General features: G+C 68.4%; 39 protein-coding genes and 1 pseudogene (2 of these 40 only partly in view). 30 read left to right on the forward strand and 10 right to left on the reverse strand.

Annotated features, from left to right (window positions below; genetic code table 11):
• Positions 1–973 carry the 3' portion of a Rieske 2Fe-2S domain-containing protein gene (locus IE113_RS11475; protein ID WP_189541600.1) on the forward strand. It extends 314 nt beyond the left edge of the window, so 973 of the gene's 1,287 nt are visible here — the last part of the coding sequence; the start codon falls outside the window, past its left edge; it ends in the stop codon at positions 971–973.
• Positions 974–1,027: 54 nt separating this feature from the next.
• Positions 1,028–2,338 carry a spinster family MFS transporter gene (locus IE113_RS11480; protein ID WP_189541602.1) on the forward strand — a complete coding sequence of 437 codons (1,311 nt, stop codon included), beginning with the start codon at positions 1,028–1,030 and terminating at the stop codon, positions 2,336–2,338.
• Positions 2,339–2,355: 17 nt separating this feature from the next.
• On the opposite strand, the gene IE113_RS11485 is transcribed toward IE113_RS11480, so the two are convergent.
• A complete protein-coding gene (locus IE113_RS11485) occupies positions 2,356–2,814 on the reverse strand; it encodes a MarR family winged helix-turn-helix transcriptional regulator (RefSeq protein ID WP_189541604.1) in 459 nt (152 codons plus the stop codon).
• Positions 2,815–2,983: 169 nt separating this feature from the next.
• Between IE113_RS11485 and IE113_RS11490 the strand changes: the two genes are divergently transcribed.
• Genes IE113_RS11490 through IE113_RS11500 form a run of 3 tightly spaced genes read left to right on the forward strand, consistent with a single transcriptional unit; the run spans position 2,984 to position 6,331 of the window.
• Complete coding sequence (locus tag IE113_RS11490; protein ID WP_189541606.1) at positions 2,984–3,898, forward strand: hydroxymethylglutaryl-CoA lyase; 915 nt, start codon at positions 2,984–2,986, stop codon at positions 3,896–3,898.
• Between the two features lie 29 nt (positions 3,899–3,927).
• Positions 3,928–5,115 carry a CaiB/BaiF CoA transferase family protein gene (locus tag IE113_RS11495; RefSeq protein WP_229822327.1) on the forward strand — a complete coding sequence of 396 codons (1,188 nt, stop codon included), beginning with the start codon at positions 3,928–3,930 and terminating at the stop codon, positions 5,113–5,115.
• Positions 5,116–5,164: 49 nt separating this feature from the next.
• Positions 5,165–6,331: a cell wall hydrolase gene (locus IE113_RS11500; protein WP_229822330.1), complete on the forward strand. Its 1,167-nt coding sequence runs from the start codon at positions 5,165–5,167 to the stop codon at positions 6,329–6,331.
• A gap of 3 nt (positions 6,332–6,334) precedes the next feature.
• Here the strand turns inward: IE113_RS11500 and IE113_RS11505 are convergent.
• The 3 genes and pseudogenes from IE113_RS11505 to putA form a co-directional block, all read right to left on the reverse strand.
• A pseudogene (locus IE113_RS11505) lies at positions 6,335–7,552 on the reverse strand (3-hydroxyacyl-CoA dehydrogenase); the annotation flags it as partial.
• A gap of 145 nt (positions 7,553–7,697) precedes the next feature.
• Positions 7,698–9,287: a fatty acid--CoA ligase gene (locus IE113_RS11510; RefSeq protein ID WP_189541610.1), complete on the reverse strand. Its 1,590-nt coding sequence runs from the start codon at positions 9,285–9,287 to the stop codon at positions 7,698–7,700.
• 90 nt (positions 9,288–9,377) lie between these two features.
• On the reverse strand, positions 9,378–12,524 hold the full coding sequence (gene putA, locus IE113_RS11515) for a bifunctional proline dehydrogenase/L-glutamate gamma-semialdehyde dehydrogenase PutA (protein ID WP_189541612.1): 3,147 nt from the start codon (positions 12,522–12,524) through the stop codon (positions 9,378–9,380).
• Between the two features lie 181 nt (positions 12,525–12,705).
• Between putA and yfiR the strand changes: the two genes are divergently transcribed.
• From yfiR to IE113_RS11550, 7 genes are read left to right on the forward strand one after another with little or no spacing between them, the layout of a single operon-like run.
• Entirely contained in the window at positions 12,706–13,248 is a 543-nt protein-coding gene (gene yfiR / locus IE113_RS11520) for a regulatory sequestration protein YfiR (protein ID WP_189541614.1), read from the forward strand.
• A gap of 3 nt (positions 13,249–13,251) precedes the next feature.
• Positions 13,252–14,520 carry a diguanylate cyclase DgcN/YfiN gene (dgcN, locus tag IE113_RS11525; protein WP_189541623.1) on the forward strand — a complete coding sequence of 423 codons (1,269 nt, stop codon included), beginning with the start codon at positions 13,252–13,254 and terminating at the stop codon, positions 14,518–14,520.
• Entirely contained in the window at positions 14,513–15,010 is a 498-nt protein-coding gene (yfiB, locus tag IE113_RS11530) for an outer membrane lipoprotein YfiB (RefSeq protein WP_189541625.1), read from the forward strand. Before dgcN ends, yfiB begins: the two co-directional genes overlap by 8 nt.
• A 44-nt stretch (positions 15,011–15,054) precedes the next feature.
• Positions 15,055–18,651 carry a hydantoinase B/oxoprolinase family protein gene (locus IE113_RS11535; RefSeq protein WP_189541627.1) on the forward strand — a complete coding sequence of 1,199 codons (3,597 nt, stop codon included), beginning with the start codon at positions 15,055–15,057 and terminating at the stop codon, positions 18,649–18,651.
• A complete protein-coding gene (locus tag IE113_RS11540; protein WP_189541629.1) occupies positions 18,648–19,322 on the forward strand; it encodes a DUF969 domain-containing protein in 675 nt (224 codons plus the stop codon). Before IE113_RS11535 ends, IE113_RS11540 begins: the two co-directional genes overlap by 4 nt.
• Positions 19,319–20,257 carry a DUF979 domain-containing protein gene (locus IE113_RS11545; RefSeq protein WP_189541630.1) on the forward strand — a complete coding sequence of 313 codons (939 nt, stop codon included), beginning with the start codon at positions 19,319–19,321 and terminating at the stop codon, positions 20,255–20,257. Before IE113_RS11540 ends, IE113_RS11545 begins: the two co-directional genes overlap by 4 nt.
• A complete protein-coding gene (locus IE113_RS11550) occupies positions 20,254–21,249 on the forward strand; it encodes a DUF2891 domain-containing protein (protein ID WP_189541632.1) in 996 nt (331 codons plus the stop codon). Before IE113_RS11545 ends, IE113_RS11550 begins: the two co-directional genes overlap by 4 nt.
• Here the strand turns inward: IE113_RS11550 and eda are convergent.
• Genes eda through zwf form a run of 4 tightly spaced genes read right to left on the reverse strand, consistent with a single transcriptional unit; the run spans position 21,246 to position 26,074 of the window.
• Entirely contained in the window at positions 21,246–21,860 is a 615-nt protein-coding gene (gene eda / locus IE113_RS11555; RefSeq protein ID WP_189541634.1) for a bifunctional 4-hydroxy-2-oxoglutarate aldolase/2-dehydro-3-deoxy-phosphogluconate aldolase, read from the reverse strand. The two genes, IE113_RS11550 and eda, sit on opposite strands and share 4 nt — an antisense overlap.
• Positions 21,857–22,831, reverse strand: a complete 975-nt coding sequence (locus IE113_RS11560) for a glucokinase (RefSeq protein ID WP_189541636.1) — start codon at positions 22,829–22,831, stop codon at positions 21,857–21,859. Before IE113_RS11560 ends, eda begins: the two co-directional genes overlap by 4 nt.
• Positions 22,828–24,642 (reverse strand): phosphogluconate dehydratase, encoded by a 1,815-nt coding sequence (edd, locus tag IE113_RS11565; protein WP_189541638.1) that lies wholly within the window; start codon positions 24,640–24,642, stop codon positions 22,828–22,830. Before edd ends, IE113_RS11560 begins: the two co-directional genes overlap by 4 nt.
• Positions 24,635–26,074 carry a glucose-6-phosphate dehydrogenase gene (gene zwf / locus IE113_RS11570; RefSeq protein WP_189541640.1) on the reverse strand — a complete coding sequence of 480 codons (1,440 nt, stop codon included), beginning with the start codon at positions 26,072–26,074 and terminating at the stop codon, positions 24,635–24,637. Before zwf ends, edd begins: the two co-directional genes overlap by 8 nt.
• A 165-nt stretch (positions 26,075–26,239) precedes the next feature.
• Between zwf and IE113_RS11575 the strand changes: the two genes are divergently transcribed.
• The 9 genes from IE113_RS11575 (at position 26,240) to IE113_RS11615 (ending at position 40,370) form a co-directional block, all read left to right on the forward strand.
• Positions 26,240–27,490, forward strand: a complete 1,251-nt coding sequence (locus IE113_RS11575; RefSeq protein ID WP_189541642.1) for a cation:proton antiporter — start codon at positions 26,240–26,242, stop codon at positions 27,488–27,490.
• Positions 27,487–28,389: an endonuclease/exonuclease/phosphatase family protein gene (locus tag IE113_RS11580; protein WP_189541644.1), complete on the forward strand. Its 903-nt coding sequence runs from the start codon at positions 27,487–27,489 to the stop codon at positions 28,387–28,389. Before IE113_RS11575 ends, IE113_RS11580 begins: the two co-directional genes overlap by 4 nt.
• Before the next feature lie 46 nt (positions 28,390–28,435).
• Entirely contained in the window at positions 28,436–29,482 is a 1,047-nt protein-coding gene (locus IE113_RS11585) for a LacI family DNA-binding transcriptional regulator (protein WP_189541647.1), read from the forward strand.
• A 139-nt stretch (positions 29,483–29,621) separates the two neighbouring features.
• Entirely contained in the window at positions 29,622–32,525 is a 2,904-nt protein-coding gene (locus tag IE113_RS11590; protein ID WP_189541648.1) for a TonB-dependent receptor, read from the forward strand.
• 159 nt (positions 32,526–32,684) lie between these two features.
• A complete protein-coding gene (locus tag IE113_RS11595) occupies positions 32,685–34,697 on the forward strand; it encodes a glycoside hydrolase family 3 protein (protein ID WP_229822332.1) in 2,013 nt (670 codons plus the stop codon).
• 43 nt (positions 34,698–34,740) lie between these two features.
• Complete coding sequence (locus IE113_RS11600) at positions 34,741–36,243, forward strand: tryptophan halogenase family protein (RefSeq protein ID WP_189541650.1); 1,503 nt, start codon at positions 34,741–34,743, stop codon at positions 36,241–36,243.
• Positions 36,240–37,670 carry a glycoside hydrolase family 30 protein gene (locus IE113_RS11605; protein ID WP_189541652.1) on the forward strand — a complete coding sequence of 477 codons (1,431 nt, stop codon included), beginning with the start codon at positions 36,240–36,242 and terminating at the stop codon, positions 37,668–37,670. The genes IE113_RS11600 and IE113_RS11605 overlap by 4 nt, the downstream gene beginning before the upstream one ends.
• Positions 37,667–38,944: a glucose/galactose MFS transporter gene (gene gluP, locus IE113_RS11610; protein ID WP_189541662.1), complete on the forward strand. Its 1,278-nt coding sequence runs from the start codon at positions 37,667–37,669 to the stop codon at positions 38,942–38,944. The genes IE113_RS11605 and gluP overlap by 4 nt, the downstream gene beginning before the upstream one ends.
• Positions 38,945–39,089: 145 nt before the next feature.
• A complete protein-coding gene (locus IE113_RS11615) occupies positions 39,090–40,370 on the forward strand; it encodes a sugar MFS transporter (protein WP_229822355.1) in 1,281 nt (426 codons plus the stop codon).
• 157 nt (positions 40,371–40,527) lie between these two features.
• On the opposite strand, the gene IE113_RS11620 is transcribed toward IE113_RS11615, so the two are convergent.
• On the reverse strand, positions 40,528–43,299 hold the full coding sequence (locus tag IE113_RS11620; RefSeq protein WP_189541667.1) for a phosphoenolpyruvate carboxylase: 2,772 nt from the start codon (positions 43,297–43,299) through the stop codon (positions 40,528–40,530).
• A gap of 249 nt (positions 43,300–43,548) precedes the next feature.
• Here IE113_RS11620 and IE113_RS11625 point away from each other — a divergent pair, with 249 nt between their 5' ends.
• The 6 genes from IE113_RS11625 to IE113_RS11650 are packed head-to-tail and all read left to right on the forward strand — an operon-like array spanning position 43,549 to position 51,614.
• Entirely contained in the window at positions 43,549–44,916 is a 1,368-nt protein-coding gene (locus IE113_RS11625) for an MFS transporter (RefSeq protein WP_229822335.1), read from the forward strand.
• Positions 44,913–47,003 (forward strand): alpha-galactosidase, encoded by a 2,091-nt coding sequence (locus IE113_RS11630; protein WP_189541669.1) that lies wholly within the window; start codon positions 44,913–44,915, stop codon positions 47,001–47,003. The genes IE113_RS11625 and IE113_RS11630 overlap by 4 nt, the downstream gene beginning before the upstream one ends.
• Positions 47,000–48,019 (forward strand): UDP-glucose--hexose-1-phosphate uridylyltransferase, encoded by a 1,020-nt coding sequence (locus IE113_RS11635; protein ID WP_189541671.1) that lies wholly within the window; start codon positions 47,000–47,002, stop codon positions 48,017–48,019. Before IE113_RS11630 ends, IE113_RS11635 begins: the two co-directional genes overlap by 4 nt.
• Positions 48,016–49,155, forward strand: a complete 1,140-nt coding sequence (gene galK / locus IE113_RS11640; protein ID WP_189541673.1) for a galactokinase — start codon at positions 48,016–48,018, stop codon at positions 49,153–49,155. Before IE113_RS11635 ends, galK begins: the two co-directional genes overlap by 4 nt.
• A gap of 4 nt (positions 49,156–49,159) precedes the next feature.
• Positions 49,160–50,320 (forward strand): glycoside hydrolase family 68 protein, encoded by a 1,161-nt coding sequence (locus IE113_RS11645; protein WP_189541675.1) that lies wholly within the window; start codon positions 49,160–49,162, stop codon positions 50,318–50,320.
• 4 nt (positions 50,321–50,324) lie between these two features.
• Entirely contained in the window at positions 50,325–51,614 is a 1,290-nt protein-coding gene (locus IE113_RS11650) for a glycoside hydrolase family 32 protein (protein WP_189541676.1), read from the forward strand.
• Here the strand turns inward: IE113_RS11650 and IE113_RS11655 are convergent.
• A complete protein-coding gene (locus IE113_RS11655; protein ID WP_189541678.1) occupies positions 51,611–52,633 on the reverse strand; it encodes a LacI family DNA-binding transcriptional regulator in 1,023 nt (340 codons plus the stop codon). The two genes, IE113_RS11650 and IE113_RS11655, sit on opposite strands and share 4 nt — an antisense overlap.
• A 182-nt stretch (positions 52,634–52,815) precedes the next feature.
• Here IE113_RS11655 and IE113_RS11660 point away from each other — a divergent pair, with 182 nt between their 5' ends.
• The 3 genes from IE113_RS11660 to IE113_RS11670 all read left to right on the forward strand — a co-directional run.
• Positions 52,816–55,293, forward strand: coding sequence for a TonB-dependent receptor (locus IE113_RS11660; protein ID WP_189541680.1), 2,478 nt, complete (start codon positions 52,816–52,818; stop codon positions 55,291–55,293).
• Between the two features lie 100 nt (positions 55,294–55,393).
• Complete coding sequence (locus IE113_RS11665; RefSeq protein ID WP_189541682.1) at positions 55,394–56,947, forward strand: putative 2OG-Fe(II) oxygenase; 1,554 nt, start codon at positions 55,394–55,396, stop codon at positions 56,945–56,947.
• Positions 56,948–57,020: 73 nt separating this feature from the next.
• A protein-coding gene (locus tag IE113_RS11670; RefSeq protein ID WP_189541684.1) for a tryptophan halogenase family protein crosses the window boundary here: on the forward strand, positions 57,021–57,671 show its beginning. The gene runs 849 nt beyond the window's last position; 651 of the gene's 1,500 nt are visible here — the first part of the coding sequence; the start codon lies at positions 57,021–57,023; its stop codon lies off the right edge, out of view.

Consider the following 57,671-nt stretch of genomic DNA (forward strand, 5'->3'; position numbering starts at 1 on the left):
CAGCGAACCAGCGGGCACCGCGCTGACCGAAAAGATCGCCGCGCGGGCCTATCCCGTTGTCGAAAGTGGCGGGTTCGTGTGGGTCTGGCTGGGCGATCCGGACGCGGTTACGCCGTTCGATCCGCCGATCTGGGCCAAGGCCGCGCCGGGCAACGTGGCCGTGGTCAAGGTCCACGCCGACTGCAACTGGGCGCAAGTGCTGGAAGGCTCGATTGACTCCGCCCACAGTTCCAGCCTGCATTCCACCAACATGCCCACTGCCGACAGTGTCGCCAGTTCCACCGCGACCGACACGGCCTGGCTGCGCCCCTCGGCGGACAAATCGCCCCGGCTGGACGTGCAGCGGCTGGACCTGGGCTTTCGCTATGCCGCGATCCGCACGCCGATCCACGACCCGGACCTGCGCGATTACATCCGCGTCACGGTGTTTCAGGCACCCTTTACCGTCCACATCCCGCCGACCGACCAGTACCGGCTCAGCCAGATGCTGGTGCCGATCGATGACGAGAACACAATGTTCTACTGGATCGCCTGGCACACCGACCCGGCCAAGGGCATCGCGCAGGATGACTGGCGGCGGTTCTGCGGCGCGGAAGTGGGCAAGGACGTGGAGGCGGTGACCTATCGCAAGGTCCGCAATGCCGCGAACGGATACCTGCAGGACCGCGCCGCGATGCGCGCCGGGGACTTCACCGGGATTTACGGCATCCCCACGCAGGACATGGCGATGTGGGAATCGATGGGCCGGATCGCCGACCGCAGCGAGGACCGGCTGGGGTCGAGCGACAAGGCCATCGTTACCTTCCGCACGATGATGCTGCGCGCGGCCGAAGCCGCCGGGGCGGGCGCAACGGTACTGGCCGATCCGGCGGGGCTGTCCGCGCGGGCCGAACTGACCTCGTTCGAGGGGATGGTCGACAAGTCCGCCGAGGGCGTCTGGGTGCGGATCGACCGGACGATGGGGCAAAACTGATCAATATCGGCAGGCGCACAGAGCGCCGCTCCGGGGAGAACGAGTGTGGCGGTAATGGCAGGACTGGACGCGGCGGGTCCGCAGGCACAGCCGGGCGGCGGCGTGGCGGTGCGCGGGCGCTGGATCGGGGTGATCCTGCTGACGCTGGCCTATATCATGAACTTCCTCGACCGGCAGATCCTGGCCGTGCTGATCGAGCCGATCAAGGCGGAGATGCAGCTGTCCGACACGCAGGTCGGGCTGCTGACGGGCACGCTGTTTGCCGTGTTCTACAGCTGCGTCACCCTGCCGATCGCGATGCTGGCAGACCGCTGGAACCGCATCCGGATCGTCGCGGCGGCCTGTTTCCTGTGGAGCTTCTTTACCCTGCTGACCGGGTTTGCCGCATCCTTCGCGCTGCTCGCGGTGGCGCGGATCGGGGTGGCGCTGGGCGAGGCGGGCGGGGTCGCCCCGTCGCTCTCGATCATGAGCGACTATTTTCCGCCCGCGCGCCGGGTGCTGGCGGTGGCGCTGTTCACCTGCGCCACGCCGATGGGGCTGATGCTGGGCGTGGTCGGCGGCGGGCTGATCGCCTCGGCCTATGACTGGCGGGTGGCGTTCTATGTCGCGGGCGGGATCGGGCTGGTGCTGGCCCCGCTGCTCTACTGGCTAGGGCCGGAACCGCCGCGCGGCAATTACGAAGTGCGCCCGCGCGGGGATGCGATGCCGTTCCTCGCGGTGGCCAAGCTGTTCATCGCCTCGCCCACGCTGCGCTGGATGGCGCTGGCCAGCGGGCTGTTCGCGATTTCGGCCAATGCGCTGGTCACGTGGATGCCCGCGCTGCTGATGCGCGGATACGGCGCCAGCCCGCAGCAGGTGGCGCTCTATTACGGCCCTGTGGTGGGCGTGGCGCTGATGGTCGGGCTGTTCGCCAGTGGCGGGATCATCGCGCGGTTCGTGGGCAAATCGGCACGCGCCTATGCCACCGTCCCGGCGGTGGCCACGCTGATCTGCGCGCCGCTGACCGGCCTCGCGCTGATGTCGGACAGCTGGCAGATGGTGCTGGTGTGGAGCGCGATCCCCATCGCGCTGCTCAACTTCCCGGTCCCGCCTGCGCTGACCGTGGTGCAGAACCTGGCCCCGCCTGAAGCGCGCAGCACGGCCTCCGCGATGCTGATGCTGGTGCTGAACCTGATCGGGATCGGGCTGGGGCCGCTGCTGGTCGGCGCGATGAGCGACCTGTTCGCCGCCGGGCAGGGCAAGGACAGTCTGCGCCTGGCCATGATCGCGACGATGGTGCCAGTGATGGTGCTGACCGCGCTGGCGCTGTGGATGGCGGGCCGGACGATCGAGGCGGAGCACGCCGCGGCGGAGCAGAACCCATGATCCTGCCCGCCACCGGATCAACCGGGATTGCGGTTCGCGCTCTCGCTTTCGAAGTCCACTTCATCGCCCCAGTCGGTGCTGAACGCGGCCAGCAGGTTGGCGACCTGGGTCTTGCCGATCCGCTCGGCCAGCCGCTCGGTCATGGCGGTAACGGCGGCTTGCGCGTGCCGGCGCATCGGTTCGCCCATTTCGGTCAGCACCACGATCTTGGAGCGCTTGTCGGTCGGGTCGGCGCGGAATTCGACCATTCCCAGCTTCTGCATCTGCAGCAGCGTGACGTGCACCGCCTGCCGGCTGATTCCCAGATTGCGGGCCACGTCCGCAGGGCGGGTGGTGCCGGTGGTGAGATTGATCATCACCATCGATTGGGAATGGGTCAGCGTCGGCAGGTTGCGGGCGCGCAAGTAGCTCTGCAAGCCGGAGTCGAACCAGTAGAAACCCTGGAGCAGGGAAACGATCAGATATGGCGAGCGCATGAAACGAACCGGAACCCTGCGATGAAGGCAAGAAATGGTGCGGGCGGCAGGATCGCGCCTGCCCCCGCGCTGGCGCCAAGGCATAGCCGGTGATAGCGCGCCGTCAAATCTTATCCGGGGGCGCCGCGCCCGCTGACAGACCCGGCCGGACCGGGATGGAACAAGACCGATGCCGATGATTGAAATGGTCGAAGTCGCCCCGCGCGATGGTTTGCAGAATGAAAAGACGCAGATCGCGACGGCGGACAAGCTGGCGCTGATCGAGCGCGCGATTGCCGCCGGGGTGCGGCGGATGGAAGTGACCAGCTTCGTCAACCCGCGCGCCGTGCCGCAAATGGCCGATGCCGAAGCGGTCTGCGCCGGCCTGCCGGAGCGCGCCGACGTGACCTATATCGGGCTGGTGATGAACGCGCGCGGCGCGGCCCGCGCGCTGGCGACCGGGCGGATCGACCAGCTGGGCGCGGTGTCGGTCGCCACGGATACCTTTGCGATGGCCAACCAGGGCCAGACCAGCGATGGTTCGGTTGCTGCCGCGCAGGAGATCATCGCGATGGCGCGGGCGGCGGGCAAGACCGGGCAGGTCACCATCGCCGCTTCGTTCGGCTGCCCGTTCGCGGGTGAAGTGGCCGAGGACCGGGTGGTGGCGATGGCGGCCGAACTGGCGAAAGCCGATCCGGTCGAGATCGGGCTGGCCGATACCATCGGCGTCGGCAATCCGGCGCACGTGACCTCGCTGGTGGGCAAGGTTCGCGCGGCGGTGCCGGGCGTGCCGGTGCGGGTCCATTTCCACAACACGCGCGGCACCGGCCTCGCCAATGTCTGGGCGGCGGTGCAGGCGGGCGCGGTGACGGTCGATGCCGCGATTGGCGGACTGGGCGGCTGCCCCTTCGCACCCGGCGCGGCGGGCAATGTCTCGACCGAGGACGTGGTTTACATGCTGGAGCGCGCGGGCATCGGCACAGGTCTCGATCTGGCGGCGCTGATCGCGGCCAACCACTGGCTGGGCGGGGTCATGGACCGGACCTTGCCCGGCATGGTGGCCAAGGCGCCGCCGTTCCCCAAGCAGGATGGAGCAAACCAGTGAGTGACGCGGCGCAGCAGCGGAGGGACCAAGTGAATCGCGGGGCATTGCAGGACATCCGGGTCGTCGAACTGGGCCAGCTGATCGCGGGGCCGTTCTGCGGCCAGTTGCTGGGCGACATGGGCGCGGATGTGATCAAGGTCGAACCGCCGGTCACCGGCGATCCGATGCGCGAATGGGGGCAGGGCGCGGAAAAGGTCCAGTGGGAAGTGATCGCGCGCAACAAGCGCTCGGTCAGCGCCAACTTGCGCGTGCCAGAGGGGCAGGCGCTGGTGCGGCGGCTGATCGCGACGGCGGACGTGCTGGTGGAAAACTTCAAGCCCGGCACGCTGGAAAAGTGGGGGCTGGGGCCGGATGTGCTGCTGGCCGAATTCCCGCACCTGATCATCGCGCGGATGTCGGGCTATGGCCAGACCGGGCCGTACTCCGACCGCGCCGGGTTCGGCGGGATTGGCGAGGCGATGGGCGGCTGGCGCTACATCGTGGGCGAGCCGGACCGCCCGCCCAGCCGGATGGGCGTGTCGATCGGCGATACCCTGACCGCGACGTATGGCTGCATGGGTGTGCTGGCCGCGCTGCACGTGCGGGCGCGCACCGGGCAGGGGCAGGTGATCGATGCCGCGCTCTATGAAAGCGTGCTGCAGGTGATGGAAGGGCTGGTCCCCGAATATGACCGGATGGGCCTGATCCGCGAACGTTCCGGATCGATCCTGAAAGGCATCGCGCCGTCCAATGTCTATACCTGCAAGGACGGCGAATTCATGATCGGGGCCAACAAGGATTCGCTGTGGAAGCGCCTGGCGGCGGCGATGGACCGCCCCGAACTGGGCGACGATCCGCGCTATGCGACGCATCTGGCGCGCGGCGAGAACCAGGACGAACTGGACGCGCTGATCGATGCCTGGACCCGCACGCTGACGATGGATCAGGTTGACGCGCTGATGACCGCGCATTCGATCCCCGCCGGCCGGGTCTACCGCGCGCCCGACATGCTGGCAGACCCGCACTTCCAGGCGCGCGAGGCGATCATCGAGGTGGAGACGGAACGGTTTGGCCCGCTGAAGATGCAGTCCAGCTTCCCGCGCTTCTCGGCGACGCCCGGCACTGTGCGCCGCCCCGCGCCAGCGGTGGTCGGCCAGCACAACGCCGAAGTCTATGGCGAATTGCTGGGGCTGGACGCGGCCGAACTGGCGGAACTGGCGGCGCAGGGCGTGATCTGACCGGGGCGGCTGGATTTGCCGCGCGCTTCGGTGCAAGGCTGCGCGCCGGATGACCAGCGGCCCGCATTTTCCCCACTTGCGCCAGAACCTGCGCCATTTCTGGCCCGCCGCGCTGGGTGCCGCCCCGGTGCTGGCGGCGATCGTGGCGTGCCTGCTGTCGGGGATGGAGCCCCGCAATCTGGACGCGATCACGCTGGCGCAGACGCGCGCGGCGGCGGACCTTGCCGAATTGCCGGGCCGTGCCGGGGACGCCCCGCTGCTGAACCGCGCGCCGCTGTTGCCGATGGACGAGGCGCGCGCGCGCAATGCCGCCGTGCCGTTCTATGCCGGACGGATCGAACCGGCGGCGCGGTTCCGCTTCACGGGCAGCCCGGTTGACCTGTCGCGCGCGGTCGAATGCCTTGCGCTTGCCGCCATGGCCGAGGCTGGCCCCAGCGATCCGGGCCAGCGCGCGGTGATCCAGGTCGTGCTCAACCGGGTGCGCCATCCCGCCTTCGCCAAGACGGTCTGCGGAGTGGTGTTCGAAGGGGCGGAGCGGCGGACCGGCTGCCAGTTCACCTTCACCTGCGATGGTTCGCTGGAGCGGCGCTATAGCGACCCCGCGTGGATCGCGGCGCGGGCGCGGGCGGTGGAGGCGCTGAACGGCGCGGTCTATGCCCCGGTCGGCAATGCCACGCATTACCACACCGACTGGGTGTTTCCGTGGTGGAGCCCGAAGCTGGTCAAGCTGGCCCGCGTCGAAACCCACCTGTTCCTGCGCTGGCCGGGCTATTGGGGCAGCAAGGCGGCGGGCAACCTGCCCTATCGCGGGGGAGAGCCGGACATTCGCCCGCTGCTCGCCGGCCCCGATCCGCTGGCGACTGACGCCGCGCTGCCCCCGCCGGACCTGCCTGCCGATACCCCGGCGGTGACTGGCGGGCAGGTGCAGATGCGCGATGCATCTGGCCGCGCCAATTTCGTGGTGATCGACGCCGCCTCCAGCGCCGAGGATGCCGCTGCCATCGCCCGCAAGCTGTGCAAGCCCGACGCGACCTGCCGGGTGTTGGGCTGGGGCACGCGGGCTGACGTCCCCGTCGCGTTTCCACTGCCGCCGTCCGCGCGCGCCAGTCTGCAATTCAGCTTTACCCGCGATCCATCGGGCCGCGAGATCGCGCTCTATGATTGCGAGCGGTTCCCCGGCCTGCCGCGCGAAAGCTGCATCCCCAAGGCGCGCTGAGGCCTACCCCGCGTCGCGGGCCAGCTTGTCGCAGACGGGCAACCCGTGGCGCTTCAGGCCCGCGACCACCTTGTCCAGCCCCTGATGCGCGGCCCAGTACATCGGGCCGCCGGTCCACGCGGGCCAGCCATAGCCGTTGAGCCAAACCAGATCGATGTCCGACGCGCGCTGGGCGATCCCTTCGTCGAGGATCAGCATCCCTTCGTTGATCATCGGATAGATCAGCCGTTCAAAGATTTCCTCCCGCGTGACTTCGCGCTGGGGGACGCCCTGACGCGCGGCGAAATCGGCGATGATCGCCTGCACTTCGGCCGAAGGGGTGCGCTGGCGGTTCTCGTCATAGTCGTAGAAGCCCTTGCCGGTCTTCTGCCCCCAGCGCCCGGCGGCACAGAGCGCCTCGCGCACGGTGGTGACTTTCGACGGATCGCGGTGCCAGCCGATGTCGAGGCCGGCCAGATCGCCCATCTGGAACGGCCCCATCGGAAAGCCGAAGTCCAGCAGCACCTGATCGATGTCGAAATAGGCGGCGCCTTCCATGATCAGGGCGTTGGCCTGTTCCTGCCGCTTGGCCAGCATCCGATTGCCGATGAAGCCGTGGCACACGCCCGAGACGACGGGCACCTTGCGGATCTTGCCGGCCAGCTGCATCACGGTGGCCAGCTGGCTCGCGCCGGTCTTGGCCCCGCGCACCACTTCCAGCAGCTTCATGATGTTGGCGGGCGAGAAGAAGTGCATCCCCAGCACCGCTTCGGGCCGCTTGGTGACGCTGGCGATTTCATCGACGTCGAGATAGCTGGTGTTGCTGGCCAGAATCGCGCCGGGCTTCACAATGGCGTCGAGGCGGGAGAAGACGTCCTTCTTCACGTCCATCGATTCATAGACGGCCTCGATCACCAGATCGCAGTCCGCCAGCGCGCTGAAATCGAGCGCCGGGGTCAGCCGCGCCATCGCCGCTTCAGCGTCCGCCGCCTCGATCCGCCCGCGCTTGACGCTGGCGGCATAGTTCTTGCCCATCACGTCCACGCCCCGGTCCAGCGCGGCCTGTTCACGCTCGACAATGGTGACGGGGATGCCTGCGGTCAGGAAGTTCATTGTGATCCCGCCGCCCATCGTGCCCGCGCCGATCACGCCGACTTTGGCGATGGGGATCAGCGGGGTGTCGGCGGGCAGGTCATCGATCACCGCGCACTGGCTCAGGGCGGCGTCGATGTGCTCCTTGGCACCGGGCAGGGGTTCGGACATGGCAGGCTCCTCTGGTTGTTTCTCACCTTATCCGTTCGTGTCGAGCGAAGTCGAGACACGTTGCGCGCGGTGTCTCGACTTCGCTCGACACGAACGGGAACGGGGCTTTAAGGCTTGCCTCGCCTCAGTTGATCTGGCGTTCGCGGCCCGCCCAGTACGGTTCGCGCAGCGACCGGCGCAGGATCTTGCCGCTGGGGTTGCGGGGCAGCGCCTCGATCACGTCGACACTCTTGGGCACTTTGAAGCCCGCCAGCCGTTCGCGCGCCCAGCTTATGATGCTGTCGGCGTCGATGGAGTGGCCGGGCTTGGGCACGCAGACGGCCTTCACCGCTTCGCCCCACTTTTCGTCCGGCACGCCGATCACGGCCACTTCCAGCACATCGGGGTGGCCATAGATGCCGCTTTCGACTTCGGCCGGATAGACGTTTTCGCCGCCAGTGATGATCATGTCCTTGGCGCGGTCATACATGTAGACATAGCCGTCCTCGTCCATGTAGCCGACGTCGCCGGTGGCGATCCAGCCGTCCGGGTCCATCGTGCTGGCGGTCGCTTCGGGCAGCTTCCAGTAACCCAGCATGTTGTTGGATGAACGGGTACAGATTTCCCCGATCTCGCCCGTGGGCAGCGGCTTGCCGTCCGGTCCGCGAATGATCATTTCGACGCCCGGCAGCGGCTTGCCCGCCGAGCGCATCCGCTGGTTGCCTTCGACCGAGTGATCCTCCGGTGGCAGAACGCAGATCGTGCCGGTGGTTTCGGTCATCCCGTAATTCTGCACGAACTGCGCGCCGAACATCGCGATGCATTCGCGCAGCAGTTCCAGCGGGATCGGGCTGGCGCCGTACAGGATGTACTTCACGCGGCTGAAATCGGTCTTGGCGCAATCCGGGTGGTTCAGCAGCAGCGCCAGCGCGGCGGGGACGATGAAGAACCGGGTGACGCCGCGATTTTCGACCGCGTCGAACACGCGCGGCGGATCGAATTCGGTCAGGACCACGCCGGGCAGGCCCGATGCCAGCGCCATCACTCCCAGGCCCGTGCCGCCGATGTGGGCGCAGGGCATGGCCACCAGTACGGCCTCGTCCTCGTCCCACAGGGTGTGGGGTTGCGGGTTGTCCAGACTGGCCTTGCGCAGCCCGAACAGGTTGCGGTTGGACAGCACCGCGCCCTTGGGGTTGCCGGTGGTGCCAGAGGTATAGAGTTGCAGCACCGCCTCATCCGCGCCTGACGGGGCAAATTCCGTGCGGGGGCTGTCGGTGATTAGTTTGCGGGCCTCGTCCGCCGTGAAGCAGCGCATCAGGCCGGGCCGCGCGCCCAGCGTCGCGGCGGCGCCTTCGAACCCGTCGCCCAGGAACAGCAGCTTGGCTTCGGCGTTGTCGATGATGAAGGCCGCTTCGGGTTCGGCCAGACGCCAGCCGATCGGCACCATCACCACGCCAGCGCGCGCCGCGCCAAAGAACAGCGTGAAATAGGTCGCGCTGTTCTTGCCGAACCAGCAAATCCGGTCCCCCTTGGTCAGCCCCATCGCCAGCAGCGCGCTGGCGACGCGCGCCGTGGCGTCTTCCAGCCCGGCATAGTCGAACCGAAGGTCGTCGCCTTCCATCGCCAGCCGCTCGGGCCGGTCGGCGGCCCAGAACCGCAGGAATTCGTCAAACGTAAACAGGTGTGACGTGCGCTGCGCTTTGGCCAGCAGCCGGTCGTAAGTAGCCTTGTCCATCAGTATCTCCCGGCGGGCAGTTTAACCGGGCGATTAACAAGGGCAAGGGCTGAATCGGCACCCTCTCACATTCGTCAGTCGGTAGGCGGCCTACCCGCCCGCCATCAGGCTGGCCTTGCCCCCCGCCGCCGTGGTGTCGATGCAGGCCACCCGCTCGGTCGCGAAGCGCGCGACATAGTGCGGCCCGCCCGCTTTCGGGCCGGTGCCGGACAGGCCTTCGCCGCCGAACGGCTGGCTGCCCACGACCGCGCCGATCTGGTTGCGGTTGACATAGAGGTTGCCGACTTTGGCGCGCGCCTGCACCAGCCGCCGGGTGTTGTCGATCCGGGTGTGGATGCCCAGCGTCAACCCGTAACCGACCGCGTTGATATCGGCGATGACCTGTTCGAGGTCAGCGGCGGCGAACCGCGCGACGTGCAGAACCGGGCCGAAGTGCTCGCGCTCCAGCTGGCGGATGCTGTCGATCTGGATGATCGCCGGGGCAACGAACGTGCCGCGGTCGCAGCCTTGCGGCAATTCGCGCTGCCACACGGTGTGCCCGGCGGCACGCATCGCCGCGACGTGCGCGTCCAGCGCCGCCTTGGCCTCGGCATCGATGACCGGGCCAACGTCGGTGGTCAGGTCTTCGGGATCGCCGATCACCAGCGCCTCGAACGCGCCGCGGATCATCTCCAGCATGGCGTCGGCGATATCATCCTGCAGGTACAGCACCCGCAGCGCGGAGCAACGCTGGCCCGCGCTCTGGAACGCGGAGGCGACCACATCGCGCGTGACCTGTTCGGGCAGGGCGGAGGAATCGACGATCATCGCGTTCTGCCCGCCGGTTTCCGCGACGAACTGCGCCAGCGGCCCGTCGCGGCTGGCGAGGCTGCGGTTGATCGCGCGGGCGGTTTCGGTCGAGCCGGTGAAGGCCACGCCCGCAATGCGCGGATCGCCGGTCAGCATGGCGCCGACCGTGCCGTCGCCGGGGACCAGCTGGACCACGCCGTCCGGCATCCCGGCTTCGCGGAACAGCCGCACGGCGAGGTCCGCGATCAGCGGGGTCTGCTCGGCCGGTTTGGCCAGCACGGTGTTGCCCGCCGCCAGCGGCCCCGCGATCAGCCCGGTGAAGATCGCCAGCGGGAAGTTCCACGGCGCAATCGCCACGAACGCCCCGCGCCCATGCAGGGTCAGGCGGTTGCTCTCGCCCGTTGGGCCGGGCAGCGCCTCGCCCTCTGGCGTGAACAGGCGGCGCGCTTCGGCGGCGTAATAGCGCAGGAAATCGACCGCCTCGCGCAGTTCCAGCACCGCGTCGGTCAGGGTCTTGCCGGCCTCGCGTTGGCAGAGCGAGAGGAAGGCATCGCGGTGCGCTTCATAGGCGTCGGCCACGGCTGCGAGCAGTTCGGCTCGCGCCGCGCCGCCGCGCGCGTCCCATTCCGGCTGAGCGCTGAGCGCGCGTTCGATCATGGTGGAGACTTCGTCTGGCCGGGCATCGCGGCAATGGCCGACCACGATGGTCCGGTCATGCGGGCAGGTGACGGGGCGCGGCGCGGCGGCGGGGGCGGCTTCGGCGGTGGGGGCGGCGGTCCAGCCGGAAAAGTCGCTCAGTTCGGCCATGCTTTCCGGCAGGGGTTCACGCACCAGCGGGTCGGCCAGATCGACGCCCGCGCTGTTGGCGCGCGGGGCGAACAGCGCTGTGGGGAGCGGTATCGCCGGATTGCGGCGCGGGGTCAGCGCGGCGAGTTCCGCGACCGGATCGCCGGTCAGGTCCGCCACCGGCACTTCGGCATCGGCCATGCGGTTGACGAACGAGGAATTCGCGCCGTTTTCCAGCAGGCGGCGGACCAGATAGGCCAGCAGTTCCTTGTGCCCGCCGACCGGGGCGTAAATCCGCACCGGGGTGCGGGGCTGGCCGTCCGCCGCCTCGATCCGGGCGAGTTCGGCATAGACGTCCTCGCCCATGCCGTGCAGTCGCTGGAATTCGAACTGCGCGCTGCCTGCCAGCGCCTTGATCGCACCCACGGTATAGGCGTTGTGGGTGGCGAACGCAGGATAGATCGCGTCGCTCGCCGCCAGCATCCGCGCGGCGCAGGCGAGGTAGGACACGTCGGTCGCGACCTTGCGGGTGAATACCGGGTAATCGCCGTGGCCGCCGACCTGCCCCAGCTTGATCTCGCTGTCCCAGTACGCGCCCTTGACCAGCCGGACCATGATCCGCCGCCCGTGCCGCCGCGCCAGCTGCGCCACCCAGTCGACCAGCGGCACCGCGCGCTTCTGGTAGGCTTGCAGCGCCAGGCCAAACCCCTGCCAGCCGCCCGCGAACAGGCTGTCGTCGGCCACCAGCGCTTCAATGATGTCCAGCGACAGTTCCAGCCGCTCGGCCTCTTCGGCGTCGATGGTAAAGTGAATGTCGGCATCGCGCGCCTTCGCCGCCAGATCGCGCAGCATCGGCACCAGCGCGGCTTTCGCGGCTTCGGCGTGATAGAAGTCATAGCGCGGATAGAGCGCGGACAGCTTCACCGAAATGCCGGGGGAGCGGACCACGCCTTCGCCCGCCTCCGCCGCGATCCGGTCCAGCGCGGCGGCGTAGGAATGGCGGTAACGTTCCGCATCGGCAAAAGTCATCGCCGCTTCGCCCAGCATGTCGAAGCTGTGAGTCAGCCCTTCCTTACGCTCCGGTGCGGCGCGGGCGAGCGCTTCTTCGATGGTCCGGCCGAACACGAACTGGCCGCCCAGAATCTTCATCGCCTGCAAGGTCGCCTGCCGGATCACCGGCTCGCCCAGCCGCCCGACCGCGCGCTTCAGGCTGGCACCCAGCCCGCCCGCCGCCTCGCGCCGCTGTTGCAGCACCTGCCCCGTCAGCATCAGCGAGAACGTGGCGGCGTTGACGAACGTGCTGTCGCTGTCGCCCATCCGTTCCGACCAGTCGATCCCGGCCAGCTTGTCATGGATCAGCGCGTCGGCGGTGGCGGCGTCCGGCACGCGCAGCAGCGCTTCGGCCAGGCACATCAGCGCGATGCCTTCCTCGGTCCCCAGCCCATAGGTCTGCAGGAACGCGTCCAGCCCGCTGGCCTTGTGCGCCCGCGCGCCCATGACCAGCCGCGCGGCCAGCGCCTGCGCGGCGGGATGGACCGCGCTGGCGGGGGCGGCCTGCAGCAGCCGTTCGGCCAGGCAGGCCTCCTCTTCCATGCGATAGGCGCGGCGCAAGGGGGTGCGGTTCAGCGAGACAGGCTGCGGGGCGGACTGCGGGGCGGACAAGGCGGTTTCTCCGGCAACAGGACTTTCCGGCCTCCTAGCACTGGTTACGATAGAAACCAATCCGGCAGTGCGGACGGGGCGGCGATGGTTGGTTTCAGGTAAACGGAACGCCCGGAATTCCTTGCGTTTACGATAGTTTCGGGCAAAGGGCGGGGTTGGTCTGGCAAGGATCAGGGTCGAGATGAACGTTGCCAATCGTTTGCGGGCTGCGCTGTTGGCGCTGGCCGTCGTGCCGTTGACGGGCGCGACGGACCTTGCGCTCGTGCCGGTTGCGAGCAGTCCGGGCAGCGTCTTTGCCGGTCCGGTCGGGCGGATCGTGCAATCGATCACCGAATATACCACCTGGCCGCGCCGCGAGAATCCGGTGACCTTGTGCGTGGTCGGCCCGGTCAGTCATGCGGATGGGCTGGACGGTTTGCGGCTGGCCGATGGCCGCCTGATCGACCGGCAGACCGTGGCGGCGACGGCGTTCACCCCCGGTGTGTGCGATTCCCTTTACATCGGCCGCATGAGCCTGCCGGAAATGCGCGCGCTGACCGCGCAGGCGCGCGGGCGCGGGGTGCTGACCATTGCCGAGGCCGATCCCGATTGCCGCAGCCAGGCGATGTTCTGCCTGCTGTTCACACCGCAGGCGGCGACATTCCGGATGAACATCGACGCGATTGCCCGGTCCGGGCTGAAAGTCGATCCGCGCGTGCTGCGCATCTCGCAGGGAGGGCGCTGAGCGATGGCGACTCCCCAGAAAACGAAGGCGCCTGAAGTCGCTCCGGCAGCCGCGCTGCCCACGCTGGCCCAGATCCTCGGCCGGGTGCATCTGCGCCTGATCCTGTTCGCGGTGGCGCTGGCGGCGGCCAGCCTGGTGGTCAGCGGCGGGATCGTGATCCGCAACTATGCCCAGCGCAATCTTGACCTGCTGGCCCGCACGGTCAGCTACACGGTCGAACCGGCAGTGGTGTTCGGCGATCAGGGGGCGATCCGCGAAGGCGTCGTCTCGGTCGCGGCGGTCAGCGGGGTGGATAGCGTGGAAGTGCGCGATCCGGCAGGCCGCGTGCTGGCGCGCTGGCAGCATTCCCATGCCGATTTCCATTCGCCCATCACCCACGCCGCCAACGGCGTGATCTGGCCCCGCCCGTCACTGGCCCCGATCCGGCGCGGTGACGTGGTGATCGGGGAAGTGCGGATCTTCGGCAATTCCGAGGGCATCCTGCGGTATATCCTGGCCGGAACGATCATCGCGCTGTCGTGCCTGGGGCTGACGGTGCTGGCCACGCGCATCCTGGCGCAGCGCCTGCAAAAGGACGTGATCGGCCCGCTCGATCACGTGGCCGATGTGGCCCACGCGGTCCGCAGCGACCGCGCGTTCGACAAGCGTGTGCCATCGTCCGGCATCGCGGAGATCGACCGCTTCGGGCAGGATTTCAACGCGCTGCTGGCCGAATTGCAGGGCTGGCACGCGGGGCTGAAGTCCGAGAACGCCGAACTGGCCCGCCGGGCGACTCACGATGCGCTGACGGGGCTGGGCAACCGGGTGCTGTTCGAACAGACGCTGGGCGATGCCATCGGCAATTCCGTGCGCAGCGGGACCAGCTTTGCGGTCCTCTATCTCGACGTCGACAACTTCAAGGACATCAACGACCGCCACGGCCACGAATGCGGCGATGCCGCGCTGATCGCCGTGGCCGAGCGCCTGCGCCAGAGCATCCGCCACGTCGACCACGCCTTCCGGCTGGGCGGCGATGAATTCGCGGTCGTGCTGGCGCCCTTCTACAATCGCGCCCACGTGGACGCGGTCAGTGCCCGGATCGACAAGGCAATGGAACGGCCGTTCCGCCTGCCGAACGGGTTGTTTGCCACGGCGACGCTCAGCATCGGCGTGGCGGTTTATCCCGATGACGGGGTTTCGCCGCAGGATTTGCTGCGGCGGGCGGATGCGGAGATGTACTTGCGCAAGCGGGGTCGCCGGTCCGCCGGATTTGAGGGGATTGAGAATGCGTAACGGGTTGCTGATTTTCCTGATGGCACTGCTGGCCGCGTGCCAGACGACGCCGTCCAAACCGGCCTTTTCGGCCCGGCAGGTGGCCTTGCTGACCGAGCAGGGGTTCAAGCCGGTCGGCGAGAACTTTGAGCTCGATATTGCCGATCGCCTGCTGTTCGAGGTCGACAAGGCCGATCTGATGCCGGAAATGGCGGCAACGCTGGACAAGCTGACGCGCAGCCTGACCAGTGTCGGGATCAATGGCGCAACCGTGGAAGGGCACACCGATTCCACCGGCAGCGCGGAATACAACCAGCAGCTGTCCGAACGCCGCGCCGCGACGGTCAAGGCGGCGATGGTGGCGGGCGGTCTGCCTGAAGCCGCGGTGCGCCCGATGGGCATGGGCGAGACGGACCCGATTGCCGATAACGCCACCGAGGAAGGCCGCGCGGAAAACCGCCGCGTGGTGATCGTGGTCACCCCGGCGGATGCCATTGCCATCCGCGATTGATTGCACCTGATTGAAAGGCGCGGCGCAGCGGCTATGACGGGGGGATGAGCATTTCCCCGTCGCCGCGCTGGCAATTCTGGATCGACCGCGGCGGCACCTTCACCGATGTCGTCGCGCGCGATCCCGCTGGCCGGGTGCTGACCGCCAAGCTGCTGTCCGAAGACCCCAACCGCGCGGCCGATGCCGCCGCCCATGCGATCCGGCAACTGACCGGGGCGGGGGATGGGCCGCTGCCTCCGGCCGAGGTGCGGATGGGCACCACGGTTGCCACCAACGCCCTGCTGGAACGCAAGGGCGAGCCGACCGTTCTGGCGATCACGCGCGGCTTTGGTGATGCGCTGCGGATCGGCACGCAGGACCGGCCCGAACTTTTCGTGCGAAAGATCGACCTGCCGCAGCCGCCCCACGCCCGCGTGATCGAGATTGACGAGCGGGTCGATGCCGCCGGAACCGTGGTCCGCGCGCTGGACGAAGCCGCCGCCAGCACTGCCTTTGCCGCCGCCGTGGCGGACGGGCTGCGCTCCATCGCGATCGTCCTGATGCACGGCTATCGCTATCCCGCGCACGAAGCGCGGCTGGCGGAATTGGCCCGCGCCGCAGGGTTCACGCAAGTATCCGTCAGCCACGAGGTCGCCCCGCTGATCAAGCTGATCGGGCGCGGGGATACGACGCTGGTCGACGCCTATCTCTCGCCGGTGCTGCGGCGCTATGTCGAGCAGTTCTCCGGCCAGCTGGGCGGCCACATCCGCCCACTGTTCATGCAGAGCAGCGGCGGGTTGACGGGCGGCGCGCGGTTCCGGGGCAAGGATGCGATCCTGTCCGGCCCGGCTGGCGGGATCGTCGGCATGGCCAAGACGGCAGAAAGCTCGGGCGCGGCGCGGGTGATCGGGTTCGACATGGGCGGCACGTCCACCGACGTTAGCCACTTTGCCGGGACGTTCGAGCGCGACAGCGAAACCCGCGTCGCCAATGTCCGCATCCGTGCGCCGATGCTGCGCATCCACACCGTCGCGGCGGGGGGCGGATCGATCTGCCGGTTCGATGCCGGGCGGCTGGTGGTCGGCCCCGAAAGCGCGGGCGCGGTGCCGGGTCCGGCGTGTTACCGGAACGGCGGGCCGCTGACGGTGACCGACTGCAACGTGATGCTGGGCAAGCTGATCCCCGACCACTTCCCGCACCTGTTCGGCCCGACCGGCGACCAGCCGCTCGACCGCGCGGTGGTGGAGCGCCAGTTCGCGGACCTCGCCGCGCAGATCGCCGCCGAAACCGGGCAGAGCCTGACGCCGCAGGCGCTGGCCGAGGGGTTCATCCAGATCGCCGTTGCGAACATGGCCCACGCGATCAAGCAGATATCCGTCGCGCGCGGGCATGACGTGACCGGCTATGCGCTGGCCTGTTTCGGCGGCGCGGGCGGCCAGCACGCCTGTCTGGTGGCCGATGCGCTGGGGATCGATACGGTGCTGGTCCACCCGCTCGCCGGGGTGCTCTCCGCCTATGGCATGGGGCTGGCGAGCGAGGCCGCGGTGCGCGAACGCACGCTGGGCCTGCCGCTGGTGGCCGGGGTCGAGGCGGCAGTCGAGGACATTCGCGCCGCGCTGGCGGACGAGGCGGCGGGGCAGCTGGGCACTGCTCCCAGCCGGGTCGAAGCGAGCGTGTTCCTGCGCCGCGAGGGATCGGAAAACGCCATCGAACTGCCGCCGGGGCCGGTCGACGAGCTCGCCGCCGCCTTTACCGCCGCCCACCGCGCGCAGTTCGGCTATGACGGCGCGGGCGCGCTGGTGGTGGACCGGGTGCGGGTGGAAGCCGTGGCCGAGGATATCACCGCCGCCCAGATCGCCTGGCCGCTGCCCGCTGAAACGGGAACGCCGCTGGGACGGGAAACCTGCTATCTGGCCGGGGCAGCGCAGGACACCCCGGTGTGGGACCGCGCGGCGCTGGCGGCAGGGTTCACCGCCGACGGCCCGGTGATCGTGATCGACGCGCTGGCGACGACCGTGGTCGAACCGGGCTGGCGGCTCACGGTCGATGGCGATGGCACCTTGCGCCTCACCCGCCATGCCCCGCGCGCGGTGGCGGTGGCCAGCGGGACGGAAGCGGACCCGGTCCGGCTGGAAATCTTCAACGGGCTGTTCATGGCGATTGCCGAGGAAATGGGCAGCGCGCTGGCGCGCAGCGCCACTTCGGTCAATATCCGCGAACGGCTCGATTTCTCCTGCGCGCTGTTCGATGCGGACGGGCGGCTGGTGGCCAATGCGCCGCACATGCCGGTGCATCTGGGATCGATGGGGGAAAGCGTGCAGGCGGTGCTGCGCGAGCGTGCCGATGCCCGCGACGGGCGCGGGGTGCGGCGCGGCGATGCCTATGTCCTCAACGCGCCCTATGCGGGCGGCACGCACTTGCCCGATATTACCGTGGTCATGCCGGTGTTCGTCGATGACGCCAGCGCTGCCCCCGATTTCTTCGTCGCGGCGCGTGGCCATCACGCCGATGTCGGCGGGATTGCGCCGGGTTCGATGCCGCCCAGCAGCCGCAGCATCGCGGACGAGGGCGTGCTGCTCGATAACGTCCTGCTGGTCGATGAAGGCCGGTTCTGCGAGGACGAGCTGCGCGCGCTGCTCTCCGCCGGGCCGCTGCCATCGCGCAACGTCGATCAGAACATCGCGGACCTTGCCGCGCAAGTCGCCGCCTGTGCGCGCGGCGCGGCAGGGCTGGAGCGGGCCTGCGCCGAACATGGCCGCGCTGTGGTCGCCGCCTATATGCGCCACGTCCACGCCAATGCCGAAGAAGCCGTGCGGCGGCTGGTCGGGCGGCTGGCGGACGGGACGTTCGCCTATGCGATGGACAACGGCGCGGTGATCCGTGTCGCGGTGCGGGTGGACCACGCCGCGCGCCACGTCACCATCGACTTTACCGGGACGAGCGAGCAGCTGCCCGGCAATTTCAACGCCCCGTTCTCGGTCGTGCGGGCGGCGGTGATGTATGTCCTGCGCACCATGATCGACGATCCGATCCCGATGAACGAGGGGTGCCTGGCCCCGGTGACGATCGTGGTCCCCGAAGGATCGATGCTGCGCCCGCGCTATCCGGCGGCGGTGGTCGCGGGGAATGTCGAGACCAGCCAGGCCGTGACCGACGCGCTGTTCGGCGCGTTCGGGGCGATGGCGGCGGCGCAGGGGACGATGAACAACTTCACCTTCGGCACCGACCGCTACCAGTATTACGAAACCATCGCGGGCGGTGCGGGCGCGGGGCCGGACTTTGACGGCGCCAGCGCGGTGCAGACCCACATGACCAACAGCCGCCTGACCGATCCCGAAGTGCTGGAAACGCGCTTTCCGGTGCTGCTGGAGGAATTTTCGATCCGGCGCGGATCGGGCGGCGCGGGCGCACACCGGGGCGGCGACGGCGCGGTGCGGCGGCTGCGGTTTCTGGAGCCGATGGAGGCGGGCATCCTCTCCAACCGGCGCAAGGTGCCGCCGTTCGGCCTGGCTGGCGGAGCGGACGGGGCCTGCGGGCGCACCAGCGTTCAGCGGGTGTCCGGCGCGGTGGAGGTACTGGATTCAACCGCCAGCGTGCATGTGGCGGCGGGCGATGTGATCGTGATCGAAACACCGGGCGGCGGAGGATACGGCGAATTATGAACTACTGGGTTCTGTCCGGCATCGTGGTGATGGTCGCCGGGTTCGTGCTGCGGTTCAATCCGCTGCTGGTGGTGGTCAGCGCCGCGCTGGCGACGGGGCTGGCGGCCGGGCTGGACCTGGTTGCCATCGTCTCTGCCTTCGGCAAGGCATTCAACGACACCCGCTATGTCAGCGTGGTGTGGATCGTGCTGCCGGTGATCGGCCTGCTGGAACGCCACGGCCTTCAGGAACGCGCCCGTGCGCTGGTCGGGGGCCTGAAAGGCGCGACCTATGGCCGCTTGCTGACCGGCTACCTGCTGCTGCGGCAGGCGACGGCGGCGCTGGGGCTGACCTCGGTGGCGGGCCATGCGCAGACGGTGCGCCCGCTGGTCGCGCCGATGGCCGAAGCGGCGGCGGAGGACACCGGGCCGCTCTCGGACGCTGAGCGTGAACAAGTGAAGGCCATGTCCGCCGCGACCGACAACGTCGGGCTGTTCTTTGGCGAGGACATCTTCATTGCCATCGGCTCGATCCTGCTGATGAAGGGCTTCATGGAACAGCAGGGCATCATCCTTGCCCCGTTCGACCTGTCGGTCTGGGCGATCCCGACCGCAATCTTCGCGTTCCTGATCCACGGCTTCCGGCTGTGGCGACAGGACCGCAAACTGCGTCAGCGCGGAGGGGCGGCATGATCGGGCTGGCGCAAGTCTATGTCCTCGCCGGGCTGACCTTCACCGCCTTCGCGCTGCTGTCCGCGCGCGATGCCAGCAATCCGCGCCGGTTTGCCAACACCGGCTTCTGGGGACTGCTGGCGGTGTCGATGTTCGCCGGGGATCGGCTGGGCGATTTCGGCAACGGGCTGCTGGTGCTGGCGCTGGTCGCCATCGCGGGGTTGCGCGGGCTGGGCAAGGGGACCGGCGGCAGCGCGGCCGAGGAACGCGCCGCCAACGCCGAACGGCACGGCAACCGCCTGTTCCTGCTGGCGCTGGTCATCCCGGCCACCGCGCTGGCGGGCACGTTCCTGTTCAAGCAGTTTCCCGCAGCGGTCGATGCCAAGCAGGTCACGCTGGTCAGCCTTGCGCTGGGCGTGGTGCTGGCGCTGGTCGCGGGGGCAATCTGGTTGCGGCCCGCGCCGTCGGTGCCCTTGCAGGAAGGCCGGCGCCTGATGGACGCGGTCGGCTGGGCGGGCATCCTGCCGCAGATGCTGGCCAGCCTGGGCGCGGTGTTCGCGCTGGCGGGTGTGGGTGACGTGGTGGGCGCATTGATGGCCGATGTGATCCCCGCTGGCAGCCTGCTGGGCGCGGTGATCGCCTATGGCCTGGGCATGGCGCTGTTCACGATGGTGATGGGCAATGCCTTTGCCGCGTTCCCGGTGATGGCGGCGGCGATCGGCTTGCCATTGCTGATCCACCAGTACCAGGGCGACCCGGCGATCGTCAGCGCCATCGGGATGCTGGCGGGCTTCTGCGGCACGCTGATGACGCCCATGGCCGCGAACTTCAACATCGTCCCGGCCGCGCTGCTGGAACTGGATGACCGCAACGCGGTGGTGAAGGCGCAGATCGGCACCGCGCTGCCGCTGCTGATCGTCAACATCGCCCTGATCTACTGGCTGGCTTTCCCATGACCGACCTCACCGCCGATACCGCCGCGCGCTTCATGGCGCTGACCCTGGGCCATCTGGGCCGCGAATATCCGCACAAGCTGGATCACGTGCTGGACGGCCCTGAAGATGTGCAAAGCCCCAGCGCGCTGCACCCGATCTTCCACGGCAGCTTTGACTGGCATTCGTGCGTGCATGGCTACTGGCAAGTGCTGCGCCTCGCCCGGCGGTTCCCGGATCTGCCAGAAGCGGCGGCGGTGCGCGCCCATGCCGGGCGGGTGTTCACGGCTGCGAACTGGGCGGCGGAAACGGCCTACCTCGCCCGGCCATCGGCGCGCGGGTTCGAGCGGCCCTATGGCTGGGGCTGGGCGCTGGCACTCCACGCCGAACTGGCGCGGCACGATGCGCCATGGGCGGCGCTGGCAGAACCGTTCGCGCGAGCCTTTGCGCAGCGGCTGCACGATTTCCTGCCGCTCCAGACCTATCCGATCCGGGTCGGCACGCATTACAATTCCGCCTTCGCACTGACACTGGCGCGCGATTGGGCAGTGGAGCGCGACCCGGCGCTGGTCAGCCTGATCGATGCGCGGGTGCAGGGCTGGTTCGGCGGGGACCGGGCCTGTCAGGCGTGGGAGCCGGGCGGCGACGAATTCCTGTCCTCTGCCTTGTGCGAGGCGCTGGTGATGAGCCGGGTGCTGAGCGCGGATTTCGCCGCGTGGTTCGATGGCTTCCTGCCGGACTGTGCGGGGCAGCAGCCCGCCACGCTGTTCACCCCCGCCACGGTGTCAGACCGCAGCGACGGCAAGATCGCGCATCTTGACGGGCTGAATCTCAGCCGCGCGTGGTGCTGGCGCGAGATCGCTGCGGCGCTGCCGGCGGATCATGCGGTTGTCCCCGTCGCCCGCGCGGCGGCGGAGCGGCACCTGGCCGCCGCGCTGCCGCACCTGGCGGACGATTACATGGGCGAACACTGGCTCGCCACGTTCGCGCTGCTGGCGCTGGAGGCGGGGGTTTAGCGCGCGAACGCCGCCGCAGCCCGTGCCGCCGCTTCGATGGCGGCGACATCCGGTTCGCCCGCCGGGACCAGCCACGAGCCGCCGCAGCACAGCACCGCGTCCAGCGCCAGCCAGTCGGGCGCGGTGGCGGCGCGGATGCCGCCGGTGGGGCAGAACCGGACCGAGCCGAACGGCGCGGCAATGGCCTTCAGCGCGGGGATGCCGCCATTGGCCTCGGCCGGGAAGAACTTGAACCGGTCCAGCCCCAGGTCCAGCCCGCGCATGATGTCGGACGGGGTTGCGGTGCCCGGCAGGAACGGCACGTTGGCGGCAATCGCGGCCTTCGCCAGGCTTTCGGTCAGGCCGGGGGAGACGATGAATTCGCTGCCGGCGGTCAGCGCGTCGTCCAGCGCATACTCGTTCAGCACGGTGCCCGCACCGACAATCGCGCCGGGAACCTGCTTCATTTCGCGGATCACGTCGAGCGCGGTCGAGGTGCGCAGCGTCACTTCCAGCACGGGCAGGCCGCCCGCGACCAGCGCTTCGGCAATCGGGCGCGCGTGGGCGACTTCCTCGATGGTCAGGACCGGGATGACCGGGGCCATCAGCATGATATCTTCGATACGGCTCATTTCAGGTGTTCCGATGCAAAGGCAGCGGCGGCGCCAAACAGGCCCGGCTGCGGATGGGTGATCAGTTTGACTGGCAGGCCAGCCATCAGTCCTTCGAAGCGCCCCTTGGCGCGGAAACGGCTGGCAAATCCGGATTGCAGCAGCGTGTCGCGGATGCGCAGGCCCAGCCCGCCCGCGATCACCACGCCGCAAGCGCCCTGCGCCAGCGCGATATCGCCCGCGACCGCGCCCAGCGACAGGCAGAACCGGTCCACGGCGGCGGCGGCGAGGCTGTTTTCCCCGCTGGTGCCCAGCTGCCACAGGGTGCGGTCATCCAGCGGCTGGATCGCGCGGCCCTCCATCGCGGCGAGCGCTTCATAGATGTCGACGATGCCGGGGCCAGAGACCACGCGCTCCACCGAAACGCGGCGATAGCGCTGGCGCAGCCGCGCGAGCAGCGCGTCCTCGATGCTGTCGAGCGGGGCGAAATCGATATGCCCGCCCTCGGTTGCCTGCACGCGGTATGCGCCGCCGTCCCGCCACACGTGCGCCACGCCCAGCCCGGTGCCGGGGCCGACGATCGAGATCGTGCCGCTGGCGGGCAGCGGTTCGTCCGGCCCGGCCAGGTGAATGAAATGGTCGGGCGCGGCGCGCGCCACGGCATGGCCGACCGCGCCGAAATCGTTGACCACGCTATAGCGTGCCGCGCCCAGTTTTTCGGGGATCAGCGCGGGGCGAATGATCCAGGGGTTGTTGGTAAAGCGGATCACCTCTCCACCGACCGGCCCGGCCACCGCAATTGCCACCGCATCGGGCAGGCTGCCGCCCTGCTGCCGGGCGAAGTCTTCCCACGCGGTCTGGAAACTGGCGTGGTCGCTCGTGTGGAGCGTGGCGGGTTCGCCCAGCGTGATCGCGCCGTCCGCTGCCACTTCGGCAATGGCAAAGCGCGCGTGAGTGCCGCCGATATCGACGGTGACAAGCCGGGTCGTCATAGCCCGGCCTCCGCCAGCATGGCCGATCCGCCCTGTTCCGCGCCGTCGGCATGGCGGCGCAGCATGGCGAACAATTCACGGCCCATCCCCATCTGCTCGGCCGGGGGCTGCGCGGGCGCGCGCGCCGACAGGTCGGCGAGCACTTCCAGCGCGCCGCTATTCGCGCAGAGGCGGATCACGTCACCGTCCTGCACCTTGCTCAACGCGCCGCCGCCCAGCGCCTCGGGCGTGACGTGGATCGCGGCGGGAACCTTGCCCGATGCGCCCGACATCCGCCCGTCGGTCACCAGCGCGACCTTGAAGCCTTTGTCCTGCAACACGCCCAGCGGCGGGGTCAGCTTGTGGAGTTCGGGCATTCCGTTGGCCCGCGGCCCCTGGAAGCGCATCACGACCACCACGTCGCGGTCCAGCTCACCCGCCTTGAATGCAGCCAGCACGGCGTCCTGGTTGTCGAACACGCGCGCGGGGGCTTCCACTGTCCAGCGCACCTGATCGACGGCGCTGGTCTTGAACGTGGCCCGGCCCAGGTTGCCCTGCACCAGCCGCATGCCGCCATCCGGCTGGAACGGTTCGGACACCGGCGCCAGCACGGCAGGATCGCCGCTGACGGCCGGGGCGGGGCGGAAGGCCAGCGCCTCGCCATCGAGGAACGGCTCGTCCGCATAGGCCGCCATGCCGCCTTCGGCCACGGTCAGGATATCGCCGTGGGCAAGGCCGGCATCGAGCAGCTGGCGAATGACATAGCCCATGCCCCCCGCCGCATGGAAATGGTTCACGTCCGCCGCGCCATTGGGATAGACGCGCGCGATCAGCGGCACGACCGCGGACAATTCGTCCAGGTCCTGCCAATCCAGCACGATCCCGGCGGCGCGGGCCATCGCGGGCAGGTGGATCGCGTGATTGGTCGATCCGCCGGTCGCCAGCAGGCCGACGCATGCGTTGACGATCGCGCGTTCATCCACGACCCGGCCCATTGGGCGATAGTCGCTGCCTTCGCGTCCGATCTCTGCCAGCCGGTGCACGGCCTTGCGGGTCAGCGCGGAGCGCAGCGGGGTGTTGGGCGGCACGAACGATGCGCCCGGCACGTGCAGGCCCATCAGTTCCATCATCATCTGGTTGGAATTGGCGGTGCCATAGAACGTGCAGGTGCCGGGGCTGTGATAGCTGGCGCTTTCGCTTTCCAGCAGGTCGGCGCGGGTGGCCTTGCCCTCGGCATAGAGCTGGCGGACCTTCTGCTTGTCCTTGTTGGCAAGGCCGGACGGCATCGGGCCGCTTGGCACGAAGATCGCGGGCAGGTGCCCGAACCGCAGCGCGCCAATGACCAGGCCGGGGACGATCTTGTCGCAGATCCCCAGCAGCGCCATGCCATCGAACATCGCGTGGCTCATCGCCACGGCGGCCGACAGGGCGATGGTATCGCGGCTGAACAGGCTCAGTTCCATGCCGTCCTGGCCCTGCGTCACGCCGTCGCACATCGCCGGAACGCCGCCCGCCACCTGCATCGTCGCGCCCACTTCGCGGGCATACATTTTCATCGCTTCGGGATAGCGGCCATAGGGCTGATGGGCCGAAAGCATGTCGTTATAGGCGGTGACGATGGCGAGGTTCGCGCCGCGCCCGCTCTTGATCGCGCCCTTGTCTTCCAGCGCGGCGGCAAATCCGTGGGCCAGGTTGGAACACGACAGCGCGTTGCGATTCGGAAAGCGCTCCGCCTCGCGGTCCATCAGGTCCAGATAGCGCTGGCGGCGGTCCTTGGAGCGGTCGATGATCCGCGCGGTCACGCGCTCGACCACGGGGTGCAGCTTACTCATGCCAGTGAACTCCGTCGCGCTCGGTCAGCGCAATCGCCGCGCTGGGGCCCCAGGTCCCGGCGGCGTAGGGTTTGGGTTTCAACTCGTGCGTGGTCCAGCTGGCGCGGATGCCGTCGATCCAGTCCCACTGCGCTTCCACTTCGTCGCGGCGGACGAACAGGGTCTGATCGCCCTCGATCAGGTCCAGCAGCAGGCGTTCATACGCGATGCGCTTGGTCGGCCCGGCAAAGGCGTCGGCCATGGCGATGTCCAGCGGCACTTCGCGCAGGCGGAACCCGTCGCGGTCCAGCCCCGGCACCTTGGCCATCAGCGAAAGGGTGATGTTTTCTTCCGGCTGGATGCCGATCACCAGCCGGTTCGGGACCGAGCGCGCACCGCGCCCCGCGAAGATCGAGTGCGGGACATGGCGGAACTGCACCACGATTTCGGTCTTGCGTTCGGGTAGGCGCTTGCCGGTGCGCAGGTAGAACGGCACGCCCTTCCACCGCCAGTTGTCTAGGTGGGCCTTGATCGCGACGAAGGTTTCCGTGTCGGACGGCTTGCCCAGTTCCTCGTCATAGCCGGGCACGCCCTGGCCGCCGATCGCCCCAGCGCGATACTGGCCGGTGACGGTTTCGGACGGATCGATCAGCCGCAGCGCGCGCAGCACCTTGACCTTCTCGTCGCGGATCGCGGTGGCGTTGTAGTTGGCGGGCGGCTCCATCGCGACCAGCGCCAGCAATTGCAGCATGTGGTTCTGGACCATGTCGCGCAGCGCCCCGGCCCCGTCGTAAAACCCCACGCGCCCTTCCAGCCCGACGGTTTCCGCGACCGTGATCTGGACGTGGTCGATGTGCGCCCCGTTCCACAGCGGTTCGAACAGGATGTTGGCAAAGCGCAGCGCCAGCAGGTTCTGGACGGTTTCCTTGCCCAGGTAGTGGTCGATCCGGAACGTGCGCTCCTCCGGAAAGGCGCGGGCGACGGCATCGTTGATCTCGCGGCTGGATTCCAGGCAGGTGCCCAGCGGCTTCTCGAGGCCAATGCGCACCTTGTCACCGGTCAGCCCACTGGCGGCCAGCCCGGCGATGGTCGGTTCGAACAGGCTGGGCGCGGTCGACAGGAAGATCGCCAGCCCCTGCTCGATCGGCCCGACCTTGGCCGCAAGGGCCTGGTATCCGGCGGCGTTCGTGGCGTCGAGCGGCTGGTAGCGCAGCCGGTTCAGGAATGTCGCCATGCTGCCGCGCCGGTCGGCGGGCAGGAACTTTTCCAGCGCGGCGCGGGCGAAGTTGCGAAAGCCGGCGTCGTCGAAATCCTGCCGGGCCGTGCCGATGATCTGCAGGTTCTCGTGCACCAGCTCGTCGGCATGCAGCGCGCAGAGCGAGGGCAGCAGCATGCGCTGCGCCAGATCGCCAGTGGCGCCGAACAGCAGCAGGCGGTCTGCGGTGAAGCTCATCGCGGCGCCTTCGGGAAGCGTGTCATCATGCCCGGTGGGGTAGCAGCGGGGTGCGGGAGAGGCCAGAGCGCTGCATTCTTATGCATGGGTGCGCGGCGGCCTGAATACGTCTGCACCGAAGTGCGGTCTTTCCAAGACCCGGCCAGCCGCATACACCCGCCGCCCATGACCGCCGCCCAGCTCAGCATCATGTTCTTCCTGCAACTTGCCGCGATCATCGCGGCGTGCCGCCTGGTCGGCCTGGCCGCGCAGCGCTGGCTGAACCAGCCGCAAGTGGTGGGGGAAATGATCGCCGGGGTGCTGCTCGGCCCATCGGTGCTGGGGCTGCTGGCCCCGCAGATCGAAGCGGCGCTGTTTCCGGAAGAATCGAAGAAGGTGCTCTACGTCGGCGCGCAGCTGGGCGTGGGGCTCTACATGTTCATCGTCGGGCTGACGTTCGACAAGGACGAGTTCCGCTCCAGCGCCCGGTCGGCGGCAGCGGTGGCGTTCGGCAGCATGGCCGCGCCGTTCGCGGTTGCCGCGCTGATGGTGCCCTGGCTGATGGGGATCGACGGGCTGTTCACCCCGCGCGTGGGCGAGGCGCAGGCAGCGCTGTTCCTGGGCGCGGCGATTGCGATCACGGCGTTTCCGATGCTGGCGCGGATCATCCACGAACGCGGCATCGCGCATACCAAGCTGGGCACGCTGTCGCTGTCGTCCGGCGCGATTGGCGATGCTGGGGCGTGGATCGTGGTCGCGCTGGTGCTGGCCAGCCTGGGCGAAGGCGCGTCGCTGGCGTGGCGGGCGGTCGGTGGCGGGCTGGCGTTCGCGGTGGTGATGGTGTGGATCGCGCCGCCGCTGCTGGCGCGGCTGGGCGCAATCCATGCCCGGCAGGGCGAGATCGGCGGCGGGCTGCTCGGCACGGTGCTGGTGCTGTTCCTGCTATCCGCGTTCTTCATGGACGCGGCGGGGATTCACGCGGTGTTCGGCGGCTTCCTGCTGGGCACGGCGATGCCGCGCGGGCCCTTTGCCGAGGAGCTGCGCGCCAAGCTGGAGCCGTTCACCACGGTGTTCCTGCTGCCGATGTTCTTCACCTTTTCCGGCCTCAACACCCAGTTGCAGGTGGTCGACAATCTGGCGCTGGCCGGTGCGGCGCTTGCGATTCTGGCGGCGTCAATTCTGGCCAAGGGCGGGGCGTGCTACCTTGCCGCGCGGCTATCCGGGCATGACCATGCGACGGCGATGGGCATTGGCGCGCTGATGAACGCGCGCGGGCTGATGGAACTGATCATCATCAACATCGGGTTGCAGCGCGGGATCATCGAGCCGGGGCTGTTCGCGATCCTGGTGGTCATGGCGATCGTCACCACACTGATGGCCTCCCCGCTGTTCGAGGCCGTCTATGGCCGGCGCGCCCGCGAAGAAGGGCGCATGTGATCCGCCTGCTGGCGCTCGCCCTGGCGCTGTTGTCCGCGCCCGCGCTGGCCGCGCCGCGCTGCGGGGCAGATGTGCGGGTGATGACCTACAACATCCGGCTCGACACCCCTGCCGACGGTCCCAACCGCTGGGAACTGCGGCGCGATTTGCTGCTGGCGCAAGTGGACCTGCTGCGGCCCGCGATTGTCGGGTTTCAGGAAGTCGTGCCGGGCCAGCTGGCCGATCTTGAGGCTGCCCTGCCCGGCCATGTCCGGATCGGCGGCGGACGCGACGGCGATGGCACGGCGGGCGAAGCATCGCCGCTGTTCGTTGCGCGCGCGGTTTTTGCGGTGCGGGCACAGGGCCAGTTCTGGCTCTCGCCCACGCCGGACAAGACCTCGCGCGGGTGGGATGCGGCGTTCCCCCGGATCGTGACTTTCGCGCATCTGCGGCGGCGCGGCGATGGCGCGCGGGTGCTGGCGCTCAACACCCACTGGGACCACGTCGGCACGCAGGCGCGGCTGGAAAGCGCGCGCCAGATCGCCCGCTGGATCACCGCCAACCGCCAGCGCGGCGAGGCGCTGGTGGTGCTGGGCGATTTCAACGCCGCGCTGGCCGAACCCTCGCTGCAAGCGCTGCTGGCCGAAGGCGGACTGCGCGATGCCCGCGCGGTGGCGGGGCGGCACGCGCAAGGCAGCTCGATCAGCTTCAACGCGTTTCAGGCGGTGCCTGCCAAAGGCGCGTTGATCGATCACGTGCTGACCGGCCCCGGCATTGCCGTGCGGCGCTGGCACGCGCTGGCCGAGCACTTTGACGGGCGGGTGGCGTCGGACCATTTCCCGGTGATCGCGGACCTCATCCTGCCACTGCGCGGAAACGCTTCCAATTCGGCGCGCGCGGCTTGCCAAGGCGGCGATTGATTGCGACATTGCGTCCCAGGGGCATTGGACAGAGATTTTCCGGGCAGTGAGCAAATCGACCATCGACGATGTCGCCGCCCTGGCCGGTGTGGCCCGGACCACGGTGTCGCGCGTGCTCAACAACCAGCCCAACGTCCGCGCCGAAGTGCGGGACAAGGTGCTGCGCGCGGTCGAGCAGCTGGGCTTTCGCGTCAACCCGCAGGCGCGCCAGCTGGCGGGCAAGAAGGCGCTGCGCTTCGTGCTGGTCCACGCGTCGGACTTTGATAGCGAGCCGAATTCCTACTTCAGCTCCGCGCTGGAACTGGGCGCGACCCGCGCGGCGGCGCGGCTGGGGGCGCAGCTGATTACCCACGTGGTCAACCAGAACGATCCCCACGCCGCCCGGCAGATTTTGGCGCAGGCGGCGGATGACCAGTGCAACGGTGTGATCCTGACCCCGCCGTTCGCGGACGATCCGGCGCTGCTGCGCGCGTTGGCGGCGCAGGATTGCAGGGTGGTGGGCATCGCCGCCGGGCCGGAAAGCCAGGCGCTGGTCGAAACGATCGGCATCGACGAGGAGCGCGCCGGGCACGACATGGCCGCGCACCTGCTGGCGCAGGGCCACCGCGCGTTCGGCTTCATCAAGGGGCCGGCGCAGCACCGCTCTGCCGAAGGGCGCTATGACGGGTTTCTGGCCGCCCTGGCCGAAGCCGGCATTCCGGCCAGCGCGGTGCAGGCGGAGCGGGGGAATTTCACGTTCCGCTCAGGCCTCGACTGCGCGCAGCGGCTGCTGGGGCCGGACCGCACGATCACCGCGCTGGTCTGCGCCAACGACGACATGGCGGCGGGCGCGCTGCTGGCCGCGCACAAGGCGGCGCTGCGCATTCCGCAGGACATCGCGATCACCGGGTTCGACGATACGCCGGTGTCCGAAATCGTCTGGCCGCCGCTCACCACGATCCACCAGCCGCTGCGCAAGATGGGCGAGCGCGCGGTCGAACGGCTGGCCCAACTGGCCGGCGGCAGCCCGCCCGATCCGGCCGCGCCGCCGCTGCACGAGATCGTCCCGCACCATCTGGTGCCGCGCGATTCCAGCGGAATGGCTCTGCAATAATCGCATTGGAAGCGCTTCCTATTGACGTGCGGCATCGTTTCCGGCATGAAATTGGAAGCGCTTCCAATTGTTCCAGCCACCAGGGCTCTGGTGAAACGAGCGAACATCCCGGAAATCCGCGCTTCATGGAGGGGATCGAATGGCATTGAGGGTTGATTCGCGTGACGCTGGCGTCCGGCTGCCGCGCACGTATCGTTTCGGGCTGACCGCGGCTTCCGCGCTTGCTCTGGCGGCATTCGCGCCGCAGGCTCTGGCGCAGGATGCGCCGGGCACCGACGCGGCCGAAGTGACGGACGAGGATGGCGGCATCCTGGTCACCGGCATCCGCTTCTCCATCGCCAACTCGGTCAACACCAAGCGCAACGCCGACAGCATCGTCGAAGCCGTTTCGGCGGAAGACATCGGCAAGCTGCCCGACCAGTCGATCGCGGAATCGATCGCGCGCCTGCCGGGCCTTGCCGCCCAGCGCGTCAATGGCCGTGCGCAGGTGATCTCGCTGCGCGGGCTCTCGCCCGACTTCACCACCACGCTGCTCAATGGCCGCCAGCAGGCCAGTTCGGGCGACAACCGCTCGGTCGAGTTTGACCAGTATCCGTCGGAACTGCTGAGCAGCGTCGTGATCTACAAGACGCCGGACGCCAGCATCGCCGGCATGGGTCTGGCCGGTTCGGCCGACCTGCGCACCGTGCGCCCGCTGGAATATGGCAAGACCGCCATCGCGCTCAACCTGCGCGGCGAACTCAACACCGGCGGCAAGCTGAACGACGACGTGCGCAACTGGGGCTGGCGCGGCAGCGCCAGCTGGATCGGCCAGAACGAGGCTGGCACGCTTGGCTGGGCGCTGGGCTATGCCCACCTCGACAGCCCGACCCAGACCCGCCACACCAAGCTCTACAACTACGAAACGTTCTGCTGCGGGATCGATGGCAACATCAGCCCGGCGGGTGCGCGCTCATCCTCGTTCGTCACCGGCCAGGAAGTGTTCGCCTACTCGCGCGAGAACAAGCGCGACGCGCTGATCGGCATCCTGGAATTCGAACCGAGCGAAGCAATCCACTCCACGCTCGATCTCTACTACTCGCGCTTCAAGCAGCGCGAGGTGATGCGCGGTTCGCAGTGGTTCTCCAACGTCTGGGCCGATAGCCAGACTTTCACCAATGTCGGCACCACCACCATCGGCGGCACCAGCGTTGGCGTTACCGGCACCACCAACGGCGTCGCGCCGCAGCTGCGCAACGATTACAACACCCGCGACGACAAGCTGTTCTCGGTGGGCTGGAACAACGAGCTCGCGCTGGGCGAATCGACCACGCTGGTCGCCGACCTGTCCTATTCCCGCAACAAGCGGGACGAGAGCATTACCGAGACCTATCAGGGCTATGGCACCGGCGCGACCGCCGCGACCCAGAACGCCAACCGCACGTTCGATTCCATCGCGTGGGACTTCACCGATGCCCTGTCCGGCAGCGGCGGCTTCCCCCGGTTTGACGAAGGGCTGAACTACGCCGACGCCAGCAAGGTCTCGCTGGGCGACCGCGCCCCGTGGGGCGGCTGGGGCCACGATGGCGCGACCAAGGAACCGCAGGTCATCGAAAAGGTCTGGGCCATCGACCTGGGGATCAAGCGCGACCTGGGCGAAGGCTTCTTCCGCAGCGTCGAGCTGGGCGGCAACTACACGCGCCGCACCAAGACCAAGACCGTGGCCGAATACGACCTGTTCCTGAAGAACGGCCGCGCGCAGACGCTGGTGGGTTCGCAGTATCTGCTCGATCCGACCTCGCTGGGCTTTGCCGGCATGGGCAACGTGCTGGCGATCGACCTGAAGCAGGCGCTGCCGGTCTATTACGACAAGACCGTCTATGTGGACCCCAACACGTTCGACAAGGCCTGGGGGATCGAGGAAGACATCTTCACCGCCCGCGCCAAGGTGCAGCTGGAAGCCGGGCCGCTGCGCGGCAACATCGGGTTGCAGATGGTCCACCAGAAGCAGCAGTCGGACGGCAGCGCGATCAACACGGCGGTCACCCCGCGCGTGGTGACGCCGGTGTCGAAGTCGGCCAGCTATACCGACTGGCTGCCCAGCCTGAACCTGATCCTCGATCTGGGCGGCGGGCATCGCCTGCGCCTGGCCGCGTCGAAGGTGCTGGCGCGTCCGCGCATGGATGAAATGCGCGCCTCGTTCATCCCCTCGTTCAGCAACCCCTGCGCGGGGGCGGGCGGCTCGTCGGTCAACTGCCAGCCGGGTGGGACGATCAACCCGTGGAACGGCAACGGCGGCAACGCCCTGCTCGAACCGTGGCGGGCCAAGGCCATCGACGTCGCGTACGAATGGTACATCGACAAGTCGAGCTATGTCTCGATCGCGGGCTTCCACAAGCATCTGGACAACTACATCTACACCCAGAGCCAGAAGTTCGACTTCACTGGCCTCCAGATGCCGACCACGGCGATCATCCCGGCGGGCGTCACGGTCAGCACGCTGGGCCAGATCAACCAGCCGGCCAACGGCAAGGGCGGTTACATTCAGGGCATCGAGCTTTCCGGTGCGCTGGGTCTGGGCAAGCTGGTTTCGGTGCTGGATGGCTTCGGGATCATCGGCAGCTATGCCTATACCAAGTCGAACCTGCGCCCGACCGCGTCGACCAACGCGGCGACCGTGCAGGCCACCCGCATTCCGGGCCTGTCGGGCACGGTGTGGAACCTGACCGGCTACTTCGAAAAGGACGGATTCCAGGCCCGCGCCAGCTATCGCTATCGTTCGGCCTTCAAGGGCGAAGTGGTCCAGCTGTTCGCCGCGCGCGGCGCGACCGAAATCCTGGCGGACAAGCAGCTGGACGCGCAGATCGGCTATACCTTCGGCGAGGATTCCTCGCTCAGCGGGCTGTCGATCCTGCTGCAGGCCAACAACCTGACCGACTCCCCCTATCGCACCCGGCTGGGCGTCGATGGTGGCGGAGCCAAGACGGCGGACGGCAGCTTCCTGCCCGAAACCTATGAAAAGTACGGACGGCAGTTCCTGGTCGGCTTCGGCTACCGGTTCTGACCTCCCCTTGCCCGCATCAGGTGAACTGATCGGGTCGCACAGGCAGGCCGGAGGCGCTGCGGTACCCACATTCAGCCGGGTGCCGCAGCGGATTTGAGGACTCCGGCCTGTCGCCGTGCCACGCGGCCCTTGCAGCCGCCGAATTGAAAAGGTGTTTCCTTGGCATATTCCCCGCGCGCGCAGGCTTTGCTCTCCCTCCCGCTGATCGCGCTGCTGACGGCCTGCGGCGGTTCGCGCGAACCCGTCTCGGCCCCGGCGGCGCCTGCGGCTGAATCGCCAGCGCCTGAATGGAGTGCCCGCGAGGCGGAAATCATCGCCGCGTTTCCGGCCCGCGCGGCGACCCAGCCGGTCGATCCGGCCATGGAGGCGCGGATCGCGCAGATCGTGGCGGGGATGACGCTGGAGCAGAAGGTCGGGCAGATGACCCAGGCCGAAATCCGCTCGATCACGCCCGATCAGGTGCGCCAATACTACATCGGTTCGATCCTGAACGGCGGCGGGGCCTGGCCGGGGATGAACAAGCACGCCAGTCTGACCGACTGGACCAATCTGGCCGATGCCTATGCCAAGGCGGCGCTGGCGACCGACATGGCGGTGAAGATCCCGCTGATCTGGGGCACCGACGCCGTCCACGGCCACAACAACGTGGTGGGGGCGACGATGTTCCCGCACAATATCGGGCTGGGGGCGGCGAACGATGCCGATCTGGTCCAGCGGATCGGGCGGGCGACCGCGAAGCAGGTCCGCGCCACCGGGATCAGCTGGGCCTTTGCGCCCGCCGTCTCCGTGGTGGAGAATCAGCGCTGGGGCCGCGCCTATGAAGGCTATTCCAGCGATCCCGCCGTGGTCGCGAAACTGGGCGGGGCGCTGGTGCGCGGGCTGCAGGGCGAACTGACCGGCGAAGGCGATGTGGCCGCCAGCGTGAAGCACTTCATCGGCGATGGCGGGACGTTCCAGGGCGTCGATCAGGGTGAGAACCGCAGCGACCCCGCAAAGCTCGCCGCCGTTCACGGCGCGGGGTATTATGCCGCGCTCGATGCCGGATCGGCCACCGTGATGATCAGCTACAACTCGTGGGCGCCGGGCGGGACGGAGCCGCTGGGCAAGCTGCACGGCAACCGCGCGCTGGTGACCGGCGTGCTCAAGCAGAAACTGAATTTCGACGGGCTGGTGGTGTCCGACTGGAACGCGATCGAACAGGTGGCGGGCTGCGAGCGCGACCATTGCCCGCAGGCGATCAACGCCGGGATCGACCTGTTCATGGTCCCCGACAACTGGAAGACCTTCATCGAACGCACCGTGGCCGATGTGCGCGAAGGGCGCGTGGGCATGGCGCGGATCGACGATGCGGTAACCCGCATCCTGCGCGTGAAATTCCGCACCGGGCTGTTCGACAAGCCGGTGTCTGCCAGCCGCCTGACCGGCGATGCCAGCGCGCTGGTCGATCGCCCGCTGGCACAGGAAGCGGTGCGCAAGTCCGCCGTCCTGCTCAAGAACGATGCCGCCGCGCTGCCGCTGAAGCCGGGCAAGCGGCTGCTGGTGGTGGGCAAATCGGCAAACAGCTTTCCCGATCAGGCGGGTGGCTGGTCGATCACCTGGCAGGGCGATGAAACCGACAACCGCGACTATCCGGTGGGCGAAACCCTGCTCGACGGGCTGCGCCGGGTCTATGGCGCGGAAAACGTCACGTTCTCCGCCGATGGCAGCGCATTTGCGCCGGGCAAGTTCGATGCCGTGGTGGCCGTGCTGGGCGAAACCCCGCACGCCGAAATGAAGGGCGATGTGCGCTGGCCGACACCGCTGGCGCATGGCCTGCAATATCCGGAGCAGGCCGCGCTGCTGGGCAAGGTCAGCGGGCGCGGGGTGCCGGTGGTGTCGGTGCTCTATTCGGGCCGCACGGTCTATGCGACCGACCTGATCAACCGCAGCGATGCCTTCGTCGCGGCGTTCCTGCCGGGGACCGAGGCGGGGGCGCTGGCGGATCTGCTGGCGGGCCGCGGCAGCCTCGATTTCAGCGGGCGGCTGTCGTTCAACTGGCCCAGCACCCCCTGCCTGACCACGGGCGAACCGGCGGGCGAGGCGCTGTTCGCGCGCGGCCACGGCCTGTCCTACCGCGCGCCGAAGGCGTTGGGCAAGCTGGTGGAAACGCCGATCCCGGCGGCTTGCCCCTGATCGCAACCCGCGCCTAGAACCGCGCCAGAGGAGAGGGCCGCACATGACGCCGATCAAGCGCATTCTTATCGCCGGGGGCGGCTCGTCCGGGTGGATGACGGCAGCGCTGCTCGCACGGCTGTTCCAGGGCCTGTACGAGATCGTGCTGGTCGAATCCGAGGATATCGGCACGATCGGCGTGGGCGAGGCGACGATCCCCGCGATCAAGAAATACAACGAGCTGCTCGGCCTCGACGAGAACGAGTTCATGGCCCGCACCCAAGGCAGCTTCAAGCTGGGCATCCAGTTCGTCGACTGGTGGAAGCAGGGGCAAAGCTACGTCCACGGCTTCGGCGTGATCGGGCAGGACTGGGAATGGCTGCGGATGCACCATTACTGGCTGAAGGCCCACGCGCAGGGCCGTGCCGGTGATTTCGCCGCCTATTCGATCAACACCGCCGCCGCGCTGGAAAACAAGTTCGTGCGCGCGCAAACCCAGATGGGCGACAGCCCGCTCAGCCAGATCGCCCACGCGTTCCACTTCGACGCCTCGCTGTTTGCGCGGTTCCTCTCGGCCTATGCGCAGGAACGCGGCGTGCGGCGGCGCGAGGGCAAGATCGTGGACGTGACGCTGCGCCCCGATGATGGCTTCATCGACAGCGTGACGCTGGACGACGGCGAAGTGATCGGCGCGGACCTGTTCGTCGATTGCTCCGGCTTTCGCGGGCTGTTCATCAACCAGGCGCTGGGCGTGGGGTTCGATGACTGGTCGCACTGGCTGCCGTGCGACCGGGCGGTTGCGGTGCCGTGCGAGCGCTCGGAAAACTTCACCCCCTACACCCGCTCCACCGCGCACGGCGCGGGCTGGCAGTGGCGCATTCCGCTGCAGCACCGCACTGGCAATGGCCACGTCTATTCCAGCCAGTTCATCGACGATGCCGCGGCCGAACGCGTGCTGCTGGCGAACCTTGACGGCGCGCCCCGCGCCGATCCGTTCCGGGTGGAATTCAAGGCGGGCAAGCGCAAGCAGCTGTGGCACAAGAACTGCGTCGCCATCGGGCTGGCGGGCGGCTTTCTGGAACCGCTGGAATCGACCAGCCTGCATCTGGTGCAATCCGGGATCATCCGCATGGTCCGCCTGCTGCCCGACGCCGGGTTCGATGCCGCGACGATTGCCGAATTCAACCGCCAGACCGACTTCGAATACGAACGCATCCGCGATTTCATCATCCTGCACTACAAGGCGACCGAGCGCCGCGACACGCCGTTCTGGGACTATTGCCGGACGATGGAAGTGCCCGACACCCTGCAGCGCAAGCTGGACCTGTGGATGGCCAATGGCCGCATCTTCCGCGAGGACGAGGAGCTGTTTGCCGAGGAAAGCTGGATTCAGGTCCTGCTGGGGCAGGGCATGATCCCGCGCGGCCATGACCCGCTGGTCGATATCAAGAGCGACGCGCAGATCGCGCAGTATCTGGGCAACATCGCGGCCGTGATCGGCAAGTGCGTGGCAGTGATGCCCACGCACGCCGAATACGTGGCCAAGACCTGTCCGGCGGCGGCATGACCCTGCGCCGCGGGTTGGCCGTGCTGGCCGCACTGGCGCTTTCCGCGTGCCAGACCTTGCCCGATCGCGCCCCGACCATGGCCGTCTGGGCGAGCAGCGCGGACGCATCGCGCAAGCTGGAGCGGCAGGCCGACATCTCGGCGCTGCCCGCCGCCACGTCTGTGCCGGACGAACTGGTGATCGATCCCGGCCAGCCGGATCAGGAGATCGTTGGCTTCGGCGCGGCGATGACCGATTCCTCCGCGCTGCTGCTGCGCGACAAGCTGACCCCGGCTGCGCGCGAGACCCTGCTGCGCGAGCTGTTCGGGGCCGATGGCCTCGCGCTCAATTTCATGCGCCTGCCGATTGGCGCGTCGGACTTCTCGGTCAAACACTACAGCCTGAACGACTTGGCCCCGGGCGAAACCGATCCGCAGCTGACCCGCTTTTCGATGGCGGAGGCCGAGGCCGCGCAGATCCCGATGGCGCAGGCGGCGCGGCGGGTGAACCCCGACCTCGTCCTGATGGCCTCGCCGTGGAGCGCGCCCGCGTGGATGAAGGACAGCGCCAGTCTGATCAAAGGGCAGCTAAGGCAAGAACACTACGGCACCTATGCCCGCTATTTCGCGCGCTATCTGGATGCGATGGAGGCGGCGGGGCTGCCGGTGCGCTATGTCTCGGTCCAGAACGAGCCGGACTTTGAACCCGCCAACTATCCCGGTATGCGTGTGCCCCCGGCGGCGCGCGCGGCGTTCATCGGCCAGCATCTGGGGCCGCTGCTGGCCAAGCGCAAAAATCCGGTGCGCGTGCTCGACTGGGATCACAACTGGGACCAGCCGCAGCAGCCACTGGCCGTGCTGGCCGATCCGGTGGCCAACCCATTCGTCGCGGGCGTGGCGTGGCATTGCTATGCGGGCGATCCCGCCGCGATGGAAACCGTGCGCCGCGCCCATCCCGACAAGGAAGTGTTCTTTACCGAGTGTTCGGGCGGGCAATGGGCGCCGAACTGGGGCGAGACGCTGGGCTGGATGATCGACAACCTGATCATTGCCCCCAGCCGCGCCGGATCCAGGGGCACGCTGCTGTGGAACCTTGCGCTGGATGAGACTTACGGCCCGCATCTGGGTGGCTGCGGCGATTGCCGGGGGGTGGTGACGATCGACAGCCGCAGCGGCGCGGTCACCCGCAATGTCGAATATTACGTGCTGGGCCATGTCAGCCGGTTCGTCCGCCCCGGCGCGCGGCGGGTTGCAAGCCAGGGCGGCGGCGCGGATGTGCGCCACGCCGCGTTCCGCAATCCCGATGGATCGCTGGCGCTGGTGCTGCGCAACGCCGGAAAGTCCGCCGCCGCGCTTGCCATCCGCAGCGGCGGCAGGGCATGGCGGGTCACGGTGCCAGCGGGCGAAGTCATGACGCTGGTGTGGCCGGATGAAGGAACCGCCCGATGATCGAACGGCTGCGCGCATTGGGAATTACCGGCGCGTTCCTCTCGGTCACGATGCTGTTCTTCGCGTGGGGCTTCATCTGTTCGAACAACGATCCGCTGATCGTGGCGCTGCGCGCGGCGTTCCGGCTCAGCTATACCGAGGCGCTGCTGACCCAGCTGGTGTTCTTCCTCGCCAGCGGGCTGATCGCGCTGCCGGCGGCGGCGCTGGGCAACCGGATCGGGCCGGTCCGCACGATCATTGCCGCGCTGGCGACGATGGTGGCGGGCTGCCTGCTGGTGCGCGGGGCGACCGGGCTGGGGCTCTATGCGCCGATCCTCGCCGCGCTGTTCGTGCTGGCCAGCGGGATCACCACGCTGCAAGTCGCCGCCAACCCGCTTGCCGCCGCGCTCGGCCCGCAGCGGACCAGTCATTTCCGGCTGACCTTTGCACAGACCTTCAATTCGCTGGGAGTGGTGCTGGGGGTCCATTACGGATCGACGCTGATGCTGGGCGATGCGGCGATGGTCTCGCGGCAGGGCGTGCTGGCCGACGCGGCGAGCCGGGCCGAGGCGCTCTCCGCCGTCGCCGGGGCGTTCGGGATCATGGCCGCGCTGCTGCTGGTAGTCGCGGTGTTCGTGTGGAGCCAGCGCCGCCGGATCGAGGCTGCCGCCGCCCTGATCCCGCCCGCGCCGGAGGCCTCGGTGCTGGCCGCGCTCCGGTCGCGCTGGGCGCTGCTGGGGGCGGGGGCAATCGCGCTCTATGTCGGGGCGGAAGTCGCCATCGGCAGCATCATGATCAATTTCCTGCATCAGCCGGGCGTGCTGGACCTGCCGCTGGAACAGGGCGGGCGCTATCTTGCCAACTTCTACTGGGGCGGGGCGCTGGCCGGGCGGCTGATCGGCAGCGTGGTGCTGACCCGGGTGGCCGCGCCGCGCCTGCTGGTGGGCTGCGCCGGGACTGCGGCGGCGCTGTGCCTTGTGGTGCTGACCGGAGCCGGGCCGCTGGCGGGCTATGCCGCGCTGGCCGTCGGCCTGTTCAATTCGATCATGTTCCCGACGATCTTCACGCTGACGCTGGAACGGTCCGATGCGGCGCCGTCGTCCACCTCGGGCCTGCTGTGCCTTGCCATTGTCGGCGGGGCGGCGCTGCCGCTGCTGGTCGGGCGACTGGCCGATGCGGTCAGCCTGAGCGCGGCATTCGTGGTCCCGGCGGCGGCCTATGGGCTGATCGCGCTGTTCGCGCTGGCGGCCGGACGGTCGGGACAAGGGCGGGCACGGGCGGAGCATCCGGCGTGATTACGTATGCCTATGCCCGTCCGGGGCGGAATCGGGACTTTTGCAGTTGCCGGAACGGGCCACTTGCGGCATCCCATTAGGCAATATTGAGAACGTTAACACGTCGCGGCACGAGGAGAGAAATCAGATGGCCCTGCCCCCCACCATGACCGAGCTGAGCAGCGCCGACCCGGTGCCGCTTGGCCACGACAGCGGCCAGATCGACGCGCCGCAGCTGCAACTGTTCGTGATGGCGCTGTTCTTCATCTTTGGCGGGATCACGTCGCTTAACGATGTGATCATCCCCAAGCTGAAGGAACTCTTCACGCTGAACTTCACCCAGGCGATGCTGGTGCAGTTCTGCTTCTTCACCGCCTATGCCGTGATCGGCATTCCGGGCGCGCGGCTGGTCAAGAAGATCGGCTACATGCGCGGCGCGGTGGCGGGCCTGCTGACGATGATGGCGGGGTGCCTGCTGTTCATCCCGGCCAGCCAGACGGCGACCTATGGCGTGTTCCTGTTCGCGCTGTTCGTGCTCGCCAGCGGGGTGGTGATCGTGCAGGTCGTGTCGAACCCGCTGATCTCGCTGCTGGGCAAGCCGGATACGGTCCACAGCCGCCTGACCTTTGCGCAGGCGTTCAACTCGCTGGGGACCACGGTGTTCCCGATTGTCGGTTCGATCCTGATCCTCGGCAGCCTGGCCAGCGTCAGTGCCGACCAGCTCTCTGGCGCGGAACTGGATGCCTATCGCACCGCCGAAAGCCAGGCGATCGTCAACGGCTACCTTGGCCTTGCCGCCGCGCTGGCGGTGGTTGCCGCGGTGGTGTGGATGTTCCGCAACAAGCTGAAGGGCGAAAAGCACGAAGCCAGCGCCGGTCTGGCCGGTCTGGACCTGCTGAAGCGTCCGCGCTTTGGCTATGGCGCGCTGTGCATCTTCCTCTACGTCGGGGCCGAAGTGGCGATCGGTTCGCTGATCGTGAACTACCTGATGCAGCCGCACGTGATGGGGCTGGCGGAACAGGATGCGGGCAAGCTGATCGGGATGTACTGGGGCGGCGCGATGGTCGGCCGGTTCATCGGTTCGGTCGTGCTGCGGCTGGTCAGCCCCGGCCTGGTGCTGGCGGGCGTGTCGGTGGGCGCGATTGCGCTGATCGCGCTGTCGACGGCCACCACCGGCGCGGTATCGGGCTACAGCCTGCTCGCCATTGGCCTGATGAACTCGATCATGTTCCCGACGATCTTCACGCTGGCCTGCGAAAAGCTGGGCCCGCGCGCGGCGGACGGTTCGGGGATCATCAACGTCGCGATCTTCGGCGGGGCGGTCGTGCCGCTGCTGACGGGCGTGGTCGCGGACACCACGGGCAGCCTGGCGCTGGCGCTGGCGCTGCCGGCGGCGTGCTATGCCGTGATCGCCGGCTTCGGCCTGTTCGCGCGGCGGCCTGCGTAATTGGTGGGTGCGGGCAGGCCATCCGGCCTGCCCTTTGCTGTTCCGTCCCGCTCCCCCGCCCGACCACCCAAACAGGGTATGTTCATGGGTGGTCGGGCGGGGGAGCGGGACGGAACAGCAAGCTGATCGCGGAGGCGATCAGCGCACCAAGCGAAAACTAACCATGCGCGCCGAACACGTTGGCAATCGCCGTCGTGATCCGCAGGGCCAGCGCGTTGGCGGCTTCGATCGGCTCGATGAAGTCTCGGTGGATCGCTTCGTAACCGGTGGCGGCGTCGTCCGGGTAATCGGTCGGCTCGGACACGGTGAAGTCCTCGATCCCGGGGAAGCTGACCGGGAAGGCCCGGCGCAGCTGGGCCAGCGCCTCGTCCACGCGCAGGGTGAAGACCATCTCCAGCACGTCCTCGCGCGCGATGTCGTTGGCGCGGCTGAACGCCGGGACGGATACGGCGCGCAGGAACATGTGCTGGAACAGCGCAAGCCGCAGCGCCTGCAGGATGCCCAGTTCCCGCCGGGTCTGCTCGCGCCCGTCCAGCGGGGCCTCGTCCGGGATCAGCGCCAGCAGCCGGTGCAGCTTCAGCGCATCGACCCTGAGGCGCGAGGCGAGGCGGCGGAACACGCCAGTGCGGTCGTCCTTGGTCAGGTATTCGGCCAGCGCCAGGCAGGCATCCGAAATCTGCGCCTCGTCGCCGCGATAGGGGCGGCTGGCCCAATAGGCGGAATTGAACAGCTCGCCATAGGCGGCCACCGTCTTAATGCTGCCCAGCGCATTGGCCGCGCGAACCAGCCGCACCAGTTGCCGCCCGCGCGCCGATGCACGCAGCAGCGCGGCCATTTCCTCGTAATTGCCCTCGGCGGCTGATCCGAACCCGGCGATCACGTTGATCGGATAGCCCAGCTGTTGCAGCACCGCGTTGTGCGGGATCGCGCGGATCTGGCGCAGGCTCATCTGGCGGTCGGCGGCAAGGTCTGACTGGCGGCGCGACTTGCGGCTGCCGGTGTCGTTGAGCAAGCCCAGCCCGAACGCGGTGACCGCGCGCGAGTAGGTCGCGCTGGCGAGGTGCCCCTGCTGCTGGCGGCGGATCGCGCGGTAGAAATCGAGGCTCAGGTCGGTGCGGCGATAGAACGGGTCGGTCGGCGCATCGGGATCGGTCTGCGCGGGCGCCAGTTCCATGAACCGGGTCAGCGTGGCCAGCGCAAGGTCCGGGGTGCCGAAGAACAGATAGCCATCGCCGCCCTGAAAGCTCACTTCCGGCTCCAGCCGGATGCCGGAGCGCACGAACCGCCGCCGCGCCCAGGGGGAGAGCGGCCATTCCAGCCGGTCGGCAAAGCTGGAGGGATGCGCGCCGCGCCCCATGCTCTCGCCGTGGGTGTTGAAGATCAGCGCGGCGACGTCCGACAGGCCGTTGGCGGCCATCGCCTCGGCCAGCCGCCCTTGCAGGCGCTCGATGGCGAGCGCGGCGGGGATCTGGCCGACGAAGCGGCCCGCGTCGGAAAACCCGGTCTGCACCGACACGCGCCCCCGCCGCTGCGCGTATTCGCGATAGGCCGGCTCGGCCAGCAGCGCGTCGAGGAACCGCCCGCCGTGTTCCAGCGCTCTCTCGGTCTCGAACAGGGGCGAGACATCGACCTTGTCGGCAATCCCGAACAGCCGCGCGAAATAGAGCGCGGCGAGCACGGTGGTCGGCTGTTCGCATTCGGCCACGAGCATCCGGATCGGCGCGTCGCCGTCGATGTGGCGGATGATCTGCGCCATCGCGAGGAACTGGCGCACGGCCGTGGAATTCTCGATCGCCAGCGCGGCGAAATTGGCGCGCAGCGGCCTGGCCTCGGCCAAAAGCTCGCGCATCCGCATCAAGGCGGCCTGGCTGGCGAGGTCGAGCTTGCCGGTGGGATCGATCCGGCGGCGGATCGCGTTTTGCAGCTGCGAGCTGTTCACCCGGAAGTGGATCCAGCCCATCCCCAGCCCGTCGGCCCGCATCGCGGCAGCGGCGACCAGCAGGGCTTCGGCGGTGGCATCATCGGCGCTGGCGGCCTGCGCTTCCAGCTCGGCAATCACGCCGGCCAGACTGGTCAGTTTGTCGGGATGGTCAGCGGTCAGCGTGTTGGCCGCGTCCGACAGCGCGGCGGGATCGGAAAGGTCCGCGCCGAACCGGGCCGACATTGCGGCGGCATAGGCGCTGGCCCGGGCGAGGCGCAGCGCCACATCGGGCGCGGCCTGTTCCAGCTGCGCGGCATAGGCTGCCAGCCGTGCAGCCTTTTCCGCGAGGCGATAGCGCAGCGAGGTGTTCCACGAAATGTCGGTGCGCCCGTCCATGTCATAGCCCACCCAGTGGGCAAAGCGCAGCGGCAGCGGTGCCAGCGTGCGCCAGTGCAGCGGCCAGCGCGCCCGCGCGGCGGAGAGCAGGTGGGCGTTGATCGCATCGCGCGCGGCGTGTGCGCGCGCCAACGCGGCCATCGCGTCATCGTGTTCGCTGTCCAGCGTGATCGCATCGCGCGCATGGGGCGCGGTGCAGGCGGTGGCGGTGGAAATGTCCCCGCTGGAAGCCGCCTCTGCCACGGCGGCGGCCTGCGCGCGGCTGAGCAGGAAGGTGGGGTGCGCGGTGAACACCACGTGCGCCAGCGGTTGCCGCCAGCGCGCCGCGAAGGTCGCAAAATCGGGCGCATCGGCGAGGCTGTCGAGCCGCGCGGCATTGGCATCGGGATCGACCGGGGCGACCAGCCGCTCCAGCCGGGCCGCGCGCGCCATCAGCCCGTCGCATTCCAGTTCTGCCACCAGTGCGGCGATGTCATCCAGCCCCAGCGCCCCGCTTTCCAGCTGGCGCGACAGTTCCAGCCCCAGCTGGAACACCGGGTTGAACAGCGGCGTTTCCGCCGTGCGGCCGTGCAATTCCTGGAGGCGGGCGGCAAGGTTGGCAGACAGGCTCATCATGCCCTCACTGGCTGGCAGGCGCGGCCGGATAACCCCGCGCCGAGGGGGGAACAAAGAGCCTACCGGCTAGCGATTCTTTTGCAACGCAGCGAAGTGAATACGTTTGCGCATCCGCGCGGCGGAAATCGGCGCTTCCCGGCCCCTTGGTCCGCCTCTCAACCGTCTATTGCAATCGATTGTTGTCAACGCGGGCAAGCTGTGACACAAGCAGCCGCCTGTGCCATCAAGAGCACTGGGGAGTTTGCCATGGAAAGCCATCGTCCGCAGTTGTCGCTGCCACGCATTCTGGAGATGAACCTTGGTTTTCTGGGGCTGCAGTTCAGCTTTGGCCTGCAGCAGGGCAACATGGGGCCGATCTACAGCTATCTGGGCGCGGACGAATCCCAGCTGCCGATCCTGCAACTCGCCGGGCCGATCACCGGCCTGCTGATCCAGCCGATCATCGGCGCGATGAGCGACCGCACGCAAAGCCGGTGGGGGCGGCGCACGCCCTATTTCCTGATCGGCGCGGTGCTGTGTTCGCTGGGGCTGTTCTTCATGCCGCTGTCGAGCTCGATCCTGATGGCGGTGTCCGTCCTGTGGATCCTCGACGCGGGCAACAACATCACGATGGAGCCCTACCGCGCCTATGTATCGGACCGGCTGAACCCCAACCAGCGGCAGGCCGGGTTCCTGACGCAAAGCGCGTTCACCGGTCTGGCCCAGTGCCTCGCGTTCCTGACCCCGTCGCTGCTGGTCTGGTTCGGGATGAATCAGGACTGGGTGGACGAACACAACATTCCCTACACCACGCGCGTCGTGTTCATGATCGGCGCGGTGCTGTCGCTGGCGACGATCCTGTGGTCGGTGCTGCGCGTGCGTGAACTGCCGCTGACCGCCGCCGAACGTGCGCATATCGAAGCCCAGCCCAAGGGCGTGGCCGCGACGTTCGCCGAAATCGGCCGCGCGATCCGCGATATGCCGCCCGCGATGCGCAAGCTGGCGGTGATGAGCCTGTTCCAGTGGTTCGCGATGTCGGGGTACTGGGGCTACGTGATCTATTCGATCGGACGCAGCGTTTACGACACTGCCGATCCGACCAGCTCCGCGTTCCGCAGCGCGGTGCTGACTAATGGCGAAATGGCGGCGTTCTATAACGCGGTGGCATTCCTGGGGGCTTTCCTGATGGTGCCGCTGGCCCGGCGCTGGGGCGCGGGGCCGCTCCACGCGCTGTGCCTGATGGCGGGGGGACTCGCGTTCCTCAGCATCCCGCACGTTACCGACAAGGCCATGCTGTTCCTGCCCGCCATCGGTACCGGCCTTGCCTGGGGTTCGATCATGGGCAATCCCTATGTGATCCTGTCGAACGCGATCCCGCCGCAGCGCACGGGCGTCTACATGGGCATCTTCAACATGATGATCGTGATCCCGATGCTGGTGTTCGCGGCGGTGATGAGCGAGCTGAACCTGGGCTTCGTGACCATCGGGCTGGGCGCCTATGACCACCTGCTGGGCCACGATCCGCGCAATGTGCTGACGGTATCGGGCGTGTGCATGTTCCTCGCCGCGCTGGCGGTGCTGTGGGTGCCCGAAGGCCGCGCCTCGGCCCGCGCGCCGGAACTGGCCGCGGCATGAGCGGTTCGCTCGCCTCGATCCATTCGGAGCAGGCCAGCCTGGTGCTGGAATGCCGCGCCACGGGTGCGCCGCTGTGGCGGCACCTGGGCGCGCGGGTCGATCCCGCCGGGCTGGCCGCGCTGGCCGATACCCGCACGGCGGCCTCGTTCTCGCTGGACGGTGATGTGCCGCTGGCGACCGTGCCGCCCGCCGGGCTGGGGTGGTTCGGCCCGGCAGCGGTGGCCTTGCGCCGGGCGGGCCGCGCGCTGGTGCCCGCATTTGGCGCGGTGGCGGTGGAGCAAGGCGAGGGCGCGATTGTGGTCCGGCTGGCCGATGTGGCCGAAGGGCTGGCGCTGGAGCAGCGCTTCACGCTGACCCCCGGCGGGGCGATCCTGTGCGATGCCATGCTGACCAATGCGGGGACTGAGGCCGTGGGCGTGGACTGGCTGGCCAGCGCGCTGCTGCCACTGTCCGCCGCGTCTGACCGGATCGTGTCGTGGCGCGGGCGGCATAACGCCGAACTGGTCGAAGTGACGGAAGCCATGCCGCAGCAGGCGTGGCGGCGCGAAGGCCGTCGGGGACTGACCGGGCATGGCGGCGCGCCGGGGCTGGTGGTGCTGGAAGCCGGGGCGGATCATGCCTCCGGCACAGTGCTGGCGCTGCAACTCGCCTGGTCGGGCGATGCGCGCCTGTCCGTGGAGCGTGACGACGAGGGCGCGTGGGTGCTGAGCGCGGGCGCGGCCTTGCTGCCGGGTGAAGTCACGCTGGAACCGGGCGAAAGTTACACCGCCCCGCAGGCGATCCTTGGGTTGTCCACGCAGGGCCGCAACGGTGCGATGGCGCAGCACCACGCCGCGTTGCGCGCGCGGCTGGATTGGCCGGGCGGGGCGATGCGCCCGCGCCCTGTCCACCTCAACAGCTGGGAAGCCTGCTATTTCGACCACGATGCCGATCGGATCGCCGCGCTGGCCGAAGCGGCGGCGGGCGTGGGGATCGAACGCTTCATCCTCGACGACGGCTGGTTCCGGGCGCGCAATGACGACACCGCCGGTCTGGGGGACTGGACTGCCGATCCGGTCAAGTATCCGGACGGGCTGAAGCCGCTGGCCGACCGGGTGGTCGCGCTGGGGATGGAATTCGGGCTGTGGGTCGAACCGGAAATGGTCAATCCCGACAGCGACCTCTACCGCGCGCACCCGGACTGGGCGCTGCCGGGGCGGGAGCATCCGACCGCGCGCAGCCAGCTGGTGCTGGACCTGCGCCGCGCGGAGGTGCGGGACTATCTGTTCGGCGCGCTCGATGCGCTGCTGCGCGATCTGCCGATCAGTTACCTCAAATGGGATCACAACCGCGATCTCGCGCCCGCTGGCGGCGCGGCGCAAGTGCAGGGCACGTATGATCTACTGGCGCGGCTGCGCGCCGCGCATCCGGCGGTGGAGATTGAAAGCTGCGCGGGCGGCGGCGGACGCTCGGACGCGGGGATCGCGGCCCATACCCACCGGTTCTGGACCAGCGACAACATCGACGCGGTCAGCCGGGTCGGCATCCAGCGCGGGTTCCTGGCGTTCCTGCCGCCCGAAGTGATGGGATCGCATATCGGCGCCAGCCCCGCGCACGCTACCGGGCGCGGACAGTCGATGGGCTTCCGCGCCGCCGTCGCCATGCCGGGGCATTTCGGGGTAGAGCTGGACCCGCGCGCCTTGTCGGACGTGGACCGGGCCGAACTGGCGGGCTGGATCGCGTTTCACAAGCAGTGGCGCGCCTTGCTCCACGGCGGTTCGGTCTGGCTGGGCGAGGGCGCGGACGGGCTGGTCTGGCAGGCGCAGGGCTGCCGCGACGAGTTCCTGCTGTTCGCGCTGCGCGCTGCCCCCGCGCAGGACCGCCGGCCGCAGCCGCTGCGTCTGCCGTTCCTGGCGGACGCGGGGGCCTGCACCATCGAACTGCTGCGCATCGCGGGCGGTGAGGGCGGCCATGCCGCGCACCGGCCCGCGCTGTGGGATGGCGGGGCGCAGGTGTTCAGCGGATCGTGGCTGGCCCACGCGGGTTTGCCGCTGCCGCCGCTCAAGGCCGAAAGCGCGGCAATCTTTCACGTGAAGGTGGCGGCATGAGTCTGGCCGACCTGCCCCACCGCCGCCGCAACCTGCTGACCGGCGAATGGCTGCTGGTGTCGCCGCACCGGGCCAAGCGCCCTTGGCAGGGCGAAGCCGCCGCGCCCGCGCCGCCGCCCGCCCCGGCGCACGATCCGGCCTGCCATCTCTGCCCCGGCAACACCCGCGCGACCGGGGAAGCGAACCCTGATTATTCCGGCACCTTCGTGTTCCGGAACGACTTCGCCGCGCTGCTGGACGAAGGCGGTGAGGATGACAGTCCGGCCAGCCTGTTCGAAACCCGGCCCGCCACCGGCGAGGCGCGGGTGATCTGTTTCGCGCCCGATCACGGCCAGACCCTCGCCCGCCTGCCGGTGGACGCGGTCCGCCGCGTGGTGGACACCTGGTGTGCCCTCTCGGCCGAGCTTGGTGCCCGCTGGGCGCACGTCCAGCTGTTCGAGAACAAGGGCGCGATGATGGGCGCGTCCAGCCCGCACCCCCACGGGCAGGTCTGGGCGAGCGACTTCGTCCCCGAACTCCCGGCCCGCGAAGACGCCCGCCAGCGCGAATGGCTGGCAGAGCGCGGCACCGTCCTGCTCGACGATGTTGCTGCCGCCGAACTGGCCGCCGGGCAGCGGGTGGTCGAAGTCAACGACCACTGGCTCGCGGTGGTCCCGCACTGGGCCGCCTGGCCGTTCGAAACCCTGCTGATCGCGCGCGATCCGGTCGCCCGGCTGGAGCAGCTGGACGGCGCCGCGCGCGCCGCGCTGGCCGAGATTCTGGGCCGCCTGCTGCGCCGCTATGACGCCTTGTTCGGCTGCGATTTCCCCTATTCGATGGGCTGGCACGGCGCCCCCCACGGGCAGGGCGAGGACACCGCGCACTGGCGGCTCCACGCCCATTTCCTGCCCCCGCTGCTGCGCTCCGCCACGGTACGCAAGCACATGGTCGGCTTCGAACTGCTGGCCGAAACCCAGCGCGACATCACCCCCGAAAGCGCCGCCCAGCGCCTTTGCGCAAGTGACGTTTGCGCATGACTTTCATCAACAAAACCCGCGAAGGCTTCATCCGCACCTTCGGTCACGAACCCGACGGAGTGGTGTTCGCCCCCGGCCGCGTCAACCTGATCGGCGAGCATGTCGACTACAACGACGGGCTGGTCCTGCCGATGCCGATCAGCGCGGGAACCGCCGTGGCGTGGAGCGCGCAGGGCGGCGGGCGGATCGATGCGATTGCCCTCGATCTCGACAGCGCCCGCGATGCCTTCATGCTGGGCGAAACGGCACCGCACCAGCCGGCCGACTGGCGATCCTACTTGCGCGGCATGCCCGCCGAAATGGCCGCGCGCGGACTGGCCGCAGGCGGTGCGAAGCTGGCCATTGCTGGGTCGATTCCGCGCGGATCGGGACTGTCCTCGTCGGCCTCGCTGTGCATCGCGCTGGGCCGCGCCGTGCAGGCCGCCGCCAGCGCGCCGCCCGCTTCGCCGCGTGACCTTGCCCGCGCGGCGCAAGCGGCGGAGCACAACTGGGCCGGGGTTCACTGCGGGATCATGGACCAGATGGCCGTTGCCGCTGGCGAAGCGGGCAGCGCGCTGCTGCTTGATTGCCGCGATCTGGCGACCCGGACGGTGCCCCTGCCGGCGGACTGGGCGGTGCTGATCGTGCAATCCGGCGTGCGGCGCGGGCTGGTGGATGGCCACTACAACCAGCGCCGCCGCGATTGCGAAGTCGCCGTCGCCGCGCTGGCCGTGCCGTCGCTGCGCGAGGCGAGCCTTGCTTTGGTCGAAGCGGCCGATCTCGATCCCGTGGTGCGCCGCCGGGCGCGTCATGTGGTGACCGAGATCGCGCGGACCGAGGCCGCCGTCGCGGCGATCGGTGCGGGCGACCTGGCCGCGCTGGGGCGGCTGTTCGCAGCCAGCCATGCGTCGATGCGGGATGATTTCGAAATCAGCGTGCCAGCGGTCGATGCCCTGGTCGCCAGCCTGACGGCGGTGATTGGCCGCGAGGGCGGCGCGCGGATGACCGGCGGCGGCTTTGGCGGTGCGGTCGTGGCTGTCCTGGCAGCCCGCGAAGTGCCGCGCGTCAGTGCTGCTTTGCGCGAACGATACCGGACGCCCGATGGCGCTCCGCTTGACATCAGACACGAACGGGCAGGCGGGTTGCCGCCGGAGTAAGACAATGACTGCGATTGAAAATTCCCTCTCCGCCGCTTCGGAACCGCACGGCTTTGATCCCGGTGGGGTCGCACGCTGGCATCCGCAATCGATTGCTGCCGTCCCCGGCCAGACCGAGATCGCACTGATCGGCGCGGACGATGTCTGCCCGGTCATCCCCGGGATCGACCTGTGGGACAGCTGGCCGCTGGCGCATGAGGATGGCCGCACGGTGGTGCACGGCGGCCGCCAGTACTGGTTCTTCCTGAGCGCGCCGATCTTTCCCGATCCCGGCCAGCGCCACGATCACGCGCGCATTCGCCTCGCCTCGCTGGGGGAAGATGGCTGGCGCGACCATGGCAATGCCATGCCTGACGGGTTCAGCCCCGGCACGCGCGAATGGGCCGGCTCGGCGGTGCTGCATGACGATGGCGCCAGCGTCTCGCTGCTGTTCACCGCTGCGGGCCGGCGCGGTGGTCCGCCCTCGTTCGAGCAGCGCCTGTTCGTGGCGCGCGGGGTGCTGGGCGTCGATGGGCCGGGGCAGTGGAGCAGCGTCGAGGAACTCGTCCGGGCCGACGACGCGCGCTACACCATTGCCGCCGAAGCATCGGGCAAGCCGGGGCTGATCAAGGCGTTCCGCGATCCCGCATGGTTCTTCGATCCCGCCACCGGGCAACGGCACGTGCTGTTCACCGGCAGCGCGGGGTGGTCCGACCACGACTATAACGGCGTGGTCGGCATCGCGACCCTGCGCGGGACGGAGTGGGTGCTGGGCGATCCGCTGGTCGAGGCGGTGGGCGTCAACAACGAGCTGGAACGCGCGCACGTGGTGGTGCGGGGGGGACGCTATTACCTGTTCTGGTCGACCCAGACCCGCACCTTCGCGCCAGAGAGCGTCAAGGGGCCGAACGGGCTTTACGCGATGGTCGCGGAGAGCCTGTCCGGCCCGTGGCGTCCGGTCAACGGCAGCGGGCTGGTGGCGGGCAATCCGGCGGCAGAGCCGACGCAGGGTTACAGCTGGTGGGTGACAGGCGAAGACGAAGTGTGGAGCTTCATAGACCACTGGGGCATGCAGGGGCGCAGCTTCGAGGCGCAGCCCGAATTGCTGCGCGCGCAGTTCGGCGGGACGCCCGCACCGGTTTTCCGCCTGGTCTTTGCGGGCGACAGCGTGACGATCGCGGCCTGACATCATGCGCCCCCGCTATCACTTCGCGCCCGCAGCCAACTGGCTGAGCGATCCCAACGGCCTGGTCCATCATGCGGGCGAATGGCACCTGTTCTATCAATACAATCCGTTTGGCGAGGACTGGGGCCACATGAGCTGGGGCCATGCGGTCAGCCCGGACCTGGGCGCATGGGAGGAGCTGCCGCCCGCCCTGCTGGAGGATGAACGGCACGCGATCTTTTCCGGCTCGGCCGTGATCGACCATGCGGGCAGCGCCGGGCTGGGCCGCGATGCGATGGTGGCGCTGTACACCGGGGCGGTGGTGAACGGTCCGGCGCACCAGTCGCAGTGCCTGGCGTGGAGCACCGACCACGGGCGCAACTGGCACAAGTTTGACGGCAACCCCGTGCTGGACCGGCAGATGGAGGATTTCCGCGATCCGAACGTGTTCTGGCACGCGGCGTCGCAGCGCTGGATCATGGTCGTGGTGCTGTCCAACGAACAGCGCGCGCTGCTTTATGGCTCGACGGACCTGAAAGCCTGGGAAGAACTCTCGGAAATCCCCACCCTGGGCGCGGCGGGCGAGATCTGGGAATGCCCGCTGCTGATCGAACTGCCGGTCGAGGGCACTGGCGCAACGCGCTGGCTGTTCAAGGTGGACGTGCTGCGCGGCGCGCCGGGATCGGGTGCGCTGGGATTGACCGGGACGTTCGATGGCATCCGCTTCACACCCGATGCGGGCGGCTGGCAGGTGCTGGACATGGGCAGCGATTTCTACGCCGCGATTGCCTGGCACGAACCGCGCGATGCAGCCGGCCGGCCGGTGTGGATCGGCTGGATGGGCAACCACGCCTATCAGGGCCGGTTGCCGCAGCAAGGCTGGCGCGGCGCGATGAGCGTGCCGCGCCGCCTGTCACTGGTGCGGTCGGGCAACGGCTATCGGCTGCGCCAGGAACAGGAGCCCGCGGCGGTGCGCGCGGTTCCGGCGGCAGCGCTGGATGCGGCAACGATCCCGGCCGCCGCGCGCCTTGCACTGCCGGGCGGAACGGACCTGACCCTTGCGATCGGCGATGCCGACGGGCGGCTGCTGGTGCTGGAACGGCAGGGGGACCGGCTGGCCGTGACCCGCCGTGATCCGGTCTCGCCGTTTCTGGACATGGTCTGCCGGGCGCAACTCGACCCGGCCTGCGCGCTTACCCTGTGGCTGGATGCGGGCAGCGTGGAAGTGCTGGATGAAACCGGCACGCTGGCGCTGACCATGCAGCACCGCATGGCGGGCGAACACTGGTCGCTGCGGTATCGAACCGGAGCTTAAGCGGTATCGCGCCGGATCAGCTCGGGCCGCATGACCACCGAAGGAGCGTCTTCACCGGCGATCCGTTCGAACAGGGCGCCGACCATGGCCCGCGCCCCTTCGGCGATATGCTGGCTGATCGTGGTCAGGCGCGGGATGATCTGTTCGGCCAGCGGCAGGTCGTCGAACCCGGTGACGGCAATGTCGCCCGGTACGACAATTCCGCGATCAGCCAGCGCGCGAACCGTGTTCATGGCAATCAGGTCCGAACCAGCCGCGATCCCGTCGATCGTCCCGTTGAAGGCGGCGACATGGGCCGCGATCTCCTCGGCCATGACATCGGAGGCGAGGTGCACGTGCAGCGGCTTTGGCTGGGGCAGACCAGCGGCGCTGGCCGCATCGCACAGCCCCAGAAACCGTTCGTTCAGTTCGATCGCGTCGATCTCGCCCAGAAAGGCCAGGTTGCGGCAGCCCCGGGCAATCAGGCATTCGCCCGCCAGCCGCCCGCCCAGCCGGTTATCGACGCCGACCGTGCACTGGGCCGCGCCGGGCCGGTTGCTGCCCCACACCACCATCGGGCGATAGCGTTTGGCCACCTGCTCGATCGCGTCGTACTGGTTGGACTGGCCGATCAGCAGGACACCGTCCAGCATGCCGGAATCGACAATCCGTTCCAGCCAGTCATCCGCATCGGGGATCACGCGGCTGAGCATGATGTCATAGCCGTTTTCCGTCAGGGCATCGGCCAGATGCCCCAGGATGGCCATGAAGAACGGGTCGGACAGGTGCTGGCGCTGTTCATGCCCCAGCGGCACGACCACGCCGATTACCCGGGTTTCCTGCACGCGCAGCCGGCGCGCCATCTGGTTGGGGCGAAAGCCGTGCTCCCGCGCCAGCGCCTGGATGCGTTCCCGTGTGTCCTTGTTCACCAGCGTCTTGCCGGCCAGCGCACGCGAAACCGTGCCGGCGGAAACGCCAGCCAGGCGGGCCAGTTCGGCAATGTTGCGGATCCGTCCGGGGGGCGGTGAACTCTGGGTCATTGGCGATGTGATGCGTTGCGCGCGGCGCGCCTGTCAACCACCGATGTTGCATGAACGTCACAGTGCAACCCCTACAACAATCGATTGCAGATTCTATTTGCAATCGATTGTTGCTTGTGTCACTCGCCATCCCGACTTGCAACGTGCAAGCGTACTGCGATCCTTGAGTGAGGGAGAGGTTTATGAAGAAATCCGTGCTGAGAAGCTGTGTCTCGGCTGCGTCGCTGGCCGTCATGACCGTTTACGCGATGCCCGCGCTCGCGCAGGATGCCGCGGCGACCGAGGAAGCTGTCGATAGCCTGGACGAGATCGTGGTTACCGCTTCGGGCCGCGACAAGACCCAGCTGAACAGCTCGGTGTCGGTCACCAGCATCAACTCGCAGCTGATCGAAGATTTCAAGCCGAGCTCGGAATCCGAACTCTATCGCATGATCCCGGGCATCCAGGTTGCCGGGACCGCCGGTCCGGGCGGCAACTCGAACATCGCGGTGCGCGGCCTGCCGGTTGCCACGGGTGGTTCGCCGTTCGTCCAGATCCAGGAAGATGGCCTGCCGACGGTGCTGTTCGGCGACATCCAGTTCGGCAACAACGACTACTGGACCCGCTTCGACGCCTCGGTCGCCAACATCGAAGGCGTGCGCGGCGGTTCGGCCGCGACTTATGCCTCGCAGGCCCCGGGCGCGGTGCTGAACTACATCAGCCACACCGGTGAGAAGGAAGGCGGCTACATCCAGCTCAACAAGGGCGTGGGCTATGCCGAAACCAAGGTCGATTTCCGCTATGGCGGTTCGATCAACGATACCCTGACCTATCACGTCGGCGGCTTCTACAAGTCGGGCCGCGGCCCGCTGCGCGCCGATTACAACGTGTCGGACAGCGTCCAGGTGAAGGCCAACGTCACCAAGACCTTCGATGACGGCAAGGGCTACATCCGCTTCCTGTTCAAGTATGCCGACACGCAGGAGCCGAACTACACCGGCGCGCCCGCGCTCGCCACGCTTAGCGGGAACAAGGTCACCAGCCTCAAGCCGTTCCCCGGCTTCGACGGCCGCAAGGGCTCCAACTACTCGACGCTCAACCAGAGCTTCCTGATCGTGAACCGCGAGGGCGATCTGGAACGCGTCAAGATGAGCGGCATCACCACCAACGCGAAGTCGATCCAGAACCAGTTCCACTACGAGTTCTCGGACGCGGTTTCGGTCGACAACAACCTGCGCTGGACCGAGATGTCGGGCGGCTTCACCGCGCCGTTCTTCAGCGCGACGCGCACGTCCTCGCTGATCGGTTCGACGCTTAACGGCCAGACGGTCGCATCGGTGCGCTATGCCAACGGTCCGAAGGCCGGGCAGGCCTATACCGGCACGTTCTACAACTCGAACACCAACGTCCGCACCAACATCCGCGACATCGGCAGCTTCGCCAACGACCTGGCGCTGACCGGCAAGTACGATACCGGCGCCGGGCTGCTGACCGCCCGCGCGGGCTGGTTCTACATGAACCAGAAGATCGAGATGGACTGGCACACCAACAAGGCGTTCAGCGAAGTTTCGGGCGACAACCCGGCGATGCTCGACCTGTTCAACGCGGCCGGTGCGCGCCTGACGGCTGAGGGCATTGGCGGCTTCAACAACAACTGGGGCAGCTGCTGCGCCCGCGACTACGAGCTGTCGTACACGGACAACGCGGCCTACGTCGGCCTCGACCTCGACAACGACAACTTCGTGATCGACGGTTCGGTGCGCTTCGAAATGCTGAAGGCCGCCGGCTGGACGATTGCGGGCAGCAACACCGAATTCAACACCCCGGTCACCTACAACGGCGTCGTCACGCAGATCCCGACGATCACCGCCGATGGTGCCCGTGAAGTGCTGAACTATGGCCGCAACTACACCGCCTGGACTGCCGGTGCGCTGTGGAAGGTCAATGGCGATACCTCGGTGTTCGTCCGTGCCTCGCGCGGTGGGCGCTTCAATGCCGACCGCCAGACCGTTTCGGGCAAGTTCAACGCCGACGGTTCGCTGAACCAGAGCGGGGTCATCCCCTCGGTCGACTTCGTGAACCAGTACGAGCTGGGCCTGAAGAACCGCGGCGGGCTGCTGGGTGGTCGCTACACCATCGAGCTGACCCTGCTGAAGGGCAACTTCAAGCGCAGCGACTATGAACCGACCAAGACGGCGCAGTGCCCGAACGGCGGTTGCGTGATCGACACCAAGTACAAGTCGAGCGGTGCGGAGTTCTATGGCACCTACCGCAACGGGGGCTTCAGCCTGACCGCCAACGCCACCTACACCAAGGCGAAGCGCGCTGCCGCCGCGTCGACCGTGTACACCCGTGCGGACGGTATCCCCGATCTGTCCTACACCGTTGCCGCGAACTATGACGTGAACGACATGGCCACGCTGGGCCTGTCGGCCACCGGCCAGACGAGCGCGATTGACGGTGCGGGCATCGAATACCCGGGCAAGGCCGTGTTCAACGGCGTGGTCCGCGTCCGCCCGATCGAGAACCTGGAACTGGGCATGCAGGTCTACAACCTGTTCAACACGTTCGACTTCCGCGGTGCCGGCGGCATCACCGACCTGTCGACCAGCCCGATCGTGCTGGGCGGCGCCCCGGCGCTGGGCCGTACCTACACCGCCTCGATCCGGTACAGCTTCTGATCGCAATGAGGGAGCAGGACGGTGGCCCGCCACCGTCAGGCTTAAACGGGAGGGGGCAACTGCGGTTGCCCCCTCTTTGCGTTGGTGCCAGTGACACAGCATGACTTCTGAACAGCGCCAACTGGCCGACGCGCTGGCCACCGAACTGCTGGCGCAGCTGCGCGGCCCCGCGGCCGACCCGGCGATCCGGGCGCGCCGCGTGGCGCTGGCGCGGCAGGCCTTGGCAGCGGGACTGGCGGGCAAGGCGGTGCCGCTGCTCGCGGCGCTGGGCAAGGCCGCGCCCGCCGATCCCGAAATTGCCCTGCTGCACGGCGTGGCGCTGCGGCTGGAGCAGCGACTGGTCGAGGCGGTGGACGTCTTCACGGCGGCGCTGGCGGCGGGCGCGCGCGATCCCGCCCTGCTGCAAGGGCTGGCACAGACCCGCTACGAGGTCGGCCTGCCTGCCGCGACCCTGTTTGCCGAGGCGCAAGCGGCCGATCCGGCCAATCCGGAGCTCCTGCGCGGCCGGGCCGCCGCGCTGGTGGCCGAGGGCGCGCCGGACCGGGCCGAAGCGCTGCTCGAAACGGCGCTGGCCGAACGCCCCGACTGGCTGGAGGGGCACAAGGCGCTGTCCGTGCTGCGCTGGACCAGCGGCGATGCCGCGCGCTTTGCCGACAGTTATGCCGCTGCGCTGGCGCGGCACCCCGCCAATCCCGACCTGTGGCTGGCATGGTTTCGCGCCCTCGCGCAGACGCGGGACTGGGCCGCGACGCGCGCCGTGCTGGATCGGGCGACGGCGGCGCTGGGGGAAACGCCGGCCCTGCTGGTCGCGCGGCTGTTCGTGGCGAGCGAATCCGGCGATCTGCCCGAAACGGAGAACTTGCTGGCGCGCACCGCCGCGATCCAGGGTGAAACGATCAACTTGTGCCGGGTGCGCCATTATCTGCGCACGGGACGGCTGGCAGAGGCCGAGGCGACGGCATTGCCGCAGGTCATCACCCCCTCCGCGCCACTGTTCTGGCCCTATGTCTCGCTGATCTGGCGCATGGCGGGGGATGCCCGCGCCGAATGGCTCGACCGGCCGGATCAGTTCATCCGCCCGGTCGAGGTGGAGCTGACCCCTGCCGAACTGGCCGAACTGGCCGAAGTCCTGCGCGGCCTGCACGTCATGGCGCGGCCCTATATCGAACAATCGGTGCGCGGCGGCACGCAGACCGACCGGTCGGTGATCCAGCGGCACGAACCGATCATCCGGCTGGCCAGGGCGCGCTGGCTCGATGCGATCCGCAGCTATGTCGATGCCCTGCCGCCGTTCGAGCAGGGGCACCCGCTGCTGGGGCTGCCGCGCGGGGAACTGCTGGTGGAGGGCAGCTGGTCGGTCCGGCTGACCCGGCAGGGCCACAACGTGCCGCACAACCATCCGGTCGGCTGGCTCAGCACCGCCTTCTACATTGCCCTGCCTTCGCCCGCACAGCTGGGTCCGGCGCCGGCGGGCCATATCGCGTTCGGCACCCCGCCGGAAGAACTGGGGCTGGACCTGCCCGCCTATCGCACCATCGAACCGCGCGTGGGCCGCACCGCCGTGTTCCCGTCCACCATGTGGCATCGCACGATGCCGTTCGCGGATGGGGAGCGGCTGGTCATGGCACTGGACATCCGGCGGCCGCGCTTCTGAACTCTGCAATCGATTGCTAAAATCGCTTGATCGCGCCGCCGCGATGACCGATTAACTGGCCGAGGAGAGCGTGATGCAGGACGGCAATTCCATTCGGTCGGTCGTGATCGTCGGCGGGGGCACCGCGGGCTGGATGACGGCGGCGGCGCTGGCCAATGCGATTCGCACCGGTTGCCGGATCACCCTGATCGAATCCGAGGAAATCGGCACGGTCGGGGTGGGCGAGGCGACCATTCCGCCGATCCGCACGTTCAACGAAACGCTGGGCATTGCCGAAAACGACTTCGTGAAGGCGACGCAGGGCTCGTTCAAGCTGGGCATCCAGTTCGTGGACTGGGGGCGGCAGGATCATGCCTATTTCCATCCGTTCGGCACGTATGGCCGCAATTTCGATCTGGTCCCGCTGCATCAATACTGGATCGCGGCGCAGCAGCGCGGCGCGGCGCCGGATCTGGACGACCTTTGCATGGCCTGGGCGGCGGCGAAGCGGGGGAAGTTTGCCCCGCCGCTGGCCGATCAGCGCCATGTCGCCTCGACGTTCGACTATGCCTACCACTTCGATGCCGGGCTCTATGCCCGGTTCCTGCGCAATTACGCCGAGGCGCGCGGCGTGGTGCGGATCGAAGGCAAGATCGGCGATGTCGCACTGGATGGCGAAACCGGCCACGTTGCCCACGTCACGCTGGAGGACGGGCGGCAGGTGGATGGCGATCTGTTTGTCGAT

Origin of the sequence: Novosphingobium arvoryzae, assembly GCF_014652615.1 — a bacterium.
In the GTDB taxonomy this organism is placed as follows: domain Bacteria; phylum Pseudomonadota; class Alphaproteobacteria; order Sphingomonadales; family Sphingomonadaceae; genus Novosphingobium; species Novosphingobium arvoryzae.

Bases quoted from the DNA above. Each gene is read 5' to 3' on its own strand.
- IE113_RS11590 (WP_189541648.1), top strand. From the start codon at position 29,622: ATGGCATTGAGGGTTGATTCGCGTGACGCTGGCGTCCGGCTGCCGCGC.
- IE113_RS11545 (WP_189541630.1), top strand. From the start codon at position 19,319: ATGATCGGGCTGGCGCAAGTCTATGTCCTCGCCGGGCTGACCTTCACC.
- IE113_RS11560 (WP_189541636.1), bottom strand. From the start codon at position 22,831: ATGACGACCCGGCTTGTCACCGTCGATATCGGCGGCACTCACGCGCGC.
- IE113_RS11660 (WP_189541680.1), top strand. From the start codon at position 52,816: ATGAAGAAATCCGTGCTGAGAAGCTGTGTCTCGGCTGCGTCGCTGGCC.
- yfiR (WP_189541614.1), top strand. From the start codon at position 12,706: ATGAACGTTGCCAATCGTTTGCGGGCTGCGCTGTTGGCGCTGGCCGTC.
- IE113_RS11650 (WP_189541676.1), top strand. From the start codon at position 50,325: ATGCGCCCCCGCTATCACTTCGCGCCCGCAGCCAACTGGCTGAGCGAT.
- yfiB (WP_189541625.1), top strand. From the start codon at position 14,513: ATGCGTAACGGGTTGCTGATTTTCCTGATGGCACTGCTGGCCGCGTGC.
- IE113_RS11635 (WP_189541671.1), top strand. From the start codon at position 47,000: ATGAGTCTGGCCGACCTGCCCCACCGCCGCCGCAACCTGCTGACCGGC.
- IE113_RS11575 (WP_189541642.1), top strand. From the start codon at position 26,240: ATGACCGCCGCCCAGCTCAGCATCATGTTCTTCCTGCAACTTGCCGCG.
- IE113_RS11600 (WP_189541650.1), top strand. From the start codon at position 34,741: ATGACGCCGATCAAGCGCATTCTTATCGCCGGGGGCGGCTCGTCCGGG.
- IE113_RS11510 (WP_189541610.1), bottom strand. From the start codon at position 9,287: ATGGACAAGGCTACTTACGACCGGCTGCTGGCCAAAGCGCAGCGCACG.
- IE113_RS11630 (WP_189541669.1), top strand. From the start codon at position 44,913: ATGAGCGGTTCGCTCGCCTCGATCCATTCGGAGCAGGCCAGCCTGGTG.
- eda (WP_189541634.1), bottom strand. From the start codon at position 21,860: ATGAGCCGTATCGAAGATATCATGCTGATGGCCCCGGTCATCCCGGTC.
- IE113_RS11540 (WP_189541629.1), top strand. From the start codon at position 18,648: ATGAACTACTGGGTTCTGTCCGGCATCGTGGTGATGGTCGCCGGGTTC.
- IE113_RS11500 (WP_229822330.1), top strand. From the start codon at position 5,165: ATGACCAGCGGCCCGCATTTTCCCCACTTGCGCCAGAACCTGCGCCAT.
- IE113_RS11665 (WP_189541682.1), top strand. From the start codon at position 55,394: ATGACTTCTGAACAGCGCCAACTGGCCGACGCGCTGGCCACCGAACTG.
- IE113_RS11485 (WP_189541604.1), bottom strand. From the start codon at position 2,814: ATGCGCTCGCCATATCTGATCGTTTCCCTGCTCCAGGGTTTCTACTGG.
- IE113_RS11550 (WP_189541632.1), top strand. From the start codon at position 20,254: ATGACCGACCTCACCGCCGATACCGCCGCGCGCTTCATGGCGCTGACC.
- IE113_RS11655 (WP_189541678.1), bottom strand. From the start codon at position 52,633: ATGACCCAGAGTTCACCGCCCCCCGGACGGATCCGCAACATTGCCGAA.
- IE113_RS11490 (WP_189541606.1), top strand. From the start codon at position 2,984: ATGCCGATGATTGAAATGGTCGAAGTCGCCCCGCGCGATGGTTTGCAG.
- IE113_RS11645 (WP_189541675.1), top strand. From the start codon at position 49,160: ATGACTGCGATTGAAAATTCCCTCTCCGCCGCTTCGGAACCGCACGGC.
- gluP (WP_189541662.1), top strand. From the start codon at position 37,667: ATGATCGAACGGCTGCGCGCATTGGGAATTACCGGCGCGTTCCTCTCG.
- IE113_RS11620 (WP_189541667.1), bottom strand. From the start codon at position 43,299: ATGAGCCTGTCTGCCAACCTTGCCGCCCGCCTCCAGGAATTGCACGGC.
- IE113_RS11625 (WP_229822335.1), top strand. From the start codon at position 43,549: ATGGAAAGCCATCGTCCGCAGTTGTCGCTGCCACGCATTCTGGAGATG.
- IE113_RS11535 (WP_189541627.1), top strand. From the start codon at position 15,055: ATGAGCATTTCCCCGTCGCCGCGCTGGCAATTCTGGATCGACCGCGGC.
- IE113_RS11615 (WP_229822355.1), top strand. From the start codon at position 39,090: ATGACCGAGCTGAGCAGCGCCGACCCGGTGCCGCTTGGCCACGACAGC.
- dgcN (WP_189541623.1), top strand. From the start codon at position 13,252: ATGGCGACTCCCCAGAAAACGAAGGCGCCTGAAGTCGCTCCGGCAGCC.
- edd (WP_189541638.1), bottom strand. From the start codon at position 24,642: ATGAGTAAGCTGCACCCCGTGGTCGAGCGCGTGACCGCGCGGATCATC.
- IE113_RS11480 (WP_189541602.1), top strand. From the start codon at position 1,028: ATGGCAGGACTGGACGCGGCGGGTCCGCAGGCACAGCCGGGCGGCGGC.
- zwf (WP_189541640.1), bottom strand. From the start codon at position 26,074: ATGAGCTTCACCGCAGACCGCCTGCTGCTGTTCGGCGCCACTGGCGAT.
- IE113_RS11605 (WP_189541652.1), top strand. From the start codon at position 36,240: ATGACCCTGCGCCGCGGGTTGGCCGTGCTGGCCGCACTGGCGCTTTCC.
- galK (WP_189541673.1), top strand. From the start codon at position 48,016: ATGACTTTCATCAACAAAACCCGCGAAGGCTTCATCCGCACCTTCGGT.